This is a genomic window from Winogradskyella sp. A2, assembly GCF_046762865.1.
Lineage (GTDB): Bacteria > Bacteroidota > Bacteroidia > Flavobacteriales > Flavobacteriaceae > Winogradskyella.
Genome location: NZ_JBKQXM010000006.1, coordinates 1 through 57,546, shown reverse-complemented (window position 1 = coordinate 57,546; position 57,546 = coordinate 1). Strand labels below are relative to the sequence as shown.

62 protein-coding genes and 2 tRNA genes (1 of these 64 only partly in view) are annotated in these 57,546 nt (G+C 33.5%); 48 read left to right on the top strand and 16 right to left on the bottom strand.

Annotation, left to right across the window (positions count from 1 at the left end; all coding sequences use genetic code 11):
• Window positions 1-371 carry the final stretch of a M28 family metallopeptidase gene (locus ACFWV9_RS12260; RefSeq protein ID WP_411895516.1) on the top strand. The gene continues 661 nt to the left of window position 1, outside the view, so 371 of the gene's 1,032 nt are visible here — the last part of the coding sequence; the start codon falls outside the window, past its left edge; the stop codon is at window positions 369-371.
• A gap of 95 nt (window positions 372-466) precedes the next feature.
• Complete coding sequence (locus ACFWV9_RS12255) at window positions 467-2,041, top strand: M28 family peptidase (protein ID WP_411895515.1); 1,575 nt, start codon at window positions 467-469, stop codon at window positions 2,039-2,041.
• 95 nt (window positions 2,042-2,136) lie between these two features.
• Here ACFWV9_RS12255 and ACFWV9_RS12250 read toward each other — a convergent pair.
• Window positions 2,137-2,212: transfer RNA gene (locus tag ACFWV9_RS12250), tRNA-His, on the bottom strand.
• 61 nt (window positions 2,213-2,273) lie between these two features.
• Complete coding sequence (bshB1, locus tag ACFWV9_RS12245) at window positions 2,274-2,993, bottom strand: bacillithiol biosynthesis deacetylase BshB1 (RefSeq protein ID WP_411895514.1); 720 nt, start codon at window positions 2,991-2,993, stop codon at window positions 2,274-2,276.
• Between the two features lie 230 nt (window positions 2,994-3,223).
• On the opposite strand from bshB1, the gene ACFWV9_RS12240 reads away from it, so the two are divergent.
• From ACFWV9_RS12240 to ACFWV9_RS12230, 3 genes are read left to right on the top strand one after another with little or no spacing between them, the layout of a single operon-like run.
• Window positions 3,224-5,053, top strand: a complete 1,830-nt coding sequence (locus tag ACFWV9_RS12240) for an SLC13 family permease (RefSeq protein WP_411895513.1) — start codon at window positions 3,224-3,226, stop codon at window positions 5,051-5,053.
• 26 nt (window positions 5,054-5,079) lie between these two features.
• Window positions 5,080-6,717: a phosphoenolpyruvate carboxykinase (ATP) gene (gene pckA, locus ACFWV9_RS12235; protein ID WP_411895512.1), complete on the top strand. Its 1,638-nt coding sequence runs from the start codon at window positions 5,080-5,082 to the stop codon at window positions 6,715-6,717.
• A gap of 57 nt (window positions 6,718-6,774) precedes the next feature.
• A complete protein-coding gene (locus tag ACFWV9_RS12230) occupies window positions 6,775-7,467 on the top strand; it encodes a DUF2490 domain-containing protein (RefSeq protein ID WP_411895511.1) in 693 nt (230 codons plus the stop codon).
• Between the two features lie 32 nt (window positions 7,468-7,499).
• Here ACFWV9_RS12230 and ACFWV9_RS12225 read toward each other — a convergent pair whose 3' ends face one another.
• Entirely contained in the window at window positions 7,500-8,645 is a 1,146-nt protein-coding gene (locus ACFWV9_RS12225) for a trans-sulfuration enzyme family protein (RefSeq protein ID WP_411895510.1), read from the bottom strand.
• 41 nt (window positions 8,646-8,686) lie between these two features.
• Window positions 8,687-9,559, bottom strand: a complete 873-nt coding sequence (locus ACFWV9_RS12220) for a Brp/Blh family beta-carotene 15,15'-dioxygenase (protein ID WP_411895509.1) — start codon at window positions 9,557-9,559, stop codon at window positions 8,687-8,689.
• 104 nt (window positions 9,560-9,663) lie between these two features.
• Between ACFWV9_RS12220 and ACFWV9_RS12215 the strand changes: the two genes are divergently transcribed.
• A complete protein-coding gene (locus ACFWV9_RS12215; protein ID WP_411895508.1) occupies window positions 9,664-10,401 on the top strand; it encodes a bacteriorhodopsin-like in 738 nt (245 codons plus the stop codon).
• Between the two features lie 55 nt (window positions 10,402-10,456).
• Here ACFWV9_RS12215 and ACFWV9_RS12210 read toward each other — a convergent pair whose 3' ends face one another.
• From ACFWV9_RS12210 to ACFWV9_RS12190, 5 genes are all read right to left on the bottom strand, one after another.
• Window positions 10,457-11,863, bottom strand: coding sequence for an MATE family efflux transporter (locus ACFWV9_RS12210; protein WP_411895507.1), 1,407 nt, complete (start codon window positions 11,861-11,863; stop codon window positions 10,457-10,459).
• Between the two features lie 254 nt (window positions 11,864-12,117).
• Window positions 12,118-12,306 carry a hypothetical protein gene (locus tag ACFWV9_RS12205; protein WP_411895506.1) on the bottom strand — a complete coding sequence of 63 codons (189 nt, stop codon included), beginning with the start codon at window positions 12,304-12,306 and terminating at the stop codon, window positions 12,118-12,120.
• A gap of 76 nt (window positions 12,307-12,382) precedes the next feature.
• Window positions 12,383-15,580: a cytochrome c biogenesis protein CcsA gene (gene ccsA, locus ACFWV9_RS12200; RefSeq protein WP_411895505.1), complete on the bottom strand. Its 3,198-nt coding sequence runs from the start codon at window positions 15,578-15,580 to the stop codon at window positions 12,383-12,385.
• A 96-nt stretch (window positions 15,581-15,676) separates the two neighbouring features.
• Entirely contained in the window at window positions 15,677-16,120 is a 444-nt protein-coding gene (gene mscL / locus ACFWV9_RS12195; protein WP_411895504.1) for a large conductance mechanosensitive channel protein MscL, read from the bottom strand.
• A 14-nt stretch (window positions 16,121-16,134) separates the two neighbouring features.
• Window positions 16,135-16,539 (bottom strand): group III truncated hemoglobin, encoded by a 405-nt coding sequence (locus ACFWV9_RS12190; protein WP_411895688.1) that lies wholly within the window; start codon window positions 16,537-16,539, stop codon window positions 16,135-16,137.
• Between the two features lie 73 nt (window positions 16,540-16,612).
• Here ACFWV9_RS12190 and ACFWV9_RS12185 point away from each other — a divergent pair, with 73 nt between their 5' ends.
• The 10 genes from ACFWV9_RS12185 (at window position 16,613) to ACFWV9_RS12140 (ending at window position 26,934) form a co-directional block, all read left to right on the top strand.
• Window positions 16,613-17,374 carry a Rossmann-like and DUF2520 domain-containing protein gene (locus ACFWV9_RS12185; RefSeq protein ID WP_411895503.1) on the top strand — a complete coding sequence of 254 codons (762 nt, stop codon included), beginning with the start codon at window positions 16,613-16,615 and terminating at the stop codon, window positions 17,372-17,374.
• Window positions 17,361-17,894 (top strand): KdsC family phosphatase, encoded by a 534-nt coding sequence (locus tag ACFWV9_RS12180; protein WP_411895502.1) that lies wholly within the window; start codon window positions 17,361-17,363, stop codon window positions 17,892-17,894. The genes ACFWV9_RS12185 and ACFWV9_RS12180 overlap by 14 nt, the downstream gene beginning before the upstream one ends.
• 4 nt (window positions 17,895-17,898) lie before the next feature.
• On the top strand, window positions 17,899-18,213 hold the full coding sequence (locus tag ACFWV9_RS12175; protein WP_411895501.1) for a hypothetical protein: 315 nt from the start codon (window positions 17,899-17,901) through the stop codon (window positions 18,211-18,213).
• An 8-nt stretch (window positions 18,214-18,221) separates the two neighbouring features.
• On the top strand, window positions 18,222-19,148 hold the full coding sequence (locus ACFWV9_RS12170) for a geranylgeranylglycerol-phosphate geranylgeranyltransferase (RefSeq protein WP_411895500.1): 927 nt from the start codon (window positions 18,222-18,224) through the stop codon (window positions 19,146-19,148).
• Between the two features lie 5 nt (window positions 19,149-19,153).
• The gene (locus ACFWV9_RS12165; protein WP_411895499.1) at window positions 19,154-19,747 is read left to right on the top strand and encodes a Maf-like protein; all 594 of its coding nucleotides are present in this window, start codon (window positions 19,154-19,156) and stop codon (window positions 19,745-19,747) included.
• A gap of 29 nt (window positions 19,748-19,776) precedes the next feature.
• A complete protein-coding gene (locus ACFWV9_RS12160; RefSeq protein ID WP_411895498.1) occupies window positions 19,777-20,703 on the top strand; it encodes a septum formation inhibitor Maf in 927 nt (308 codons plus the stop codon).
• Between the two features lie 39 nt (window positions 20,704-20,742).
• Entirely contained in the window at window positions 20,743-21,276 is a 534-nt protein-coding gene (locus ACFWV9_RS12155) for a mechanosensitive ion channel domain-containing protein (protein WP_411895497.1), read from the top strand.
• 2 nt (window positions 21,277-21,278) lie between these two features.
• Window positions 21,279-22,346, top strand: a complete 1,068-nt coding sequence (gene corA / locus ACFWV9_RS12150) for a magnesium/cobalt transporter CorA (RefSeq protein ID WP_411895496.1) — start codon at window positions 21,279-21,281, stop codon at window positions 22,344-22,346.
• Window positions 22,347-22,465: 119 nt separating this feature from the next.
• Window positions 22,466-24,985, top strand: a complete 2,520-nt coding sequence (locus tag ACFWV9_RS12145; RefSeq protein WP_411895495.1) for a PIG-L family deacetylase — start codon at window positions 22,466-22,468, stop codon at window positions 24,983-24,985.
• Between the two features lie 122 nt (window positions 24,986-25,107).
• Window positions 25,108-26,934 carry a sodium:solute symporter gene (locus tag ACFWV9_RS12140; RefSeq protein ID WP_411895494.1) on the top strand — a complete coding sequence of 609 codons (1,827 nt, stop codon included), beginning with the start codon at window positions 25,108-25,110 and terminating at the stop codon, window positions 26,932-26,934.
• Window positions 26,935-26,982: 48 nt separating this feature from the next.
• On the opposite strand, the gene ACFWV9_RS12135 is transcribed toward ACFWV9_RS12140, so the two are convergent.
• Window positions 26,983-27,828: a DUF2911 domain-containing protein gene (locus ACFWV9_RS12135; RefSeq protein WP_411895493.1), complete on the bottom strand. Its 846-nt coding sequence runs from the start codon at window positions 27,826-27,828 to the stop codon at window positions 26,983-26,985.
• Window positions 27,829-28,006: 178 nt separating this feature from the next.
• On the opposite strand from ACFWV9_RS12135, the gene ACFWV9_RS12130 reads away from it, so the two are divergent.
• The 22 genes from ACFWV9_RS12130 (at window position 28,007) to ACFWV9_RS12025 (ending at window position 44,238) form a co-directional block, all read left to right on the top strand.
• Window positions 28,007-28,333: an ArsR/SmtB family transcription factor gene (locus tag ACFWV9_RS12130; protein WP_411895492.1), complete on the top strand. Its 327-nt coding sequence runs from the start codon at window positions 28,007-28,009 to the stop codon at window positions 28,331-28,333.
• Between the two features lie 15 nt (window positions 28,334-28,348).
• On the top strand, window positions 28,349-28,828 hold the full coding sequence (locus ACFWV9_RS12125; protein ID WP_411895491.1) for a DUF6428 family protein: 480 nt from the start codon (window positions 28,349-28,351) through the stop codon (window positions 28,826-28,828).
• A gap of 17 nt (window positions 28,829-28,845) precedes the next feature.
• Window positions 28,846-29,460: a low molecular weight phosphatase family protein gene (locus ACFWV9_RS12120; protein ID WP_411895490.1), complete on the top strand. Its 615-nt coding sequence runs from the start codon at window positions 28,846-28,848 to the stop codon at window positions 29,458-29,460.
• A 5-nt stretch (window positions 29,461-29,465) separates the two neighbouring features.
• Entirely contained in the window at window positions 29,466-30,515 is a 1,050-nt protein-coding gene (gene arsB / locus ACFWV9_RS12115) for an ACR3 family arsenite efflux transporter (RefSeq protein WP_411895489.1), read from the top strand.
• A gap of 121 nt (window positions 30,516-30,636) precedes the next feature.
• The gene (locus ACFWV9_RS12110; RefSeq protein WP_411895488.1) at window positions 30,637-31,947 is read left to right on the top strand and encodes an ABC1 kinase family protein; all 1,311 of its coding nucleotides are present in this window, start codon (window positions 30,637-30,639) and stop codon (window positions 31,945-31,947) included.
• A gap of 1 nt (window position 31,948) precedes the next feature.
• Complete coding sequence (locus tag ACFWV9_RS12105; protein ID WP_411895487.1) at window positions 31,949-32,587, top strand: flavin reductase family protein; 639 nt, start codon at window positions 31,949-31,951, stop codon at window positions 32,585-32,587.
• Entirely contained in the window at window positions 32,587-34,008 is a 1,422-nt protein-coding gene (locus tag ACFWV9_RS12100) for an SDR family oxidoreductase (RefSeq protein ID WP_411895486.1), read from the top strand. The genes ACFWV9_RS12105 and ACFWV9_RS12100 overlap by 1 nt, the downstream gene beginning before the upstream one ends.
• A complete protein-coding gene (locus ACFWV9_RS12095; protein ID WP_411895485.1) occupies window positions 34,005-34,142 on the top strand; it encodes a DUF2256 domain-containing protein in 138 nt (45 codons plus the stop codon). The genes ACFWV9_RS12100 and ACFWV9_RS12095 overlap by 4 nt, the downstream gene beginning before the upstream one ends.
• Window positions 34,124-35,431 carry a DASH family cryptochrome gene (locus tag ACFWV9_RS12090; RefSeq protein ID WP_411895484.1) on the top strand — a complete coding sequence of 436 codons (1,308 nt, stop codon included), beginning with the start codon at window positions 34,124-34,126 and terminating at the stop codon, window positions 35,429-35,431. The genes ACFWV9_RS12095 and ACFWV9_RS12090 overlap by 19 nt, the downstream gene beginning before the upstream one ends.
• A 61-nt stretch (window positions 35,432-35,492) precedes the next feature.
• A complete protein-coding gene (locus tag ACFWV9_RS12085) occupies window positions 35,493-35,786 on the top strand; it encodes a GIY-YIG nuclease family protein (protein WP_411895483.1) in 294 nt (97 codons plus the stop codon).
• Between the two features lie 58 nt (window positions 35,787-35,844).
• Complete coding sequence (locus tag ACFWV9_RS12080; RefSeq protein WP_411895482.1) at window positions 35,845-37,314, top strand: cryptochrome/photolyase family protein; 1,470 nt, start codon at window positions 35,845-35,847, stop codon at window positions 37,312-37,314.
• A gap of 1 nt (window position 37,315) precedes the next feature.
• Window positions 37,316-38,806 carry a deoxyribodipyrimidine photo-lyase/cryptochrome family protein gene (locus tag ACFWV9_RS12075; RefSeq protein ID WP_411895481.1) on the top strand — a complete coding sequence of 497 codons (1,491 nt, stop codon included), beginning with the start codon at window positions 37,316-37,318 and terminating at the stop codon, window positions 38,804-38,806.
• A gap of 101 nt (window positions 38,807-38,907) precedes the next feature.
• Window positions 38,908-39,339 (top strand): hypothetical protein, encoded by a 432-nt coding sequence (locus ACFWV9_RS12070; RefSeq protein ID WP_411895480.1) that lies wholly within the window; start codon window positions 38,908-38,910, stop codon window positions 39,337-39,339.
• Complete coding sequence (locus ACFWV9_RS12065) at window positions 39,336-39,608, top strand: TIGR03643 family protein (protein WP_411895479.1); 273 nt, start codon at window positions 39,336-39,338, stop codon at window positions 39,606-39,608. The genes ACFWV9_RS12070 and ACFWV9_RS12065 overlap by 4 nt, the downstream gene beginning before the upstream one ends.
• A 55-nt stretch (window positions 39,609-39,663) precedes the next feature.
• Complete coding sequence (gene folE, locus ACFWV9_RS12060; protein WP_411895478.1) at window positions 39,664-40,356, top strand: GTP cyclohydrolase I FolE; 693 nt, start codon at window positions 39,664-39,666, stop codon at window positions 40,354-40,356.
• 3 nt (window positions 40,357-40,359) lie between these two features.
• Window positions 40,360-40,587, top strand: coding sequence for a hypothetical protein (locus tag ACFWV9_RS12055; protein WP_411895477.1), 228 nt, complete (start codon window positions 40,360-40,362; stop codon window positions 40,585-40,587).
• A 3-nt stretch (window positions 40,588-40,590) separates the two neighbouring features.
• Entirely contained in the window at window positions 40,591-41,277 is a 687-nt protein-coding gene (locus ACFWV9_RS12050) for an SDR family NAD(P)-dependent oxidoreductase (protein WP_411895476.1), read from the top strand.
• 4 nt (window positions 41,278-41,281) lie between these two features.
• The gene (locus ACFWV9_RS12045) at window positions 41,282-41,821 is read left to right on the top strand and encodes a glutathione peroxidase (protein WP_411895475.1); all 540 of its coding nucleotides are present in this window, start codon (window positions 41,282-41,284) and stop codon (window positions 41,819-41,821) included.
• A gap of 6 nt (window positions 41,822-41,827) precedes the next feature.
• A complete protein-coding gene (locus tag ACFWV9_RS12040) occupies window positions 41,828-41,998 on the top strand; it encodes a Lacal_2735 family protein (protein WP_411895474.1) in 171 nt (56 codons plus the stop codon).
• A gap of 2 nt (window positions 41,999-42,000) precedes the next feature.
• Window positions 42,001-42,465: a TspO/MBR family protein gene (locus ACFWV9_RS12035; protein ID WP_411895473.1), complete on the top strand. Its 465-nt coding sequence runs from the start codon at window positions 42,001-42,003 to the stop codon at window positions 42,463-42,465.
• A gap of 4 nt (window positions 42,466-42,469) precedes the next feature.
• Window positions 42,470-42,931, top strand: a complete 462-nt coding sequence (locus ACFWV9_RS12030; protein WP_411895472.1) for an SRPBCC family protein — start codon at window positions 42,470-42,472, stop codon at window positions 42,929-42,931.
• 2 nt (window positions 42,932-42,933) lie between these two features.
• On the top strand, window positions 42,934-44,238 hold the full coding sequence (locus ACFWV9_RS12025) for a cryptochrome/photolyase family protein (protein WP_411895471.1): 1,305 nt from the start codon (window positions 42,934-42,936) through the stop codon (window positions 44,236-44,238).
• Between the two features lie 229 nt (window positions 44,239-44,467).
• On the opposite strand, the gene murA is transcribed toward ACFWV9_RS12025, so the two are convergent.
• From murA to ACFWV9_RS12010, 3 genes are all read right to left on the bottom strand, one after another.
• Window positions 44,468-45,784, bottom strand: a complete 1,317-nt coding sequence (gene murA, locus ACFWV9_RS12020; RefSeq protein WP_411895470.1) for a UDP-N-acetylglucosamine 1-carboxyvinyltransferase — start codon at window positions 45,782-45,784, stop codon at window positions 44,468-44,470.
• Between the two features lie 5 nt (window positions 45,785-45,789).
• On the bottom strand, window positions 45,790-46,434 hold the full coding sequence (locus ACFWV9_RS12015; protein WP_411895469.1) for a DUF4290 domain-containing protein: 645 nt from the start codon (window positions 46,432-46,434) through the stop codon (window positions 45,790-45,792).
• Between the two features lie 91 nt (window positions 46,435-46,525).
• Entirely contained in the window at window positions 46,526-46,819 is a 294-nt protein-coding gene (locus tag ACFWV9_RS12010; RefSeq protein WP_411895468.1) for a DUF493 family protein, read from the bottom strand.
• A 91-nt stretch (window positions 46,820-46,910) separates the two neighbouring features.
• On the opposite strand from ACFWV9_RS12010, the gene ACFWV9_RS12005 reads away from it, so the two are divergent.
• The 5 genes from ACFWV9_RS12005 to ACFWV9_RS11985 all read left to right on the top strand — a co-directional run bounded on the left by ACFWV9_RS12005 (window position 46,911) and on the right by ACFWV9_RS11985 (window position 51,462).
• On the top strand, window positions 46,911-47,450 hold the full coding sequence (locus tag ACFWV9_RS12005; RefSeq protein ID WP_411895467.1) for an AAA family ATPase: 540 nt from the start codon (window positions 46,911-46,913) through the stop codon (window positions 47,448-47,450).
• A gap of 2 nt (window positions 47,451-47,452) precedes the next feature.
• Window positions 47,453-49,348 (top strand): ATP-dependent DNA helicase RecQ, encoded by a 1,896-nt coding sequence (locus tag ACFWV9_RS12000; protein ID WP_411895466.1) that lies wholly within the window; start codon window positions 47,453-47,455, stop codon window positions 49,346-49,348.
• Complete coding sequence (gene fmt / locus ACFWV9_RS11995; protein WP_411895465.1) at window positions 49,345-50,304, top strand: methionyl-tRNA formyltransferase; 960 nt, start codon at window positions 49,345-49,347, stop codon at window positions 50,302-50,304. Before ACFWV9_RS12000 ends, fmt begins: the two co-directional genes overlap by 4 nt.
• 196 nt (window positions 50,305-50,500) lie before the next feature.
• Window positions 50,501-50,773, top strand: a complete 273-nt coding sequence (locus ACFWV9_RS11990; RefSeq protein WP_114301190.1) for an HU family DNA-binding protein — start codon at window positions 50,501-50,503, stop codon at window positions 50,771-50,773.
• A 137-nt stretch (window positions 50,774-50,910) separates the two neighbouring features.
• Window positions 50,911-51,462 carry a YqgE/AlgH family protein gene (locus tag ACFWV9_RS11985; RefSeq protein ID WP_411895464.1) on the top strand — a complete coding sequence of 184 codons (552 nt, stop codon included), beginning with the start codon at window positions 50,911-50,913 and terminating at the stop codon, window positions 51,460-51,462.
• A 94-nt stretch (window positions 51,463-51,556) separates the two neighbouring features.
• On the opposite strand, the gene ACFWV9_RS11980 is transcribed toward ACFWV9_RS11985, so the two are convergent.
• The gene (locus ACFWV9_RS11980; RefSeq protein WP_411895463.1) at window positions 51,557-52,405 is read right to left on the bottom strand and encodes an aminotransferase class IV; all 849 of its coding nucleotides are present in this window, start codon (window positions 52,403-52,405) and stop codon (window positions 51,557-51,559) included.
• Window positions 52,406-52,470: 65 nt separating this feature from the next.
• A complete protein-coding gene (locus tag ACFWV9_RS11975) occupies window positions 52,471-52,863 on the bottom strand; it encodes an START-like domain-containing protein (protein WP_411895462.1) in 393 nt (130 codons plus the stop codon).
• 129 nt (window positions 52,864-52,992) lie between these two features.
• On the opposite strand from ACFWV9_RS11975, the gene ACFWV9_RS11970 reads away from it, so the two are divergent.
• From ACFWV9_RS11970 to ACFWV9_RS11955, 4 genes are all read left to right on the top strand, one after another.
• Window positions 52,993-53,066: transfer RNA gene (locus ACFWV9_RS11970), tRNA-Met, on the top strand.
• 55 nt (window positions 53,067-53,121) lie between these two features.
• Window positions 53,122-54,453, top strand: coding sequence for a tyrosine-type recombinase/integrase (locus ACFWV9_RS11965; RefSeq protein WP_411895461.1), 1,332 nt, complete (start codon window positions 53,122-53,124; stop codon window positions 54,451-54,453).
• A complete protein-coding gene (locus tag ACFWV9_RS11960; RefSeq protein ID WP_411895460.1) occupies window positions 54,450-55,196 on the top strand; it encodes a hypothetical protein in 747 nt (248 codons plus the stop codon). The genes ACFWV9_RS11965 and ACFWV9_RS11960 overlap by 4 nt, the downstream gene beginning before the upstream one ends.
• Window positions 55,197-55,233: 37 nt before the next feature.
• Window positions 55,234-55,647: a hypothetical protein gene (locus ACFWV9_RS11955; protein WP_411895459.1), complete on the top strand. Its 414-nt coding sequence runs from the start codon at window positions 55,234-55,236 to the stop codon at window positions 55,645-55,647.
• A 174-nt stretch (window positions 55,648-55,821) separates the two neighbouring features.
• On the opposite strand, the gene ACFWV9_RS11950 is transcribed toward ACFWV9_RS11955, so the two are convergent.
• Complete coding sequence (locus ACFWV9_RS11950; protein ID WP_411895458.1) at window positions 55,822-56,205, bottom strand: hypothetical protein; 384 nt, start codon at window positions 56,203-56,205, stop codon at window positions 55,822-55,824.
• A gap of 70 nt (window positions 56,206-56,275) precedes the next feature.
• Between ACFWV9_RS11950 and xerA the strand changes: the two genes are divergently transcribed.
• Window positions 56,276-57,406 (top strand): site-specific tyrosine recombinase/integron integrase, encoded by a 1,131-nt coding sequence (gene xerA / locus ACFWV9_RS11945; protein ID WP_411895457.1) that lies wholly within the window; start codon window positions 56,276-56,278, stop codon window positions 57,404-57,406.
• Window positions 57,407-57,546 lie beyond the last annotated feature (140 nt).

Sequence of the window (57,546 nt, the reverse complement as noted above, 5' to 3'; positions counted from 1 at the left end):
GAAGAGTTGATGAACCTCATAAAAACAATGAAGATTACATCTATCTTATAGGTACAGATAGAATTAGCACAGAACTACACTTTATAGCACAAAAAGCCAACTCTACCTTTACAAATCTCGAATTAGACTTTACCTTTAATGCAGAGAAAGATGTAAATCGTTATTACTATAGATCTGATCATTACAATTTTGCAGAAAAAGGTGTTCCAGTTATATTTTTCTTTAACGGTGAACATGAAGATTACACTCAACCTACTGATACAGCTGAAAAGATAAATTACCCATTATTATCTAAAAGGACTAAATTAATATTTGCAACAGCTTGGTATTTAGCGAATTCTCCAAATAAACTTAAAGCTGAGATAATTTAAGTTAAAGTTTGTTAAAAGAAAATTAGAGAAATCACAAGCACCTCTTAATTTTTGTAGCTTTACCGCTATTTAAACAATTATCTAACTATAATTTAATGAAGAAATTAATTCTACTTTGGTGTGTTTCACTAATTATTACAAGTTGTGGCACATCTACAAAGAGTACAGCTCCTGTATCAAAGTCTAAAAATGATTTAAGTCCTGTAAAATATGCCTCAACCATTACTTCAGAGGAGCTAAAGGATATGCTTTTTACCTATGCATCAGATGAATTTGAAGGAAGAGAAACAGGTGAAAAAGGTCAAAAATTAGCAGTTGAATATTTAAAAACTCAATATCAACAAATGGGCATTGCATCACCACTAGGTGAAAACTATTTTCAAGAGGTACCACTAGAAAAACAAAAAGTGGCAGAGGCTCAACTGAACGTTAATGGTAATTCATTTGAAAATTTTAAAGATCTAATTGCTGTTGCAGTATCAGAATCCGTGGATATGTCGATTAAGGAAATTGTCTATGTTGGTTATGGTATTGATGGAGATAACTACTCAGATTATAAGAATATTGATGTTAAGGGCAAAATTGTCTTAGCTAAGGCAGGTGAGCCATTAGATGCGGAAGGTAATTTTATTACCTCAGGTGACAAAAAGGATACTAAATGGACTAATGGACGTCAATCCTTATCTAGTAAAAGCCAGGCGGCAATGGAAAACGGTGCTAAGGGGTTACTTTATTTAGATGAAAATTTATTTTCGAGATATGCACCATATTTTCAACGTCAAGCCTCTTCTGGTTCTGCAGGTCGTCTTTCTCTAAAAAGCAAAGAGGATTCTATGATGATGTTAATGATAAATAAAAATGTTGCAAGTGCACTTCATTCTGAAATAATGGACGACAGTAATGCAAAAGTTATAAATACTAACTTGAATTTGTCCATTGAGAATAATTCAATAAATGTATCATCAGAAAATGTTGTTGCATTTATTGAAGGTTCGGAAAAGCCAGAAGAAATAATAGTATTATCAGCTCATTTGGATCATGAAGGCGTGAAAAATGAAAAGGTCTATAATGGTGCTGATGATGATGGGTCTGGCACAGTAGCAATTTTAGAAATTGCTGAAGCATTTAAGACGGCTCAATTAGCAGGAAATGGCCCTAAGAGATCTATTCTATTTTTGCATGTAACAGGTGAAGAAAAAGGGCTATTAGGTTCTAGGCATTACACGGATAATGATCCTATATTCCCATTACAAAATACAGTGGCTAATTTAAATATTGATATGATTGGTCGCACGGATCCTAAAAGAAAAGAAGGTAATAGAAACTATGTTTACCTAATTGGAAGTGACAAATTAAGTTCAGACCTTCATAATCTTTCTGAAGAAGTAAATAAAAAATACACTAATGTAGAACTAGACTATACATATAACGACGAGAATGATCCAAATCGCTATTATTACCGTTCAGATCATTACAATTTTGCTAAGAATAACGTACCTGTAATTTTTTATTTTAATGGTACTCATGCAGATTATCATAAGCATACTGATACGCCAGATAAAATAGAATATGATTTATTAGAAAATAGAACAAGGCTTGTATTCCATACGGCATGGGAAATTGCCAATCGAGAAGGGCGAATCGTTGTTGATAAAGCTACAGAGCAATAATTCAAAATATTATAATGTTTTATGTCTATTGATTAGTATGGGCATAATTATGATTAACAAAAAAAGCCTATCGTTACCGATAGGCTTTGTGTTTTGGGTGGAAGATGGGACTCGAACCCACGACATCTGGTACCACAAACCAGCGCTCTAACCAACTGAGCTACAACCACCATTTTTGATTAGGACTGCAAATGTAAATTATTTACGTTTTTCTACAAAACGTTTTCTTTACTTATTTTAAATGAAATAAGGATTCAACTGCAGGATAACGCTCTACTGTGAAGCCTTCCGCATATTCTACACCAACCAATCTTCCTAAATTCCTCGCTCTATATTTTATACTATCTGTAAAGTTTTTACTAGAAATAGGCGTTTCTGGTTCGCTATTTTTAGGATCATAAAATTGTGTTTTATAGGCTAAAACCGCCTCCATTTTTTTATCCATATATCCAGATACATCTACCACAACGTCTGGTTGTAAATCTTGCCACTGAACATAATGATACACAGCTTTTGGTCGCCAAGCGTCTTGTTTATTATTTTCCTTATCTATTGTCTCAATTTTTCTTAATCCACTCAAAAAACAAGCATCACTGACTAGCTTGCTTCCTTTTGCATGGTCTATATGCCTATCCTCTTCTGCATTGCAGATTACAATTTCTGGCTTATAGAATCTTATCATTTTAATAATTTCTATTTGATGTTTTTTATCATTAGTAAAAAACCCATCTGCAAATTGCATATTATATCTACTATGTATACCTAATATTTTAGCCGCATTAAATGATTCTGCATCTCTGGTTTCTGCTGTTCCTCTTGTACCAAGTTCACCTCGAGTCAAATCAATTATTCCAACTTTCTTGTCTCTAGATACTTCCTTTGCAAGCAATGCGCCACACCCTAATTCGACGTCATCGGGATGCGCTCCTATGGCTAAAATGTCTAATTTCATCTAATTTTTACTTTTATCTGATGTCAAAAATATTAAAAAGAAGATAGATAATCGTTTACTTCCTATTTCGCAAACGTTATCGATTCAAAATAATTCTGTTTTGGTATTAAATACATGTGCAAAATTGAAAAATTCATAATAATATAAAAGCATGACATTCGTCATAATTATTGGTTGCTATTGCTACTAACTTTACATTATAATTAGAGATAGAACCACCTATGAGCTTAATGCTTACAATTTTAATCATAACCATCGCCTTATTTATTTGGGGCAAATTCACACCAGATATTATTGCACTGCTTTCAATGTTAAGTTTATTTCTATTTGGAATATTAACACTAGATGAAACATTAAGTGGCTTTAGCAATCCAACTGTTATTATGATTGCAGCCCTTTTCATAATAGGAGAAGGATTGTCTCAAACAGGATGGACAGCAATGGCAGGAGAGAAATTTATAAAATTAGCTGGAAAAAGCTCAGTCAAATTATTGCTAATCACTACCTTAGGTTCTGGCCTATTATCTGGTGTGGTTAGTAATACGGGAACGGTAGCTACACTTATGCCAGTTACAATTTCTTCTGCATGGAGTATTGGGACCTTACCATCAAAGATGTTGATGCCTGTGGCATTTGGCTCAAATACAGGCGGACTTTTAACATTAACAGGTACACCTCCAAACATAATTGTTAATAATACAATGTTAGAAAGTGGTTTGGAAGGATTTTCTTTCTTTGAATTTGCGTTGATCGGCCTACCTTTATTATTGATTGCCTTAATCTATTTTAGATTTATAGGATATAGACTTTTACCAAAGAACAAAACAAATAATAAACCTGTAGATATAAGTACAACACTTCACAAATGGATTGAAGCTTATAAAGTCGATGATGATTATTATAGATTAAGAGTAAGATCGGTATCACCTTTATTAGGAACCAAATTGGGTGATTGGGATTTTGAAAAAAACCATGACGTTTCTATACTTAGAATAAAACGTAGACACCCTAGCAGGATAAAACGCAATGACCCATTTATAGAGTTTCCAGAAGATAATACAGAATTTAAATATCACGATATTATTACGGTTAAAGGGGATACTCCTGCTATTAATGCATTGATGATAAAATTTAGACTAGGTCTTCTACCATTAGAACCGGTTGCTGATGAGTTGAGAAACAATCTCATTAATCAAGAGGTTGGTATGGCTGAAATACTGGTGACACCAAAATCTATTCTGGTAGGAAGAAAAATTAGAATTGGTAGATTCTTTAAAAGATTTGGTGTTCAATTAATGGCAGCCTCTAGAAATAATAAACCTTTTACAGAAAGAGAGGTTATAGTGAAGGCTGGAGATGCATTCTTAGTTAGAGGTATATGGAATGACATTGAACAACTTAAAGTACATCACGAAAATCTTGTAATTTGTGGTAGTCCAGAGGGTATGTCTAAAACTGTAACTAATCTTACGTCAAAATCATACATCGCATTATTCGCTTTAATATTAATGATAGTATTGTTAGTGTTCAAAATTGTACCGGGTGCAGTAGCAGCCTTAATTTCAGCTGGTGTTGTATTAATTAGTGGCTGTGTACCTATATCAAAAGCTTACAAAGGAATTAGTTGGATTAGTGTAGTAATGATTGCGGCAATGATACCTATGGGCATAGCATTACAAAAAACAGGAACGGCTCAACTTATTGCGAAAGGATTAGTAGATACATTAGGTAGTCTAGACCCTATAGCGCTATTAGCAGGTGTATTTTTATTAACTACTGGATTCAGCCAAGTAATTAACAATTCTGCAACCGCAGTACTTATGGCACCTATCGTAATTATTGCCGCAAACACATTAAACTTGTCTGCCGCACCATTTATGATTGCAGTAGCCATTAGTGCTTCAACAGCATTTTTAACCCCTGTCGGTACAACAACCAATGCCATGATTATGACATCAGGAGGATATAAATTTATCGATTATGTAAGAGTAGGCGCTCCATTGCTCCTACTATTTTTAATATCAACATTATTATTAGTGCCATTAATATGGCCATTTTAAAGAAAGTCAAAATAAATTATTAACTCATGGAAACATTATTAAAAGATCAAAAGATGAAAACAAGAGACCTTACTAAGTATCGCATTATAGATTCTAAAGTTCATTGGAATTTATCGCCAGAAAAATTACAAGCCATTACCGTTGAAAAAGGAATGGGAAAAGAGACTGCTAATGGCACCTTAGCTATTAATACAGGAAAATTCACAGGACGCTCACCACAAGATAGATTTCTAGTTAAAGATGATTATACTAAAGATCGCGTTTGGTGGGGAAAAACAAATAAGGGAATTTCTCCTGAGAATTTTGATTTCTTACAAAGTGAGATTGAAAAATACCTTAGCGGCAAAGAAATTTTTGCACGTGACGGATATGTTTGTGCTGATCCAAAATATAGATTGAACGTAAGAACCATTACTGAATATCCTTGGTCTAATATGTTTATTTATAATATGTTCTTGAGACCTACAGAAGAAGAATTAGAGAATTTTGAAGAAGATTGGTTGGTGCTTTGTGCACCTGGCTACGAATGTCCTGAGCCTGCAAAATATGGTTTGAGACAAGGTAATTTCTCTATACTTAATTTTACTAAGAAAATTGCCTTAGTTGGTGGTTCTGCTTACACAGGTGAAATGAAGAAAGGTATATTCTCTGCGTTGAATATGATATTGCCAGTTGATAAAAACGTATTACCAATGCACTGTTCGGCAAATGTTGGCGAGGCTGGAGATACTGCAATTTTCTTTGGGCTTTCTGGTACTGGTAAAACAACTTTATCAGCAGATCCTGAACGTAAATTAATAGGTGATGACGAACATGGCTGGACGGCAGAAAACAGAATCTTCAATTTTGAAGGTGGTTGTTATGCTAAAACTATTGACCTTACAGAAGAAAAAGAGCCAGACATTTATAGAGCCATTAAGCCTGGAGCAATTCTTGAAAATGTGATTTTTGATGAAAATAACAACGTTGATTATTTTGATAGTAGTATTACTCAAAATACACGTGTAAGTTATCCTATCTATCATATTGATGATATTCAAACTCCATCATATGCTGATAATCCTAAGAATATATTTTTCTTAACATGTGATGCATTTGGTGTTTTACCTCCTGTATCTAAATTAACTCCTGGACAAGCAGCTTACCATTTCATTTCTGGTTATACTGCTAAGGTTGCTGGTACAGAAGCTGGTATTACCGAACCAGTTCCGTCGTTCTCAGCATGTTTTGGTGAGCCATTTATGCCATTACACCCAACTAAATATGCAGAAATGCTAAGTAAGAAAATGCAAGAAGCTGGTGTAAACGTTTGGTTAGTGAACACTGGCTGGAGTGGTGGTCCTTATGGAGTTGGATCTCGTATTAAGCTTAAATACACAAGAGCAATGATCACTGCCATATTAAATGGAGATTTAGACAACGTTGATTTTGAACAACATCCAATATTTGGATTAAATATGCCTAAGTATTGTCCTAACGTTCCTACAGAAATGTTAGACCCAATGAATACTTGGTTGCAGAAAGGTGCTTACATTAGTAAGGCAATTCAATTGGCGCATTCGTTCCACTTGAATTTTGAGAAATTTGCTAGTGAAGCTTCAGAACAGATTATAGAAGGTGGCCCATTAATTGATGAACACCATCACTTAGGCGACCATGTTTAATAATTCCATGATTAGAAAGAGCCCATTTCTGGGCTCTTTTTTAATTTTATTGATACCATGAAATCTACTTTGCATATATTACTTATTACCCTATTGTTTCACATTAACTTATCTGCTCAAAATACTGGAGAAAGTGAATTAGGATCATTTTACGAAATTTCTTTATCCAATAGAATAACCAATAAACTTAGCATAAGTGGTTTTTTCACCAACTGGAATTATGAACTTTCAACAGAAAATCCCCAACTAATTTTAGGTATTGTGGGATTAAATTATCACATAAATAAAAATGTTACTGTTGGGATTGGATATGCAAATGGTGTCATTGACACTTCATTTGAAATAAACGACGTAACTAATATTTCAGAAAATAGGATTCTTGAACAAATAGTACTGAAACATAAATTAAATTCAATTGGCTTGTCTCACAGATTTAAACTTGAACAACGCTTTCTAGAATTTCCAACCGAAAACATTTTAAAACATAGAATACGCTATAGGTTTAAAAGTAATATCTCAATTAACAAAACTTTATTTGTTTCCATTTACGATGAAATTCACTTTAATTTAAATGAATTTGATTTTCAACAAAATAGAGCTTATGCCGGACTTGGAGGCAATTTAAATAAAAACATAAACGTACAATTAGGTTACTTAAGACACTCGTTTAAAACGAATAATTTCAACAGAATATCTTTACAATTAAACTTCAATTACGACTTTAGAAAAGAAAAAACAACCCAGCTATAGTAAAATAGTATAACTAAAATTAAGTTTATAGGTCATATTACTTTTTGTATCGCTTGTTCAATATCTTCTTTAATATCCTTTGTTGATTCAATCCCTACTGAAAAACGTATCAGTTGATCACTAATGCCAACATTGTCTCTCTCTTCTTGGGTGAGTAGCGCATGTGATGTCAAATGTGGAGAGATTACTGTACTTTCAATACCAGCTAAACTCATTGAAGATTTAATTAATTTAAGATGCTTTTGGAAATTATATGAGTCTAGGTCGTCAGTTAATTCAAAAGAAAGCATTGCTCCGAATCCTTTCATTTGAGATTTTGCTAATTTATATTCAGGATGTGATTTTAGACCAGGATAATAAACTTTAGAGACTTTTGGGTGCTTATTAAGCCATTTTGCAAGTTTCATAGCATTTTTAGTTTGAGCTTTAACTCTGAGACCCAAGGTTTTCATGCTACGCTCTAACATCCACACGGTCATATCACTTAGGCTTCCTCCTAAATTTTTACCAACATTCCATATGCGCTCTATATGTTCAGAGGTACTTGCTACTGCACCTGCACAAATATCGCTATGCCCACCAAAATATTTAGTTGCAGAGTGCATCACCATATCAATACCAAAATCTAAAGGGTTTTGATTAACAGGTGAAGCAAATGTATTATCTATGGATGTATGCACATTTCTAGATTTCCCCAATTCTGCAATGGCCTTTATATCAGTAATGGTCATTAAAGGGTTTGAAGGCGTTTCAATATGAATTAATTTAGTGTTTGATTGTATTGCGTTTTCAAAATCTTCAACCTTGTAACCATTAGTAAAGGTAAACTCTATACCATATTTGGGGAGTTCTTCTTTAATAAAATTAACCGTTCCACCATAAAGCGTATTTTGTACAACCAAATGATCTCCTTTTTGAAGAAATGCAAGAAACATAGTGCTTATTGCAGCCATACCAGAACCAAAAATTATAGCATCTTCTGCATGTTCTAAAGCGGCAATCTTTTTCGATAAAAACTCTTGGTTTGGTGTATTGAAATATCTTGGGTAACGTTTTACATCAACATCTAAAAATTCGTATGAAGAACTTAAATACATTGGTGACACAGCACCTTTAAATTGTTCGTCCTTTACCTCACCAACATGTGTGCAAATGGTATTCAATCCTAGTTTTTTCATAGCATAAAAATAAAGGAATAATACTAAAAAATTAAAATATATTAATTCTTATTAAGGTAATACATTACAATAACATGTGGAATAGTAATCGCAGCCAAAAACGCAAAGAATAAAGTAATAAAACGAATGTTAAGACTTTCGGAAATATAATAAACAACTACTAACCCAATTAGTGAAATCAACCAGTAAATAATAGATGACTTTACATAGCCGATAAAACTTTTAGTATTAACGTTACCATAAAGTGATTGTATTTGATCCTTTAATGATGGTAATGAATGCCATACAATGAAATAAATAGCAAAAGCCCATAACAAGGAAGCTAATTTGAATAATAAGGCAAAAAGAAGAATTAAGAATATCTCTCTAAATAATTCCACTTCTTTTTTAAAGTTGGATAAACTTAAATATCCAAAAATACCTGTTACAACTATACCGATTAAAAAAAATACTAAATAGTAGATTTCTGCAAATACAAATCCCGTTAACTCTTTAATTATAGAACTCGTAGCTTCGTAATTGAAATAAAAAAGTAGACCAAAAATTAAAATGCCATAACCTACGTAAAGAAAGTTACCTATGTTATTATGCACTTTTAATTGATTGCTAAAATGTTGTTCACCGAAATGATAGCAACTGAATGCAACAAAAATAAATAAGGCGATAAGGGGAAGCTTAATAAATATAAAACACGTAAAAAGAACTAATAGAAGATAAAATAATAGGTATTTAGTAAAGTGAGAAGTAGATCCTTTATTTAAAAAACGAATTAGAGAAATATCATTTGCACCATGAAAAATACCGACAGTTAAGATTAATCCATAGGCTAAATATGACTCATAGGTCACACTAAGCCTTTGAGTTAACCAAAGTAGAAAAACTGTTAAAAAAAGTCCAAAAATTGACGATTTCATATTTCAAAGGTACTCAAATTTGATTTTGTTTAATTTTTTTAAGATAATTTTAAACATTTATTGTTTAAGTTATTTTAAATTTGCCTAAACAAAATTAATTTAACATGAAATTACTAACCATTTTATTAGCAGATGTAAGTAAAATTGCAACTGATGACTACGTTGGTTTTACATTCTTTGTAGGATGTATGGCAATGATGGCCGCTTCGGCCTTTTTCTTTTTATCAATGAATAGCTTTGATAAAAAATGGAGAACTTCAATCCTTGTATCAGGATTAATCACCTTTATTGCAGCGGTACACTATTGGTACATGAGAGACTATTGGGCAGCTTACTCAGAATCACCTACATTTTTTAGGTATGTAGATTGGGTATTAACTGTACCTTTAATGTGTGTTGAATTTTACTTAATACTTAAAGTTGCAGGTGCTAAGAAATCCTTGATGTGGAAATTAATTTTCTGGTCAGTTGTGATGTTAGTAACTGGATACTTTGGAGAAGCTGTTTACAGAGATCAAGCATGGTTCTGGGGACTATTATCGGGTATTGCATACTTCATTATAGCATACATAGTATGGCTAGGCGAAGCAAAGAAACTTGCAGAACAAGCAGGTGGTGCAGTATTGAAAGCTCATAAAACATTATGTTGGTTCGTACTTGTTGGGTGGGCTATTTATCCATTAGGATACATGGCAGGAACACCTGGATGGTATGATGGCTTGGCCAATCTAGGACTAAACATGGATGTTATCTATAATATTGGTGATGCTGTAAACAAAATAGGTTTCGGCTTAGTAGTATATGGATTAGCAGTAAGTGCTTCATCTACTGCTGAAGCATAGTAAAGAATAATATGAAAAAGAATAAAAGAGCCTCTCAATGTGAGAGGCTCTTTTATTATACCAGTGTCAACTTCCACTTACCCTTTTTAAATAATATAACTCCTGCTACTGTTATCAAAACTTCAGCAAGTGTAATAGCCAAAAACACACCTAATGGACCAAGTTCTAGCTTTAATGCCAACAAGTAAGCTATTGGTAATTGAAATACCCAAAAACAAAAGAAATTAATATAGGTTGGTGTTTTAGTGTCTCCTGCCCCATTAAAGGCATTAATAATCACCATTCCATAGCCATAGAATATGTATCCAGCGGCAATGATTCTTAAACAAAGAGCTCCATTTTTTACAACTTCCGCTTCTTGTGTAAATAAACTGATTATTTCTGGTGCAAAAATGAGGTAAAAAATAGATACTATACCCATAAATATTGCACTGTACTTTCCTGTTTTCCAAACTGATTTTTCTGCTCTATCTGGTTTTTGTGCGCCTAAGTTTTGACCCACCAATGTTGCCGCCGCATTACTCATTCCCCAAGCTGGCATCATTGTAAACATAATCACTCGTATTGCTATGGTATAACCAGCCAAAACCTCACTACCAAATTCACTCATTATACGCATTAAAAACACCCAAGAAGATGTTCCTATAAGGAATTGTCCTATTCCGCCTAGTGACACTTTAATAAGATTAAGCATTACTGCCACTCTTAATACTATATCCTTAAACCTGATTTTAATTCTGCTCCAACCATAAAAAAGTACTAATAATTGAAATATGACAGCCGTACCTCTTCCTATAGTAGTGGCTATCGCTGCACCTTTAACACCAAATGCAGGTACAGGACCCAATCCAAAAATAAATAAGGGGTCCAATATTATATTTAGGCCATTAGAAACTACTAATGCCCACATTGCAACTGATGCGTCGCCAGCACCTCTGAATATAGCATTGATTAAAAAGAGTAACATTATGGTAACGTTGCCTCCTAACAATACCTGTGTATAACCGTAACCTTCAGCGATCAGATCAGGTTCTCCTCCCATAAGACTGAGAATATCTTTCGGAAAAATTATTCCAATTACACTAATAATTGCCGCTACAAAGACACCAAGAAAGATAACCTGGACTGCTGCTTGAGATGCACCTTCTTTATTCTTTTCTCCGATTCGGCGAGCAACAATAGCGGTTGCTGCCATACTTAAACCAATTGCCACAGCATATACCAATGTAATTACAGATTCAGTTAATCCAATTGTAGCCACAGCATTTACGCTAACTTGAGACACATAGAATATATCAACGATAGCGAAAATTGATTCCATCAACATTTCTAAGATCATCGGAATCGAAAGCATAAATACCGCCTTACGGATACTACCAGTTGTAAAATCTTGTTGTTTACCAGAAACCGCAATTTTGAGATAATATAAAAGCTGTTTGAATGAGAGTTTTTTAGATTGCATTAGGATAAAATTAATTATAAATGCAGAAATATTTATTTAATGACAACATAAATTCTCCTAAGAGACTATATACATTAATATAATATTCCTTTGAATTTTTAGGTAAATAAAAGATTAACTGAGCTTTAGAGCAGATTCAATCAATAAAGAATAATTACTAATTGTTCCTTTCGATTTTGTTGTAGGCCCTAATTATCAGCACAGCCCAAAGAACAACTAATGCCGAAACTATAATGGAAAACCAAAAAACTATATCATTCGCTTCCATCATCAACGAGTTTTAAATAAATCATTACACCAAGTAACGTTGGTGCCCAAAGACCAACAAACATACCATGCATTTGATCTCCATTAAGAAATAAATATTCTGCTACTAGAATTATAACTGCACATAAAACCAACATTAAAAGGTTTGCAGTTCCTAATTTTTTAAAGAAATCCATTTATAAAGTGAGGTTTAAAAGTTCAATTTAATAAAAATACACTTCTATTGTGTTTTTTTGAGAAAAAAAGTTACCCTTACTTATAATACAATCTATATTTTCTGTAAGCAAAAAACGCTAATATGGCAATCACCGCAATTGTAATCGCTATAAATTGAAAACTAAGTATTTGATCACCACTTGCATAGGCATGTAAACCTGACAGATAGAAATTAACACCAAAATAAGTCATTAAAATACTCCCAAAAGCTAATACAGACATTAAATTATACAACCAACGACCACGAAGTCCAGGAACCAATCGCATGTGTATTACAAAGGCATAAATCATAATACTAATTAATGCCCATGTTTCTTTAGGATCCCAGCCCCAATAACGGCCCCAACTCTCGTTAGCCCACATTCCACCTAGGAAATTTCCGATAGTTAACATCACAAGACCTACGGTAAGTGCCAATTCATTAATAATGGTCAGCTCTTTAATATTAATATCCATTCTGGCCTTATTCTCTTTGTTTGTAAGAATCATTAGCAATAATGCAACTACACCTAATATCATACCTATTGCAAATGGACCATAACTGGCTACAATTACCGAGACATGAATCATTAACCAATAGCCTTTTAAAACAGGTTGAAGATTTGCTATTGCAGGATCCATCCAATTCCAATGAGCAACCATAAGGATCATAGAGCAGACAAAGGCAGATGAAGCAATAGTTAGATTACTCTTACGTCCAAATAACAAACCAAACAACATTACTGACCAAGCAACATAAATCATAGATTCATACGCATCACTCCATGGTGCATGACCAGACAAGTACCAACGCATTACTAAACCAGCAACATGAAGAGCAAATAAGAATATTATTATACCAATTAAAGTTTTTATGGCAATGCTGAGCCATTTACTACGGTATTTAAAAATTTGAACAATTATAAGAATGAACAACACCGTACTTGCATACATATACCAACTAAACAGTTTCTTGAAGATATCGTATTTGTTATACATTATTTCAGCATTAATCTTTTCATTAGGTAACATTACCGAAGCACCAAACTTCTGTTGTGTCTTTTTAATACCCGCTAATAATTCTTCAGCCTTTGAAAAGTCTCCTGTTTGTTTTGCATTATTCAAGGTCACTAAATACGCAGTAAAACCATTATTAATAAAATTGCCATACAAGGAGTCTTTGATCTTCTCTCTATAATTACCTTCCCTAAAGTCTAAAGAGGAAATCCAAGTATTATTTTCATCCTCTGGTACAGGAAAAATTTTGATTGATCTTCCTTCTATGGCATCAGACAATAACCCCAATCTGCCATAAGCTTCTTTTACTTCTTTCTGAAAACCGTTAGGTACTTGAGCTTTATACGCTTCTTCTATATAGGGACCTAATTTATTTCTACCATCTGGTGTAAAGAAATCCAATAAACTCACATATTTTTCATTATAGTCTACACCAATTATAGTTCTAATCGAATCTGCTTTTCTAGGCTTTAAATAAATAATTGGCACATTATACCATAACAGCGGACTTTCTTGAATAGATAAAAATATTTGAGTTGCAGCAAAATCTTCATAAGTTTCTTTCTTACTTAATTTTCTTAGCATTTCAGAAGCGTAGGTATGCATTGGCATCATTCTACCACTGTAATCCTGAATCACCATTTTCGCAAACTCCTCAGCATGAGCCTTGGGTGTAATATTTGCTCTTAAAATAGAATCGATTTGAGTTTTTGTAGGCCTTAAACCAACTGAATGATCATGTCCATCATTTTCCGAATGCTCTTGGGAAAATCCGGAAATACTACACATTAAAACTAACATGGTTAGTAATTTCGCCTTCTTAGTTTTAAGTTTTTCTAACCGTTTTCTTAGTTCGTCAAAACGCGTATGTCTAGTAAACATTATGGCCAATAAACCAAAATACAATAATAGGTAACCAGCATATGTTAAATAGGTTCCCCACTGATCGTTATTAACCGAGAGAACTGTTCCTTTTTCATCCGGGTCAAAACTTGCTTGAAAGAATCTATATCCTCTATGATCTAAAATATTGTTCATATAAATGTGATAATCAAAATCACCTTTTTCTGGGTCTAAAACCGTTACTTTACTCTCGTAAGAGGAATAGGCTTTCTCAGTACCTGGATATTTCTCTGCTATAAAATCATTTAGTTTTACCTGAAAAGGTAACCTTAACACTTTAGATCCATATTGCAAAGCCATTTCCATTCCACCTACTTCAAACTCCTCAAATCCGTTATAATTTCCTTTTCCGCCTAACAAACCTACTTTTTTGGTTTCACCGTTTGCTGTTACGCTCATAATAATACCATCTGCATCATTTTTTAATATCTGAGACTTTCTAACAACACCAAATTCGCCTTTAATAACTGGTTTAGGAAATACCATTTGCATATTACCTATAATATATCTTGATCTTAAATACAACGGCTGTAAACTATCTTTTACAAGTTTACCTTGTGACATGGTTGCCATTGTTAAATACTCACCTTCATATGGAGAATTAATAAATAAACCCTCTTCAGATTCGGTAATATTAATTGCACCTTCTTGATAATTATTTAAAGTAATCAATACATTATGAAGATTGGCAATATCTCCATCTTTTAAGAAATGATTATGTGGTTGCCCATTACCGGCCTCAACAATTTTTAGATAGCGTTCTCCATTATCATTAGGAATTATATCTTTTTCTGCACCCTTTATAAACTCATCTAGTTTGATATTAACTTCAGTACCTCCATAACTAAAAGTTTCATCAAAATCATTATTTAGTCTTGGGGAAAAATCTACTTCTTCTTCGATATTACGCTGTTGTAACTGGCCATTTATTTCAAAGTCACCAACAATTCTACCTTTAATATAGGTCTTTTGTGAAAGAAATTCGCTCTCTGTGGCACCTTCTCTAATAGACATAATACCCTCATAACCAATATAGCGTGTCACAAATGCACCAACTAATATTAAAATAAATGAAAGGTGTAATGTCAGTGTAGCCCACTTTTCCTTTTTATGTAGTTTGTATCTGAAAATATTACCAACAAAATTGATCACAAAAAATACCATAATCGCCTCAAACCACCAGGCATTATATATTAATTGCCTTGTATATGGCGTTGGTGAGGTTTCCATATTTCTGTCTAAGATTGTACCTGTTGCCATAGCAACAGCGAAAACAATAAATAAGAAGGCGGTAAGTCGTGTGGAAAATAGGAAATTGAATATCTTCTTTTGCATAGCTTTTGGCTTATTTTAAGCTCGTGCAAAGATAATGCTTTTTAAGGATTAAAATATGTCTTTTATAGTTACAAAAGATGTTAAAATTACTCGTGTTTATTTTGTAGTTTTAAGCAAGTCGTTTTGTTCTTCCATTAACGCTTTTAAATCTGAAAGCAACTCTATATCCTTAGGCGTAACTACTGTTACATCCTTTGTATCTTGCGCTTTTCTTCGCAATCTATTCATAAATTTAACCACAATAAACACTGTAAATCCAATAATTAAAAAGTCTAAGAATGCTTCAAAAAGATGACCATAGGCAATTGCAACCTCAGAAGTTGTCATTGTACCAGTAGAATCTGTAATTGCATCTCTCAATACAAGTTTTTTATCTTGAAAATTTATACCATCAGAAAGCAAAGACAATGGAGGTAACAACACTTTTTTTGTCAAAACATCAATTACATTATTAAAGGCTGCTCCTATTATAATACCAATAGCCATATCCATCATATTTCCTTTAACGGCAAATTCCTTAAATTCATTAAATAGTTTCATATTCCTAACTTATATTATTGTTTATTTTCTTTCTTAAAATTTCTTGCTTCAAATATTTTTAAATATATAAAAGTACCCATTTTCCGAGCTCTTCTTTTGGCATTATTCGCATAATCGCCTTCAAATAATTCATCAATAGTTTGAGACCAATAATTTAGCCATATACCAAAGTGTAATTCTGTGATTGAGTTGTTATGGTCTTCATCTACCTTAATATGTGCCTTTAAGGGATCACCTGTAAACTTTGTTTTAAGAAATAAACTCGACTCCCAAAACGTGGTTAAATGATCTAAATGGGCATCCCAATCACTTATGGTATCATTAAAAAAAGGGCCCAGAGTATTATCAGCACGCACTTTTATGTAGAACTCAGTGACTAAAAGATGAATATCTTCTCTATTTCGAATATCTTTTTTCATCATATTATTCAAAGTTATTCTATTTGTGTTAATCTTATCAGTAGAGAATGGTAAAACTTAGTATTTTTACAGCATGTTATCAGTAGTTTTAATTGGTGCAGGCAATGTAGCCTCACATTTATTTAATGCATTTAAAAAATCAGAATCTATTGCCATATCACAATGGTTCAATAGATCTTTAGACGCTATAACTCCATATAAAAATGAAGTTGAAATAACTGACGATTTAACTGCCTTAAAAGAAGCAGATATTTATATCTTGGCTGTGAGTGACGATAGTATTGCAGACGTTTCTGATGCACTGCCTTTTAATAATCGACTTGTTGCCCATACATCAGGGAGTGTTTCCATACATCAACTGAGCAAAAAACTCAAACGTGGCGTATTTTATCCTTTACAAACATTTACCAAAGGAGCAGAACTAGACTTTAGGGAGGTACCTATATGTATTGAATGCTTAGAAAAAGAAAATTTACAAACTTTAAAATCCCTATCAGAAGGATTGGGTTGTAAATTTTATAAAATAAATACTGAACAAAGGCAAACTTTACACCTATCTGCCGTTTATGTAAATAATTTTGTGAATCAGCTTTATAGAATTGCACATGAAATTAGTGATGCTAAAAACATTAATTTTGATATCTTAAAGCCATTAATAATGGAGACTGCTCGTAAAGTTCAAGAAATGTCACCATATATGGCACAAACAGGACCTGCTAAGCGAAATGATAAGAAAACCATTAAAAGGCATCTGAAACAAATAGAAAACGAAGAACATAAAGTGATTTACGAACTACTTACCAATTCTATTAAAAAAACACATGGGCAACGATAAAAGCTATAAAGAATATTTAGAACACGTCACCACTTTTATTTTTGATGTTGATGGTGTCCTTACTGACGGCACCATTACAGTTACAACAAATGGAGAAATGTTACGCAAAATGAGCATAAAAGATGGGTTTGCACTTAAAACTGCAGTTGATGCTGGATTTAATGTTTGTATAATTTCAGGTGGCTCTAATGAAGGGGTTAGAAAAAGATTGCGTGGATTGGGAATTACAGACATCTACCTTGGTGCACATAACAAAATAGAGCAATTAGATGAATATCTAGATATTTATAATATTAAGGCAGAGTCTGTATTATATATGGGAGATGATATTCCTGATTTCCCTGTAATGAAACTGGTTGGTTTACCGTGTTGTCCTCAAGATGCTGTACCAGAAATAAAGGCAATTTGCAAATATATTTCTCATAAAAATGGTGGCAATGGTGCTGTACGAGATGTAATTGAACAGGTCTTAAAAATTCATGGGAAATGGAATGGTAATTTTGATGCCAAATATGATTAACTAAATGAAACGAAGAAGTAGGCGACATAGTACAGGATTTGGATATATTGGTTTTGGTAATAGTCAAGCAACATTTAATCAAAAGACCAGCACACCATTTTCTGTATACAAACAAAAGCTAGATTTAGAAGCACATTTGCATTATGAAATGCATTTTATGCATAAAAACCTTACCAAGGAAGACAAGCAAAAAATAAAAGATAAAATCAGAAAACAAGAACGTAAGCTTCTAATAAGAACCTCGATCATTAGTCTTTTTGTTTTTATAGGGGTCGCTTATTTTGCCTATTATATAATCAATCAAATATTATCCCATTAAAATATAGTATGATTCATTATTTCAAATTAATTCGTTGGAATAACCTACTAATGATTGTCTTTGTACAATATTTAATCAAATATGCCTTATTAGTACCATTTAAAGAAAAATATGGTGTTTTTACAGCACTAAGTAATATTGAATTCTTCATACTTGTACTCTCAACTATATGCATAGCAAGTGCAGGTTATATTATTAATGATATTTATGACGTTGAGACCGATAAAATAAACAAACCGAATCAGCTCATAATAAATAAACACATTTCAGAAAAGATAGGTTTCAACCTATTTATTGCTCTCAATGTAATTGGGGTTGGGCTAGGGTTTTATTTATCTAACAGTATAGGAAAACCTAGCTTTTTTGTTCTATTTGTTGTTGCTTCGGCTTTACTTTACCTATACTCTACTGCTTTAAAACAAATAATGCTTGTAGGAAACATAATTATTTCTTTTGTGGTTGCCTTAAGTGTTTTAATGGTTGGTGTTTTTGAATTGCTTCCTGTAATGAACGAAATAAACAGAACTGCGCAACAAACATTTTTAGATCTAATATTAGACTATGCCACTTTTGCATTTTTAATCAATCTAGTGAGAGAATTGATTAAGGACATTGAAGATATTAATGGAGATCATAACGCTGGTATGAAAACCCTACCTGTCGTTATTGGTAGAGTACGCGCTAATAATTTTGCTTTTATAGTATCACTTTTACCAATTTTTGCAATTATATATTATGTAATAACCTATTTATTTAAGCAACAATTGGTAGTGGGTTATTTTTTGGTCTTTGTTTTGGGACCCCTTATTTATTCAAGTATTAAGATTTTTAATGCAGAGCAAAAATCAGATTATAAACATATTAGTACTGTACTAAAAATTGTAATGATCACTGGTATGCTATCAGTCTTAACGTATCAATACATCTTAATGTAAGTGCAATGCTAAAAGACAAACTTAAAGATTATAATATCATCCTTGCTTCAGCCTCTCCAAGACGTCATGCATTTTTAAGAGGAATGGATTTAAATTTTGAAATTAGACTTCATCCTGTTGATGAGGTTTATCCAAGTCATTTAAAAGCAAACGAAATCACTGATTATCTTGCAAAATTAAAATCCGAACCGTTTTTAAATGATTTAAAAGCTAATGATATACTTATAACTAGTGATACCATAGTTTGGTTAGAAGGAAAACCTATTGAAAAACCAAAAGACGAACAACATGCCTTCAATATGATCAAATCTATGAGCAATAAAACTCATGAGGTTATTACTTCAATTTGTTTTACTCAAAAACAATCACAAAAAATTGTGCACACTATAACCAAAGTAACTTTTAGAGCGCTTGAGGATGAAGAAATTTGGTATTATATAAAAAACTTCAAACCATTTGATAAGGCTGGTGCTTATGGTATACAAGAATGGATAGGTTCCATTGGTATAAGCAGCATTGAAGGTTCTTATAATAATGTTGTTGGCCTTCCCACACATTTACTTTATGAAACGTTAAATAGCATTGCTATGGATGAGTAGGGTCGTAACTTTGTAAGAAACAATTTGTTATGAAAAGATTAGTCTTTTTCTTGCCTCTCATATTTTTATTTGTTTTTATTTCCTGTGAAGAGAAAGAAACAAAAATCACTGAAGATATTGCTGTTTATGAAACCGTGGATAAACCGCCTTTATCAAAAACCAAGCTTTCTTCAGAATTTAAAGATTATTGGTATAATGGTGATGCGGAGATTACATCTTATAAATTAGAGCAAGCACGCTATGGTGAAATTAGAGAAGGAAGTGCAGTTATGGTTTTCGTTACCGAAGATTTTTTGCCAGACTTACAGGTGAAAGCTGACAACTACAGTAAAAAAAATATTCCCGTTTTAAAACTAAATGCTACAAAAAAATTTAATACTGGTATCTATCCTTATTCGATAATGCAGAGTACATTTTATCCTGTTTCAAACAACGAACATGCTCTAAAAGTAACAGCTTCAGTCCAAGATTGGTGTGGTCATGTTTATTCTCAATTAAATAACAGAAAACAATTTGAATTAATATCACATTCGTATTTTCAGGGTGAGGCAGACCAAAACTATAAACTAAATAAAACTTGGATTGAAAATGAACTTTGGACGAAATTAAGAATAAACCCCAAAAGCTTACCAACAGGAGATATAGATATAATTCCATCCTTAGAATTTACAAGATTAAAGCACCAAGAAATTAAAGCCTACAAAGCCTTTGCAGTATTAAAGGATGGTATGTATATGTTGTCATACCCAAGTTTAAACAGAACGCTTCAAATTAATTTTGAAACAAGTTTCCCATACCAAATAAATAGTTGGGAAGAAACCTCAGTCAATGGTTACGGTTCCAATTCTAAAACATTAACAACAAAGGCTACTAGGCTTGAATCTATAAAATCTGCGTATTGGAATAAGAATAGTAACGTTGATACTGGATTGAGAAAAACCTTAAAACTGCAATAGAATTAAAGCTATATTTGTTAAAGACAAATTTGCTTTACAATGTTAGATTTTTATCTCACCTATCAATCTGAAATAATTTACTCGGCAATACTATTGCTTGTTCTTTTTGTTATCAGAGCAATAATTATTCTCACTGTCAAAAAAATTGGTAAAAAAAGTGGTACATCAGAAGCACGAGCCATACTTATTGGCCGTTATGTGACAGTATCCCTTGTGCTACTTGCCTTACTGATAGAAGCCTTTATTCTAGGTGCAAATACTCAGGATATTACGCTATTGTTTTCATCAGTATTTGCTGTTATTGGTATTGCTTTATTTGCAATTTGGTCTATTTTAAGCAATGTTACATCTGGTGTTATTATGTTCTTTTCATTTCCATATAAAGTCGGTGACAAAATAAGGATTCACGATAAGGATTATCCAGTGGAAGCCATAATAGAAGATATCAGAGCATTTCAATTAATTTTAAGAGACGAGAATGGAGATCTTGTAACTTACCCTAACAATTTAATTCTTCAGAAAGCTGTAACTTTAGTGCAAAAGGATGCCTTAAATGAAAGCAATTTACCTTAATAATGACTAAAACGCGTACTCATAAACATAAAAAACATACCGGTCAAATTCCCGGGACTTTAGTTTATACAGGTGAAAAATCCGATAAGGAGTTTTATGTAGAATGTTTTGATTACACTAAAGAGACTATTGAAGAATCTATCTTAATTGATATTGAAGATGCGGTTAATTACAAAGAAACAGATTCTGTAACTTGGATTAATGTTGAAGGTCTTAACTACACCAAAGAAATAGAACATATTGGTAATCAATATGGTTTACATCCGCTAGTATTAGAGGATATTGTGAACACTACACAACGCCCTAAAATTGATGAATATGACAATTACCTCTTTGTTGTACTAAAAATGTTATACTACGATAAAGAAGAAAAAATTGTTATTGAGCAAGTCAGTATGGTGTTAGGTAAAAATTATGTTCTGACATTTCAAGAGTCAGAAGGTGATGTTTTTGGCACTATAAGAGATCGTCTGCGACATGCCAATGGCAGAATTAGAGGTTTAAAGTCCGATTATTTGTTGTATGCACTAATAGATGCTGTTGTAGATAAATACTTTAGTATCATTGAAACACTTGGCAACAAAATTGAAGATTTAGAGACTGAGTTGTTTGCAGGCCACTCACGTGAGGGTATTAATATTGAAGTACAGCAATTAAAGCGAGAAATATTAAAAGTAAGGCGTGCAATTTTTCCACTTAGAGAAATCATTAACCGTATAGAAAAGGGCGAACATCCTTTAATTTACAAACGCACAATAACTTATTATAGAGATATTTACGATCATTTAATTCAAGTATCTGAAAATATAGATATTTATCGTGAAATGATCTGGAGTTTAATGGATATGTACATGACAACCATTAGCAATAAGATGAATGAGGTTATGAAAGTACTTACCATTATTGCAACCATTTTTATCCCTCTAACTTTTATTGCTGGAATTTATGGAATGAATTTCGATAACATTCCAGAATTGCATTATAAATACAGTTACTATATTCTTTGGGGAATAATGCTTATGCTTTTTCTTGGAATGTTATATTATTTTAAGAAAAAGAAATGGCTATAGAAAATACAATATCTTTTCATCAAGTTATTTAAATTAATCATACCGTTAAATAAATCTAAAATCACAATCTTCACCTATTATCTTTTTTACCTTTGGAAGAGTAACTAACTAATAAACACATGAGACAATTTACGCTTTGTTTATTGCTTGTCTTAAGCACAATAGTTTCAATACATGCGCAACAACCAAAAAAGCTAAATTCTTCTGAGATATATGAGGCGGTCCAAAAACTCAATGTTTTAGGTTCGGTTTTATACATCGCGGCACATCCAGACGATGAAAACACGAGGTTAATATCCTACATGGCTAACCATGTAAAAGCTAGAACTGCATACTTATCATTAACTCGTGGTGATGGTGGACAAAACCTAATTGGCCCAGAAATAAGAGAACTATTAGGTGTTATTAGAACGCAAGAGTTACTTGCTGCAAGACGTATTGATGGTGGTGAACAACGATTTACGAGGGCCAATGATTTTGGATACTCCAAGCATCCTGATGAGACATTACAGATTTGGGATAAAGACAAGGTTTTATCGGATGTTGTTTGGGCAATAAGAACCTTTAAACCAGATATTATCATTAATCGCTTTGATCATAGAAGAGCCGGAAGAACGCATGGACATCACACCAGCTCAGCTTTGCTAAGTTTAGAGGCATTTGATTTATCTAAAGATCCATCAAAATACTCAGAACAACTTGACCTTACTGAAACTTGGCAACCAAAACGCTTGTTTTATAACACGTCATGGTGGCGATATGGTAGCAGAGAAGCCTTTGATAAAATTGATAAAAGCAATATGCTCAACTTTGATATAGGTGTATATTATCCAACAAAAGGAATGTCTAACAACGAAGTTGCATCTTTAGCAAGTAGCCAACATCTTTGTCAAGGTTTTGGACGTCTGTCTCAACGTGGTACGCAACAGGAATATATAGAGTTTCTAAAGGGTGAACCCTTAGATGGCACTGATGATGTATTTGCAGGTATAGATACCTCTTGGAACCGAGTAAAAGATGGAGAAGCTATAGGTGCAATATTAAATAATGTAGAGAATAATTTCAATTTTGTAAACCCCTCAACGCACGTACCTCAGCTGATTGAAGCCTATAAATTACTTCAAAATCTTGAGGATGATCATTGGAAATCCCTTAAATCAAAAGAGATCATTGAAATAATCGAAGCATGTGCAGGATTATATATAGAGGTATCTGCAAATTCACCACAAGCATCACCTAATTCATTGATTGGGCTGCGAATGGAAGTTCTAAATCGAAGTGATGCAAATATAGAATTGGTTTCGTATAACATTTCAACAATGTCTGAAGGTATTTCTAAAACCTTGAATATGACTGCTAACCAAAAGCTTAATTTTCTTGAGGATGTTGTAATACCTAAAGATTTTGGTTACACTACACCATATTGGTTGAATAAAAAAAATGGTATCGGAATGTATCATGTAGAAAAGCAGGAGCTAATTGGTCTACCAGAAACACCAAGAGGTATTACTGTTGATTTTAACTTAATGGTTGATGGCACACCAATATCTATAAACAAATCTGTGATATATAGATATTCCCAACCAGATAAAGGCGAATTATATAGACCATTTGAAATAATTCCTCAAGTATCAGCAAGTATTAGTGATAAGGTATATATTTTTGAAAATGATCAACAAAAAGAAATTGAAGTAACTGTAAAGGCAGGTAAAGAAAATATTGAGGGATTTGTACAGATGGCCTACCCGAATGACTGGAATGTTTATCCTCAAAAACAAAAAATACAGATTGCCAATAAGGGCGATATTCAAAAAGTTGTTTTTACTGTTATTCCTCCTAAAAACCAAAGTGAAGGGCTCATTACGCCAATGGTTAATATTGATGGCCAATTCTTTACGAAAGAGCTAATAGAAATAGATTATGATCATATTCCCTTTCAAACCGTTTTAATGCCAAGTGAAAGCAAAGTTGTTAGACTGAATATTGATAAGCGAGGCAACAACATTGGGTATATTAATGGTGCTGGAGATGTAGTCCCAGAAAGTCTAAGACAAATTGGATATAACATAACAATCATAGAACCAGAACAAATATCACCTGAGAACTTGTCAAATTTTGATGCTATTGTAGTTGGCATTAGAGCTTATAATATTTTGGATGAATTAAAATTCAAGCAAAAGTACTTGTTAGATTACGTTAAAGAAGGTGGCAACTTAGTTGTTCAATATAACACAAGTAGAGGGTTGAAAACTGAGCAACTCGCTCCATATGACCTTAAGTTATCGAGAGATCGTGTAACTGACGAAAAAGCTACAGTCACTATATTAAATACAGAACATCCAATTCTTAATTTCCCAAATAAAATAACTACTGAAGATTTTAATGGATGGGTACAAGAACGTGGTTTATATTTCCCAAACCAATGGGCTGAAGAATTCACACCACTTCTAGCAATGAAGGATAGTGGTGAAAGCTCTAAAAAAGGAAGTCTCTTAGTCGCCAAATATGGCAAAGGCAATTATATCTATACAGGTTTAAGTTTCTTTAGAGAATTTCCTGCAGGTGTATCAGGAGCCTATAGGCTTTTTGCCAATCTATTATCAGCTGGAAAAGAAGAAAAGACACAGCTCAAAAACTAAATTTAATGCAAAACCAACCAGAACCGAAGCAAAAATGGGATAAGATGTACACCATAATTTTGGTGGCCAATGCCATTTATATTATTCTATTTTACTTCATAACCATATCATTTTCATAACATATGCATCAAACGCTAAATTGGATTGATTGGACAGTCTTAATCCTTACATTGCTAACCATTGTTGGATATGGTACATGGAAAACAAGAGGAAGTAAAAATGTGCAGGATTATGTTAAAGGTGGGAATACCACCAAATGGTGGACTATAGGCCTGTCAGTTATGGCTACTCAAGCTAGTGCCATAACATTCTTATCTACAACAGGTCAAGCCTTTTCTGACGGAATGGGATTTGTTCAATTCTATTTTGGGTTGCCCATAGCAATGGTAATTATATGCATAGTCTTTATTCCTCTCTATCATAGACTCAAAGTATATACTGCATACGAGTTTTTAGAAAATAGATTTGATTTAAAAACTAGAAGCCTAACTGCCATCTTGTTCTTAATTCAACGTGGCCTAGCCGCAGGTATTACAATTTTTGCACCAGCCATTATACTATCAGTTGTCTTAGGATGGAATATCGTAACACTAAATATCGCCATAGGATGTCTAGTTATTATTTATACCGTGTCTGGTGGTACTAAGGCAGTTACCGTAACCCAAAAGCAACAAATGTTTGTGATTTTTGCAGGGATGCTTGCAGCACTTTATGTAGTGATAGACTTAATTCCAGACCAAGTATCCTTTACCGAAGCTATAGATATAGCTGGTGCAACAGGTAAAATGGAAGTATTAGATTTTTCTTTTGATTTAGAAAATCGCTACACCGTATGGACTGGTTTGATTGGTGGTACCTTTTTAATGCTCTCTTATTTTGGGACCGATCAAAGCCAAGTACAACGTTATCTTTCAGGAAAATCCATGAAAGAAATGCAAATGGGTTTACTCTTTAATGGTTTGTTAAAAGTACCAATGCAATTCTTTATTCTATTAGTTGGTGTAATGGTATTTGTGTTTTATCAGTTTAATCCAGCACCACTAAACTTTATAGATGCCTCTACTCAAACTGTTTTAAAATCTGAATATGGAAATGAATATAAAGCCTTACAAAAAAAGCAAGCAGAACTTTTTGACCTAAAAAAGAATATATCCTTAAATTTTGCAAATGAGGAAGGTAATGAGCTCATTGCAAAACAAAAACTTGCCAACTTAGATGCTATTGAAAAGAGTTACAGGTTAGAGTCTAAATTTTTAATAAAAAAGGCAATTGACCCTGAGTATACAAAAGCCTATGAAAGCTTGGAAAAAGAGGTTTTTTCATTGCAATCAGACACTACTAGCCTTAGTTACAAAGAAAAATCGAATGCTCTTTTAAGTTTATATAAGGATGCCGCAAAGGATACTCAGACCAATGATAGGGATTATATGTTTATACGTTTTATTCTAAATCATTTACCAATTGGACTTATAGGATTATTACTAGCCGTTATTCTTTCAGCTGCAATGTCTTCTACGGCATCAGAGATTAATGCTTTGGCAACAATTACTTCTATTGACTTATACGGAAGAAACTTAAAGGAAGATAAAGGTGAGGAACATATGGTGAAAATGACCAAATGGTTTACGTTAGGTTGGGGAATTATAGCTATAATTATTGCTTGTTTTGCAAATCTTGCGGAGAACTTAATTCAGTTGGTTAATATTATTGGCTCTATTTTTTATGGCAATGTCCTTGGTATTTTCTTATTGGCATTTTTCTTTAAGCATATTAAAGGTAACGCAGTTTTTATAGGCGCTTTAATTACTCAAGTTATTATAATAGCACTTTACTTTTTAGACAATGAAGACATAATTAATTTACCTTATTTATGGCTAAATTTAATTGGCTGTGTTGTTGTTATTATCATTGCAAACGTACTGCAAGTATTTTCTAAAAATAAAGCATAAAAAAACGCGACTCATTGGAGTCGCGTTTTAATCTTATATCAGACTAATTTACATAGCTCCCCATTCTTTTAAGGAATCTTTGTTCATTTTTACGTAATCTGCATTACCAGCTGCTTCAGCTCCTTCTAAGGATTTTTTAGCAGTAGCAATTGCATTCTTTTTGTCACCCATCTTAGCATATAACAAAGACTGTTGTCTCAGTTGCCAGTAACGAGGATTTTCAATCATAGACATGGCCTTATCCATCCATTCTTTAGCTTTATTTAAATCTTTACCTTCTGTTAGGTTGTATACCGCTGCCGAATAATAATCTCCAGCACCTGGACCAGCCATTGTTTCTTCAATTGACGCTGAAACCTTAGCATCAGTTGGAACTTTAAATTCAATTCCAACATAGGTTCTCTCCCACATAATTCCTATAACAGCAGAGCTATTTGTAATATCATCAAAGGAAATAGTAAAAGATTGAATATCCATTTCAATAGGATATACTTTTGCTGTAATACGTGCCGCTATTTTAGACTCATCCAATTCAGAAGGAGCTCCACCTCCGGCATAATCTGTATAGAATACAACATCCCAAGATTCAGCTTGCGGTATTGTAAAAATAGCATAAGTACCAGCTTTAAGTTCGTTATCCCCTACAGTCACATCATCACTAAAGGTTACCTTCGTTCTTGCGTTTGCTCCTGTTCTCCATACTTTTCCGTATGGTACAAGATTTCCGAAAATTACTCTTCCACGCATGGATGGTCGCGAATAATCAATAGTTACGTCCGTTAAACCTACAACTTGCTCAATTTTAGCCGCAGGACTGGGTTGAGGCGTTCTAATTTGTGCATCTACTGAAAACAATAGCGTGACAGCAAATACAAATAGTACTAATTTTTTCATTTTGTTTTGATTTAATAGTTGAATTTTAAGTCTGTATAAAATTACGACTTAACCACAGTGCTAAATGTTAATAATAACTTAAAAAGCCTTTATGATCAGTAACTACAATTTTCAAGAATAAATCAATAATATATCAATTATTAATCGTAATATTGCAATAAACAAATAAAGGGAGATAATGGGCGTAACAAAGACTGAAATATTTACCGATGCTCAAAATGAAATTGCTAATCTGGCAAAGGCATTTGCACATCCTGCGAGAGTGGCCATATTGCATCAATTGTTTAAATCAGAAACATGTATTTGTGGTGATTTAGTTGATGAAATTGGTTTAGCACAAGCCACAATTTCACAGCATTTAAAAGAACTTAAAAATCTTGGATTAATAAAAGGAAATATTGAAGGTACAAGCGTTTGTTATTGTATTAACCAAGAAAAATGGTTTGAGATGAAACAACTATTAACTGCCTTTTTTGATCAAGATATTAAATCAAATTGTTGTTAATTAAATATACTAATTATGACCTTATCAGAAATAAAACAAAAGCTTAAAACGTTAGAGACTATTGGCTTTAAGTTACCAAATGGAGAATTAGTCCCAAAACATTTTCACGTTACAGAAGTAGGTAAAATCAATAAACTATTCATAGATTGTGGTGGCACTATTAGAAACGAAGAAGTCGTAAATTTTCAATTATGGAATGCTAATGACTACAATCATAGATTACATCCTGAAAAGCTAGTAGACATCATTGAGCTTTCTGAATCAAAACTTAATATTAACGAAAACCTTCCGGTAGAAGTTGAATATCAAGGTGAAACCATTGGAAAATATGGTTTAGATTTTGATAATCATCTCTTTATACTAACCTCAACAGAAACGGACTGTTTAGCTAAGGATAATTGTGGTATTCCTGATTACCAATTAAAACCAAAAGTGAAATTGTCAGAAATACAGCAAGTATCATCATGTTGCACGCCAGATTCTGGTTGTTGTTAAATTTATCAAACAGACTTATGCTATATAAATCAATTGAGGACGTCATAAACAAATTAGATGTCTCAACAATTACAACGGAACGTAAAGAAATATTACAACCACTTACCGATTTCATTCAAGCTAAAATCAACAACAAGAATATTATAAACCTTAATTTTATTTGTACTCACAACTCACGTCGTAGTCATTTATCACAGGTTTGGGCACAAACCATTGCCCATTATTTTGATATTACAAATGTATTCTGTTATTCTGGTGGAACTGAAGCCACTGCCCTATTTCCTTCAGCAGCTGAAGCATTAGAAACGTCTGGATTTAACATTAAAAAATTATCCAAGGAATCAAATCCGGTATATGCTATAAAATATTCTGAAAATGCACATCCTGTAATAGGATTTTCTAAGACTTTTGATGATAGTTTTAATGCATCTTCAGAATTTGCGGCAATAATGACTTGCTCAAGTGCAGATAAAGGTTGTCCGTTTATAGCAGGGGCTGAAAAACGAGTTCCGATAACTTTTGAAGATCCAAAGGCATTTGATAATACACCTCAACAAGCAGAAAAATACAAAGAACGTAGTCTACAAATAGCTACTGAATTGAAATATGTATTCTCAAACCTCAAAAAATAGTTATAATGTCAAAGGTTAAAAAGAAACTCAGCTTCCTAGATAGCAACCTTACGCTTTGGATTTTCATTGCTATGGCAATTGGAGTCGCAATAGGTTATTTAATACCATCAATCCCTAAACAGATAAATTCGTATAGTAGTGGCACAACAAATATTCCTATAGCAATAGGTCTTATTTTAATGATGTACCCTCCTTTAGCTAAGGTAAATTATGCATTGTTGCCAAAAGTGTTTAAGGATGTAAAAATATTGTCAATATCACTGGTATTAAATTGGATTATTGGTCCTGTATTAATGTTTTTTCTAGCCATAATATTTCTGCAGGATTATCCTGAATATATGGTTGGTTTAATCCTTATTGGACTTGCCAGATGCATTGCGATGGTACTAGTTTGGAATGATCTTGCCGAGGGCAGCAGCGAATATGGGGCTGGTCTAGTGGCTTTAAACAGTATATTTCAGGTTTTTGCCTATAGCTTTTATGCTTATATTTTTATAACTATTCTACCTCCATATTTTGGATTCGACGGTGCTATTGTAGATATTTCAATTGCTACTATAGCAGAAAGTGTTGCCATTTATCTTGGCATTCCCTTTATTCTCGGAATCTTATCACGAGTTATACTGGTAAAACTAAAGGGTGAAGCATGGTACACCCAGAAATTTATCCCTACAATTTCACCAATTACTTTAATAGCCCTTCTCTTTACAATTGTTGTAATGTTTTCGCTCAAAGGTGAACTCATTGTAGAAATACCAATGGATGTCATAATTATTGCTGTTCCGCTACTTATATATTTTGCAATAATGTTCGTAATTGGATTTTTTACAAGCAAGGCAATGAATGCTCCATATGACAAAAATGCAGCTATAGCGTTTACAGCTGCCGGTAATAATTTTGAACTAGCAATAGCTGTCGCTATTGCAGTTTTTGGTTTAAACTCAGGTCAAGCTTTTGCAGGAGTAATAGGACCACTAGTAGAAGTACCTGCTCTTATTTTATTGGTAAGAGTTGCCTTTTGGTTACGTAAAAAATACTACATAGAAAAAGCCTAAACTAGCACAAATTACAATATGATGTTAAACTTTGTTTAACTTTTATTTCAAATAGTTAAACATTATGTATCTTTACGTTGTAAAATAAAATCAATAGTAAAGAAAAATATACGCCAGCTAAATGAAGACTATAGACAGTATACCCATTACTAAAATATCAAGAGCTTCAAAGATGGTTTCAACTGGTGCTAAGGTAGGTGTTAACTACATTAAGTACTATGGAGACAAAATGGTGAACTCTAAAGAAGACGCCAAAGAACGCCTCAATCAAAATAATGCCGAAGACATTTATGACAGTTTAAAAAAACTCAAAGGTAGTGCTCTGAAGGTTGCACAAATGTTGAGTATGGAAAAAAGCATATTGCCACAGGCTTATGTTGAGAAATTTTCTTTATCTCAGTTTTCTGTGCCGCCCTTATCACCACCTTTAGTAATTAAAACATTTAAAAAATATTTTGGGAAACATCCCGAAGAACTATTTGATACTTTCAATGCAACTTCAGTAAATGCTGCCAGTATAGGGCAAGTCCATACTGCAGAGAAGGATGGGAAAAAATTTGCTGTGAAAATCCAATACCCTGGAGTTGCAGAGAGTATCTCTTCCGATTTAGCTTTAGTTAAACCCATTGCTATAAGGATGTTTAATATTAAAGGAAAAGATTCAGATAAGTATTTCAATGAAGTTGAAAATAAGCTAACCGAAGAAACCAATTACATACTCGAAGTTGAACAAAGTAAAGCTGTTGTTGACGCTTGCAAACACATACCGCATTTAAAATTTCCGAATTACTACGAGAATTTATCCTCTGAAAGGATTATTACAATGGACTTTATGAAAGGCGAACACCTTTCAGAGTTTGTAGCTTATAATACAGATCAAAATAAAGCCAATCAACTTGGACAGGCTTTATGGGATTTCTACATGTATCAAATTCATATGTTGAAGAAAGTCCATGCAGATCCGCATCCTGGTAATTTCTTAATATCGGATGAAGGTGATTTAATCGCTTTGGATTTTGGATGTATGAAAGCCATTCCAGATGAATTTTATGTGCCCTATTTTGAATTAGCTAAAAAAGAATGCATAGACAACCCTGAAGCCTTTACAGAAAAACTATATGAACTTGAAATATTAAGAAAAGACGATTCAAAAGAAGAAATAAAGTTCTTTTCTTCCATGTTTCATGAGTTGTTAAGCTTATTCACACAACCATTCCATAACGAAGTATTCGATTTTTCAGATCCAGCGTTCTTTAATCAAGTTGCAGAAATGGGTCAGAAATATTCTAAGAGTACAGAACTGAGAAATATGAATGGTAACAGAGGCTCAACACATTTTATTTATATCAACAGAACCTTCTTTGGGTTGTATAATCTAATGTTCGATCTTAAAGCTGAAAATATTAAGGTCAACAATTTTTTAAACTTATAAGATGGCTGAATTCAGTTTAGACGATATCAATCAAATGCACCATTTATATCGTATCAACTTAATTAATAGTTGTTCTGGGTATAAATCGGCAAATCTAATTGGAACCAAAGATGAAACTGGTACTAGTAATGTGGCTGTATTCAGTTCCATAACGCATTTAGGATCTAATCCTGGACTGCTTGGATTCTTTTTACGACCAACAACAGTCATTAGAAACACTTATGACAACATAAAAACTTCAGGAAAATATACGCTAAATCATATTCACGATGGTATTTTAGAAGATGCACACCATACTTCTGCTAAGTACGATTCAGCTATTTCAGAATTTGATGTCACGTCATTAGAAGAAGAATATAAAGACAATTTCATTGCACCCTTTGTGAAAGGTTGCCCTATTCAATTGGCAATGAGTTATGTCGAAGAGTATCCTATTAAAGTAAATAACACTATCTTATTGATTGGTAAAATTGAAAAATTATATGTACCAGACAATTTATTAGAAAAGGATGGATTTATAAATCTATCTAAAGGAAAAGTAGCAACTATCAACGGATTAGATGGTTATGCCGTACCACAATTAAAAAAACGATTAGAATACCAACGCCCAAAATCACAATTTACAATACCTAATGTCTAATGCGAATATTAATTACAGGCACAACAGGCTATATTGCCAAACGACTAGCGCTACAGCTACTAGAAGATGAGCACGAGCTTATTTGTTGTGTCCGTGATATGAGTCGTATTCCGGATGAAATTAAAGAACATCCTTCATGTTCATTCATTAAAATGGATTTTTTAAGTCCAGAACCTAATAAAATTCCGAAAAATATTGATGTTGCCTATTACCTCATACATTCAATGGCTACTGATGCTGATGACTTTGAATCATTAGAAAGGCAATGTGCTCAGAATTTCAAAAATCTTGTTGAAGCTACGCAATGCAAACAAGTGATTTATCTCAGCGGTATTGTAAATGACGATTCATTGTCTAAGCACTTAAAATCTAGACTACAGGTTGAAGAAACGCTGAAGTCCGACAACTATGCATTAACAACCTTTAGAGCAGGAATCATAGTTGGTAGCGGAAGTGCTTCTTTTGAAATCATAAGAGATATTGTTGAGAAATTACCATTTATGATCACACCAAAATGGTTAAATACAAAAACACAACCCTTAGGCATTAGAGACGTACTAACCTACTTATCTGGTGCATTGGGTAAGGAAGCACTTTACAATAAGTCTTATGACATTTTTGGACCAGAAGTACTTACCTATAAAGAAATGCTATTGCAGTTTGCTGAAGTGCGTGGCCTAAAACGATATATCTATACCTTACCTGTTCTCACACCAAAACTGTCATCGTACTGGTTATACTTTGTAACATCTACTTCATTTCAGTTGGCGCAAGCTTTAGTAGATAGTATGAAGGTTGAAGTTATTGGTAAACCGAGTGATATAAACAATCATATCGAAATTCAACCAATGACATATAAAAAGGCTGTGGATTTGGCCTTTCAACGCATTCAACAAAATTCTGTGATATCAAGTTGGAAAGACGCCGTAAGTAGCGGTGTTTTTAAAGATCAATTATCAAAACATATAGAATTACCACAGTATGGTTGTTTTAAAGATGTCCGTTCAAAGACTATTGTAGATGAAGATTTTACACTCAATCAAATTTGGGGAATTGGTGGTCGCAATGGTTGGTATAGTTTTAATGGCTTATGGAAACTAAGAGGTTATGTAGATAAGCTGTTTGGTGGTGTTGGTTTGCGAAGAGGACGCACACACGACACCAATCTAGAGGCAGGAGACCCACTTGATTTTTGGCGTGTATTATTAGCGGACAAAAAAGAAAAAAGACTCTTATTATTTGCTGAAATGAAACTACCTGGTGAAGCGTGGTTAGAGTTTAAAATTGTAAAAGATAAGTTGTATCAGCGTGCTGTGTTTAGACCAAAAGGTGTTTGGGGAAGATTGTATTGGTATATGGTATTACCATTTCATGCTTTTGTGTTTAAAGGAATGCTAAAGGCTCTTGTTGAACCAAAATGAAAGGCGTAAAAAAACAAAATTTACCAGAAAAAATATGTCTCGTTTGCGAACGCCCATTCACGTGGCGCAAAAAATGGGCAAAAGATTGGGACAACGTAAAATATTGTAGCGAAAAATGCAGAAGGACAAAATAAAAAACTTGGTCTGGTTCAGAAATGACCTCAGAACAATAGATAATGATGTTTTGGGTGATGCAACAAAGAACGGTCACCAAGTTATTGGTGTGTATTGTTTTGATCCAAGACATTTTAAAGTCAACAAATTCGGTTTTAAGAAAACAGAAAAGTTTAGAACTAAATTCTTGATTGAAACTATTCACGATTTAAAAGAACAATTAAATCAATTGAATATTGATCTACTGGTTTTTCATGATTTACCCGAAGTGATAATTCCTAAAATCTGTAAAGAGCATCAAATAACGGATATTTACCTTCAGAAGGAATGGACAAAAGAGGAAGTAGATACTGAGAATTTGGTGAAGACTGAGCTAGAACATATCAAATGGCATCATATTCACAATCAATTTTTATTTCATCCTGAAGATATCAACTTTGAGATTTCAAAGACACCACAAGTTTTTACCGTTTTTAGAAAGAAATTAGAAAAGTATGTCGACATAAGACATGAGGTGAAGGTAGAAAAGCAAACCGATGACAATAGAATAGAAAACAACACCATTATTCCAAAGTTATCAGACTTGGGCTTTAAAAACTATGAAGCGCATCCACATGCAGCATTCCCATTTAAAGGTGGTGAAACAGAAGCCTTGAATAGATTAAATGACTATTTCTTTAACACTAAAAAATTAGGCTTTTACAAGAAAACAAGAAACGGATTAGTTGGTGTAGATTACAGTTCAAAGTTTTCACCTTGGTTAGCAAATGGGAGTATTTCGGCAAGATCCATTTATTGGAAAGTAAAGCAATTTGAGAGAGAGCACTTCAAAAACCAATCCACCTATTGGCTCATTTTCGAATTGATTTGGCGCGATTATTTTAAATATGTATCCATGAAGCATGGCAATCAAATATTTAAACTAGAAGGTATACTTCAAAAAGATTATTACTGGTCTTCAAACCAAACACAAATTAGTAAATGGATTAATGGCGAAACCCTATCTGATTTTGTTAATGCCAATATGATTGAACTCAAAGAAACCGGATGGATGAGTAACAGAGGTCGTCAAAATGTAGCCTCATACTTTGCTAAAGAACTAGAACTAGATTGGCGTATTGGCGCATCCTATTTTGAGTCGTTATTATTAGATTATGATGTGCACAGTAATTATGGCAATTGGATGTATGTTGCAGGTGTTGGTAACGATCCAAGAGATCGAAAGTTTAATGTACAATTGCAAGCAGAGCGCTATGATGCTAATGGCAAATTTAGAAGTCTTTGGTTACAGCCTAGTTTATTTAATTAACTAAACGTCACTTCGAGTGATTCTGACGAAGGCAGAATTGTATCGAGAAGAATTAGAAATTATGAAATCATCATACTTATATATACTCAAATGTTCAGATAATACTTATTATACTGGTATTACTTCAAATTTGAATCAACGTATTCTCGAACATAATATGGGTAAACATTTAGACAGTTACACATATAAACGACGACCTGTAAAACTTGAATTTTATGCTGAATTTACCGACATAAAAATTGCGATAGAAAAGGAAAAACAAATAAAAAAATGGTCTAGGAAGAAAAAAGAAGCCCTCATAAACGGTGACTACTTAGAGCTTCCTAAGCTTTCAAAAAAGAATTTTAATAAATGAATAAGTTCTCGATACACCATGCAAGAAGCATGGCACTCGAACTGACGTAAAACCTAACATGAAAGAAGCCATACTCATATTTCCGCATCAACTGTTTAAGAATTCACCTATTCTAGAGATTGAAGCTGATATTTATCTGATTGAAGAATTTCTATTCATTACGCATTATAAATTCCACAAACAAAAGATTGTCTTTCATCGTGCGTCAATGAAGGCATATGTTGACTTTTTAGAAGAAAAAGGATTTTCTGTTAACTATATTGAAGCTACGTCAGAATTCCACGATGTGCGCGAATTGATTCCTAATTTAATAGATAATGGCTTTGAAAAGCTTCATATCATTGACCCAACAGACAATTGGCTTCAAAAGCATATTAATGAAGTCTCTGAAGCCATCGATATAGAATGGTATGAGAATCCGCTTTTTATAAATTCAAAAAAAGAACTCTCTTCTTTCTTTAAACCAACTAAAAAGAAATTCTTTCAGACGTCGTTCTATAAACAACAACGCAAGAAACGCAATATTTTGATGGTTTCTGATGCGCCAGAAGGTGGCAATTGGACCTATGACGGTGATAATAGAAAGAAGTACCCTAAAGACAAAACACCACCAAGTATTCAGTTTCCAGATAAAACAGCTTATCACAAAGAAGCTGAAAACTATGTGAGGGATAATTTTAGTCATCATTATGGTAAACTTTCTGACTTTACCATTTACCCCATTGATTTTAAATCATCTGACGATTGGCTACAACAGTTTTTTGAACAACGCTTTCATGAGTTTGGACCATACGAAGATGCTATTGTTAAGGAAGAACACTTCTTAAATCATAGCATTCTCTCACCGCTCATAAATATTGGACTTCTTCACCCTTCAAAAGTGATAGAAAGGGCTATCCACTATGGAAAATCGAATGATGTTCCAATCAATTCAATTGAAGGCTTTGTAAGACAAATTTTGGGCTGGCGTGAATTTATAAGAGGCGTTTACGAAATAAAAGGAACAGAAGAGCGTACTAAGAATTTTTGGGATTTTGATCGAAAAATTCCTGCGTCCTTCTATGATGGTTCTACAGGTATTAAACCTATTGATGATGTCATAAAGAAAGTACTCAAGACTGGTTATGCTCATCATATTGAACGGCTAATGATACTTGGCAACTTTATGGTGCTATGTGAGTTCGACCCAGACGAAGTTTACAAATGGTTTATGGAACTATTTATAGATGCCTATGATTGGGTAATGGTACCTAACGTTTACGGTATGAGTCTTTATGCAGATGGAGGTTTAATGTCCACAAAACCCTACATAAGTAGTAGTAATTACATTATGAAAATGAGTAATTATACTAAGGGCGATTGGCAAGACACTTGGGATGGTCTGTTTTGGACTTTTATGGATAAGCATCGTGATTTCTTCTCTGGTAATCCACGCCTAGGCATGCTTTTGGGCAATTTAGATAGAATGAAGAAATCCACTTTAGAAAATCATTTCAATAACGCAGAACAGTTTTTAGAGCAACTTTAATATGGCAGAAAAGGAACATATCAATGTCGTTTGGTTAAAGCGCGATTTAAGACTTCAGGATAATGAAGCGATCAGTAATGCCTTAAAAATTGGCAAGCCCACGCTTCTGCTCTATGTCTTTGAGCATATTTTACTTAACGATGAGCACTACAGTGAACGCCATTTTAATTTCATTAAAGAATCCTTGAGAGATATCAATGAACAACTCAGACCTTTTAATACCAAAGTTTTAACGGTTACAAGTGATATACAAAGTGCCTTTAATCTCATCCAGGAATTCTATAAAATAGATGCTATTTACTCACACGCTGAAACGGGTCTTTTAGTCACTTACAATAGAGACAAAGAATTTACACGGTATTGCAGAAATAACATTATCCAATGGAAAGAAAGTAAAAATAATGGTGTTGAGCGTGGCTTGGTCAATAGAGACAATTGGTTTGAAAATTGGGAAAACTATATGAATCAAGATTTAGAAGTCTTTCAACCTCTTGAAAATCAATTACTATCCTTTGACACTATTCATCAGCTGGAAAGTGTAATCAACACTGCTGACCTAAATACACCAACTGAAACACCATTTCAAAAAGGTGGCAGTAAAATGGGATGGAAATATGCTAATTCATTCTTTGAAAACAGACACGAAGAATACATGACCAATATTTCTAAACCTGAAGCGTCAAGAACAAGCTGTAGCAGATTATCACCTTATATTTCCTGGGGAAATATGTCCATAAGACAAGTGTTTCAAAAAGGAAAAGCACTAAAAACAGGAAGTAAAGACAAAAGACATATTGGTGCATTTTTATCGCGTTTAAGGTGGCAAGCGCATTTCATCCAAAAATTTGAAATGGAACACACCATGGAAAATGCGAGCGTAAACAAAGGCTATCACAAACTAAAGAAAAGTATTTCTGAAGACTACCAAATAGCATGGCGAGAAGGACAAACCGGATTTCCTCTTGTCGATGCAAGTATGCGATGTCTTATAGAAACAGGCTATGTTAATTTTAGAATGCGCGCTATGCTGGTGTCGTTCTTTACACATATTTTATGGCAACCTTGGCAAGATGCCTCAGCACATCTCTCACAACAATTTTTAGATTTTGAACCTGGCATTCACTTTCCACAACTTCAAATGCAGGCCGGTGAAACAGGTATAAATAATCTTAGGATATATAATCCAACGGTAAATGGACACAAACATGATCCTGATGCCGTTTTTATTAAAAAATGGGTGCCAGAATTAGCACTCTTAGACACGGCTTTTATACACGAGCCTTATCTGATGACGGAACTTGAACAAGGTTTATACAATTTCAAATTGGGTAAAGACTATCCTTATCCCATTGTTGATATAAAAGAAAATCGCAAACGCGCTAGTGACATCCTCTGGAACATGAAGAAAGATCCTGAAGTAGTTCGTGAAAGTAATCGTATTCTAAAACGACATACTATACAAGACAGGAACCGATTATTAAAAAGTGATTAGACATTCTTAATTTAAACCTACTTTCTTACAATCATAATTCTCTGTTAATTTTTGTTTAACTATTCATCCAAAAAGTTAAACATTTGTATATTTACATAGATATGATATTGAATACAACACATCACAACCCTGACCACAAACAAATAATCGCCGATTTAGTTGGTGATGCATTCAGTTTGGTACAGAAGTTGAAAATGAAAGGTATAGGGTCTAAACGCATGATAATTGACGAAGTCAGTCCTAACATGCAAAGCATGATGAATTCAGTATCTGATATTAATTATGGTAGTATAGAATTACGTCCAAAAGGCATTTTAGTTAGAATTACTAAAGGTCTAAAAAGTTTTACTTGGATTATTCCATATTACCAACTTGTAATTTATAAAGTAAACGGATCGAGCATCCATGCACAAGGGCGTTACATTCATTTTAGAAACAGCAAAACATTCCAAGAGAACAAGAAATTTTTTGATAAGCTATTGGATGAAAAAGTAAAGTATGATATGCAATATGCAATGCCTCAATTTATATGAATATAGCAATTAAGGACATTGATCGCATAATAGAAATGGCTTGGGAAGACAGAACACCTTTTGAAGCAATAACATTTCAGTTTGGATTGAAGGAACAAGAAGTGATTGAACTGATGCGAAGCGAAATGAAACCCAGTAGTTTCAGAATGTGGAGAGAACGTGTTCAAGGAAGAGCCACCAAACACAGTAAAAAAAGAACGTTTGACAAAGGCAGATTTAAATGTTCACGTCAGAGAACAATAACAAATAACTCTATTTCAAAACGATAACACGTGCTTTGATTTAAGCTTGGAGTACTTAAAGACAGCACATAAAAAAGATTCTATGAAAACAGAAACACTTCCCCAAAAAAATGGTCATCATCTTAATGGATTTAGCATTGAGGATATAGGAGATGATCATTTATTTACAAGCTTAGACACACCAATGAAAACCAACGCTTTCGATATGTCTAACGAAGAAAAGAAAAATCGCATTTCCATATTATTTTCAGAAATAATGGATGTTTTAGGTTTAGATTTAACGGACGATTCATTAAAAGGTACACCAGACCGTGTAGCTAAAATGTATATCGAGGAAATATTTTCAGGTTTAGATCCTGAGAATAAACCAAAAATAGCCTTATTTGATAATAAATATCAGTACAACCAAATGCTAGTTGAAAAGAATATTACGTTCTATTCAAACTGCGAGCATCACTTTGTACCTATTATTGGTAAAGCACACATTGCATATAAATCGTCCGGAAAAGTCATTGGCTTATCAAAATTAAACCGCATAGTACAATACTACGCTAAACGTCCACAAGTACAAGAACGATTAACAAATCAAATTGCAAACGAGCTAAAAACCGTTTTAGAAACGGAAGATGTAGCAGTTATAATCGATGCTAAGCACCTTTGTGTGTCATCAAGAGGAGTTAAAGACGATACGTCTGCAACGGTAACTACGTATTATGGAGGTGAGTTTAATACACCAGAAAAAATAGCAGAATTGCAAAATTATATAAACAATTAAATCATGGATATTTTAGAAAAAGCAGTTGAATTCGAAAACAGAAAGTTTTCATTCAAAACAACAAGCGACAGAATTTTAGCAGCTAGAGAAGCTAAAGAAATCATCCTAGGTGTTAACGAAGTATACAAACAAAAAAAAGACGCTCAACTTATGGAGTTAATGAAGCGTTTAACAGTAATTAAACAAAAAATAGAAAAACGATTGAAAGGTCGTCCCCTAACCGCAGCATAAGCAATGAGCAGATTAATAGTGATTGGAGGAAGCAAAGGTATAGGCAATGCAATTGTCTCATCTTTGCTTTCTTCTTATGATGAAGTAGTAAACATTAGCAGAACCCAACCAGAACAAAGAGCAGGTAATTTAAAGCACTTTGACTGTGACGTCCTTAGTGACGAGTTGCCAGATATTGAATCCGCTGACGGTTTAGTGTATTGTCCTGGCAGTATCAATCTTAAACCTATCAATCGCTTGAGTATTGACGATTTTAAGAATGATTTTGACATTAATGTATTAGGTGCTGTAAAGGCTATTCAAAAGTATTTACCGGCTTTAAAAAATGGTAGCAATCCTTCGGTAGTTTTATTTAGTACTGTTGCGGCAAAATTAGGCATGCCTTTTCATGCTAGTGTTGCAGCTTCAAAGGCTGCAGTAGAAGGACTTACCAAATCGTTAGGAGCAGAATTGGCACCAACCATAAGAGTTAATGCCATTGCGCCAACTGTAACAGCTACTGATTTAGCATCTAAATTACTACGTAATGATAGAATGATTGAAAATATAAATGAGCGTCATCCGCTTAAAAAACACTTACAACCTCAAGAAGTAGCTGATATGGCTGGATTTTTACTGTCAAATAAAGGCGCTTCTATGTCTGGTCAAGTAATTGAAATGGACTGTGGAATTGTAAGCTTTAAAATTTAAAAACATGAACCCATTAAAAGCCTTTGTAGGCACATTAACAGCTACAGATAATGTTATAGTTGAAAATCCAACAAAATCTATATACGATATTGAAATCAACAGCTTAAATGGTAGCCCAATTAACCTTTCAGAATTTAAAGGAAAGAAAATTTTATTTGTCAATGTAGCATCAAAATGTGGTTTTACACCTCAGTATAGGGAGCTTCAAGAACTATATGACTATTATAAAAGAGAACTTGTAATAATTGGAGTTCCATGCAATCAATTTGGAAATCAAGAGCCTGGAAATTCAGTGGAGATTCAAGAGTTCTGCCAGGTGAACTACGGTGTATCCTTTTTAATAACAGAAAAAATTGACGTGAAAGGTCCTAACCAGCATCCTCTTTATGAATGGTTAACCAAGAAGTACATCAATGGTAGGCAAAATTCTTCTGTAAAATGGAATTTCCAAAAGTATCTCGTCGATGAAAATGGTGAGTTTTTAGATTACTTCTACTCCATTACAAAACCGTTTAATAGTAGAATTACAAAATATTTAAAATAGAAATTCATGTTTGGGATATTCAAAAAAACATCAGAAGTAGAAAAATTACAGAAGCAATATGAAAAGCTTATGGCAGATTGGCACAAATTATCAGCAACCAATCGTGCCGCAAGTGATAAGAAATATTCTGAAGCCCAGAAGATACTTGACCAAATAGAGAATTTAAAACCTGAATAGGTTTGAAGCAAATCTATGTTCTCATATTATTTTTAATTATCAACTTTGGAGGCTTGGCCTTAGGCAATCTCTTTATGGGAGATGGTGTTAATGAAATATGGTATAAAAGTCTTAATAAAGCACCTTGGACACCTCCAGGTTGGCTTTTTGGAGTTGCTTGGACAGTAATAATGATTTGCTTTTCAATCTATCTGTCATTTTTATTTACCCTAAGAAAATCAAAGTTTGTAATATTTATTTTCATAATTGCTTTTTTACTGAATGTAAGCTGGAATTATGTATTCTTTAACCAGCATTTTACAAGTATTGCTTTTTTCAATCTTATTGCCTTAACTTTAGTTATTATATATCTGTTTATCAGTTTTGGTGATGACGAATTAAGCAAAATGAAATACTTACTCTTACCCTATATCCTATGGCTTTGTATTGCAACATCACTCAATGGCTATGTTGTATTCAACAACTAAAACAATGAAAATCTACACACTACATAAAAAACAAAAATTGCCCATAACATTAGATGAAGCTTGGGCATTTTTGTGTAATCCAGCCAACCTCTCTAAATTAACACCACAAGAAATGAATATGACAATTATTTCAGGTGCTGATAGACCTATGTATGCTGGTCAGGTATTGCAATACAGCGTTACACCATTACCTGGCTTCAAAACTAAATGGGTGAGCGAAATAACACAGTATGAAGAAAAAAAGTACTTTGTAGATCTTCAGCTATATGGTCCCTATGCCTTTTGGCATCATAAACATTTTGTACATGAGATTGAAGGTGGTGTAGAAATGGAAGATATTATTGACTATAAAGTACCATTAGGTATACTTGGTCGCTTGGTACATCCTTTTTTGGTAAAGCCTAAACTAGAAGCTGTATTTAACTACAGAAAAGAACAACTAGAACAATTATTCGGAACCTATTAACTATGGCAAGTCACCTAAGTATATTTTGGTTTAGACGAGATCTAAGACTAGACGATAATGTTGGTTTAATTAATGCCTTAAAGGGTAACCATGAGGTATTACCTATTTTTATTTTCGATTCTGAAATACTTGATAAACTGCCAAAAGATGATGCTCGATTAACCTTTATACATGACACACTTCAAGGTATTAGGGAAAAACTCCATAATGATTACGGTAGTGGGATTGGAATGTTTCATGGTAAACCTCTGGAGATTTTTAGAGCACTCCTTAAAAAATATGACATAAAAGAAGTATTCACCAATCATGATTATGAGCCCTATGCTACAGAACGTGACACAGAAATAAAATCGCTTTTAGAATCAAATAATATTAGCTTTAACACTTTTAAGGATCAAGTTATTTTTGAAAAGGACGAAGTGGTTAAAAAGGACGGGAAACCATATGTGGTATACACACCTTATATGAGAATATGGAAAGAGAAGTTTAAAACTCTAGACTTTAAATTTTATCCATCTGAAAAAGAATTGAACAACCTCGTAAAAGATACCAACTTACCAAATTTAAGTCTAGAAGATATAGGATGTAATAGATCTACCCAGTCGATAAAACCTTATGAGGTTTCACCAACTTTAATCCAGGAGTATGAAGCCACGCGTAACTTCCCAGCTAAAGATGCAACCTCTCGCTTAGGTCCACATTTACGTTTTGGTACGGTAAGTGTGCGGAAAATGGTTGATAAAGCTGTACAAGAAAAGAATGAAATATTCTGGCAAGAACTTATTTGGCGCGAGTTTTTTATGCAAATATTATGGCATTTTCCGCATACAAAAGACCAATCATTTAAATCTAAATACGATAGAATTGAATGGCGTAATAACGAAGACGAATTTAAATTATGGTGTGAAGGTAAAACAGGTTATCCTTTAGTTGATGCTGGTATGCGTCAATTGAATGAAACAGGTTTTATGCATAATAGAGTTCGTATGTTAGTTGGTAGTTTTCTATGTAAACATCTACTTATCGATTGGCGTTGGGGTGAAGCCTATTTTGCTGAGAAATTACATGATTATGAAATGGCGAGTAACGTTGGTAATTGGCAATGGGTAGCTGGCTCTGGTGTTGATGCTGCACCCTACTTTAGAATATTTAATCCCACTTCACAGATTCAAAAATTTGATAAGAATTTAGACTACATAAAAAAATGGGTTCCAGACTTTCAAGAACTTACATATCCTGAAAAAATGGTTGATCATAAAATGGCGAGAGAACGTTGCTTAATAACTTATAAATCTGCATTAAATTAACAGGGATTTTATATTTTATTAAATAAATTAATTTTTTTCTAAAATTTTATACAATAAATAAAAACTAAACACGTTGTCTTTTTAAGACGTGAACGTCTTGAATTGAAAATAACCATTTCAAAAACAATTTAAAAGCTCTGATGTGCCTCAGAGCTTTTGCTTTTTACATACAAAAAAAGCTTCAAGTTAACTTGAAGCTTTTCTAATAATTTCGTTATAACGATTACATCTAATTACCCGGTAAACGTTCAATTTTTGCACCAATGGCCTTTAATCGTTGATCAATATTTTCATAACCTCTATCAATTTGTTCAATATTATGAATAATGGATGTGCCTTTAGCTGAAAGTGCAGCGATAAGCAAGGAAATACCAGCTCTAATATCTGGTGACGTCATAGTCGTTGCCTTTAAAGTAGACTTAAAATCGTGACCAATGACTGTTGCTCTGTGTGGATCACAAAGAATAATCTTTGCACCCATATCTATCAATTTATCCACAAAGAATAATCGACTTTCAAACATTTTTTGGTGTACCAATACTTCTCCTCTAGCCTGTGTCGCTATCACTAATACTATGCTCAACAAATCTGGTGTAAAACCTGGCCAAGGTGCATCTGCAATAGTCAATATAGAGCCGTCTATATAATTTTGTATTTGATACCCATCTTTATGCGCTGGTATATGAATATCATCACCTTGCTGCTCTACAGTAATACCAAGTTTTCTAAATACGTTTGGTATTTGTCCTAAATCCTCCCAACTTACATCTTTAATAGTCAGTTCACTTTTTGTCATTGCGGCCAATCCAATCCAACTGCCAATCTCAATCATGTCAGGTAACATGGTGTGTTCTGTGCCACCTAAACTATCAACACCATCAATTACTAGCATATTAGATCCTATCCCAGAAATTTTAGCTCCCATTCGGTTAAGCATCCTGCACAACTGTTGCAAATAGGGTTCGCAAGCAGCATTGTAAATAGTAGTTTTACCTTCAGCCAATACAGCTGCCATAACAATATTCGCAGTGCCTGTTACAGAGGCTTCATCTAAAAGCATAAATGCACCCTTTAAACGCTCTGCTTCTACGCCATAAAAATGATCTTCTCTATTATATCTAAATTTAGCCCCTAGGTTAATAAAGCCTTCAAAATGCGTATCGAGACGTCTACGACCAATTTTATCTCCTCCTGGTTTTGGGATATATCCTTTGCCAAAACGCGCTAGTAATGGTCCTACAATCATAATTGATCCTCTCAGACCTCGTCCTTCACCCTTAAACTCATCAGACTCTAGATAATCTAGATTTATATGCTCGGCTTTAAATGAATATGTATTCGCATCAATTTTATTAACCTCAACACCCAAATTACCAAGAAGTGTAATTAGTTTATTGACATCAACAATATCTGGTATATTATTTATTGTAACCGTTTCTGGTGTTAAAAGAACGGCACATAGAATTTGCAGGGCTTCGTTTTTAGCACCTTGTGGCTTAATAGATCCTTTGAGTTGGTGGCCACCTTCAATTTTAAATGTACTCATACGTTTTAGTAACGTTTTCTATTGCTAGAATATTTCTTTTTGGGTGCTTTTTTACCGCCCTTACTGCTATACTTAGATTTAGTGCGTAATAAGCTAGAAGAATCGCTTAAGTCCTCTTCACTATTCCTAAGATCGATTTCTCCATTAGACAATTCAAATAAATGATTGAAAATCACAGAATCTTCAACACTATCTTTATTCCAATTGAGAAAGCATTTTTTCATATGGTTAGCAATAGTGTAAACCAAGGCATTTTTCATTTCTCCTTCTTCCCATGTACGCGCAACATCAATCATCGTTTTAATATTGTTTCCGTAAAAACGATATTTAGGATGGTTTTGCGGATATTCTAATGGATCTGGCTTAGAGGTCAATTCCTCTTCAGAAGGTTTTGGGTAAGGCGAATCTGCATCCAATTGAAAATCGGACATGATAAAAAGCTGATCCCAAAGTTTATGCTGAAAATCTGGCACATCCCTTAAATGAGGTTGCAAATTCCCCATTACAGAAATTATTGCTTTTGCTAATTTATTTCGTTCTTCTTTGGTTTCACGCGTTTTAGCATGATTAATCATCTTTTGCATATGACGTCCATACTCTGGTATAATCAAATGCTCGCGTTCTGTGTTGTATTCTAAATCGTCTATCAAAATTATTATAATGTGTAGTAAACAAAATTAAAACCCGTAGTCTTTAGGTTTTGTTGCAAAGTACAAAAAATAATGAAGCCCAAAAGAAATTTTAAAGGGAAATTACACCTTCTATTTTTTCAGCTACTTCACGGTATTTTGCAATTACGGTATCAGGATTTTTCATTCTTACATTTATAGAAATACTTGTGTACTTGCCATTTTTTGAAGCTCTAGTATTTATTACTGCGCCCAAATGATTAAAAAGTCCTTTTAAGTTGTCTATTTTTTCTGTTTCAGAAATTACAATAAACTTATACAAATAGGTCGTTGGCCACAAGGCTGTATCTTGCAGCTGAACCTTCAATTTACTATAAAATTCATCCGAATTATCAGTGTTGCTCATATCACAATTTTTCAAGTGCAAAGATACATTTAACTTTGCATTTTTCTGTCTTATTTTTTATCACGAATTTTACTGCAAAAATATTGCCAATTTGAATCCAAAGAAAATTGTAATTACCGGTGGCCCAGGTACCGGTAAGTCTTCCATAATAAATCATCTCAAAGCCCGAGGGTTTCTTTGCTATGATGAAATTTCGAGACAGGTCACTTTACAGGCTAGGAAAGACGGCATAGAACAGCTGTTTTTAACCAAACCACTTCTGTTTAGTAAAAAGCTGTTAGAAGGCAGAAAGCAACAGTTTTTAAGCGCAACTGAAGAGTCACGTAATTTGGTTTTTTTAGACAGAGGTTTACCTGACGTATTGGCGTATATGGATTTTATTGGCGATGATTATCCCAACAAATTTATTGAAACCTGCGAAGCACATCAATACGACTATATTTTTGTATTGGCACCATGGCAAGAAATTTTTACAAGCGACAGTGAACGTTATGAAAATTTTGAACAAGCCATTGAAATTCACCATCATCTATTAAAAACCTACATGAGATTTGGCTATCAGCTCATTGATGTCCCTTTCGAAACCATAGAAAAACGCACTGATTTTGTTCTAGAGGTATTAAATTTGTAATAATGCATCCAATTGAAGTTTTAGAGCGTTACTGGAATTATACTTCCTTTAGACCATTACAAGAAGACATTATTACTTCTGTTCTTGAAAATGAGGATACCTTCGCCCTATTACCAACAGGTGGTGGCAAATCTATTTGCTTCCAAATTCCAGCACTAGTAAAAGAAGGAATTTGCATCGTAGTATCCCCTTTAATCGCATTAATGAAGGATCAGGTATCTGCACTAAAACGAAAGGGTATTAAAGCTATAGCACTAACCTCTGGCATTTCTTATAGCGAATTAGATACACTCTTAGATAACTGCATTTATGGTAATTATAAGTTTCTATACTTATCTCCAGAGCGGTTACAACAACCTCTGGTGCAAGAGCGTATTCAACAAATGAAAGTAAATCTCATTGCCGTTGACGAGGCGCATTGTATCAGTCAATGGGGTAACGATTTTAGACCAGCGTACAATAATATTAAACTATTAAGAGATATTCACCCACATGTTAATTGCATAGCTTTGACCGCCACGGCAAAGCATAATATTGTGGATGATATTATTGAGAATTTAGACTTTGTAGCACCAAAAATCTATAAAGCATCATTCAGCAGACCCAATATTGGTTATCATGTAATTCATACAGACGATAAATTATATAAGCTACAACATTTATTGACCAAGCATCCTGGTGCATCCATCATTTATGTACGAAATCGCCGTGCCACAAAGGATATTCATAATTATTTGGAAACAAGAGGGTTTTCTACAACCTTCTACCATGGTGGCATTACCAACAAAGAAAAGCAAGACCGATTACAGCAGTGGACCGATGGTAAAAAGGAAATAATGATTGCCACAACTGCTTTTGGAATGGGAATTGATAAAGCTAATGTAAAAACCGTATTACATTTCAATTTACCAGAAAGTTTAGAAAGTTATTATCAAGAGGCAGGTCGCGCAGGTCGCGATGGCAATGCCGCTTATGCATATATATTAAAACAACATATTGACCAAGATCATCTTAAAAGCCAGTTTTTAAGTACCCTACCTTCTATTGACTTTATAAAGTTGGTCTATAATAAGCTCTGCAATTATTTTCAGGTATCTTACGGTGAAGGTGAAAACAGTCAGTATCAGCTCGATTTTAAATCCTTTTGCAACACCTACCAGCTAAGTGCAAGTATTACCTATAACGTATTGTTGGCACTAGATAGAAATGGTATTATTGCATTAACGCAACACTTTAATTTTCGGACAAAAATTCAGTTTGTTGTCACAAATGACCAACTGTTTAAATACCTTGAAAAACATTTAGACCTTAATACCATAGTTAAGGTATTATTGCGGACTTATGGTGGTATTTTTGATTATGAGACCAAGGTGAATCTCAATTTGGTTATCACCAAATCCAACCTTTCTGAAAAGAAGGTCATGGATCAACTAAAAATATTAGAAAAAGACAATATTATTAGTCTTCAGATTGCCAATACGGATTCTGAAATTACGTTTTTACAACCGCGTGAAGATGAGATTACCATAAATCCCATTGCCAAAACCATAGAGCATCAACATAAACTGAAACATCAACAAATTGAAGCGGTAATAGATTACATTAATAATGACACACAATGCAAAAGCACCCAGTTGTTGGCTTATTTTGGTGAAACACAAAAGAAGGCTTGTGGGAAATGTTCAGTGTGTTTGTCAAATGAATTACAGCCCAATGTTCCTGAAACCAAAGCGATATCAAAGCATATTCTGAAAGCGTTAGAACAAGAAGACTTAACATCACGACAATTATTGAATCAATTGAAATGTAATGAAACGCTACTTCTGAAAAGCCTTTCTGAATTAGTAGAACTAGAGAAAATAGAAATCACAGCAACAAATACCTACAAAAAATTATGACAGCTAAACGAGATATAAGAATTGTATTTATGGGCACTCCAGATTTTGCAGTGGCAACACTTAAATCACTTTTAGACCATAATTATAATGTTGTTGGCGTTATTACTGCTGCAGATAAACCAGCTGGTCGTGGCAGAAAATTAAGAGCTTCAGCAGTAAAACAATTTGCGGTTGAGCACAATTTAAAAATACTACAACCTACAAATTTAAAAGCTGAATCTTTTATTGAAGAGCTTCAGTCACTAAACGCCAATCTTCAGATTGTGGTTGCGTTTAGGATGTTACCTAAAGTGGTTTGGCAAATGCCAGAATACGGCACATTTAATTTACACGCTTCATTATTACCACAATACAGAGGCGCTGCTCCAATCCACTGGGCTATTATTAATGGTGAGACAGAAACTGGTGCCACTACCTTCTTTATAGACGAAAAAATTGACACTGGAGCCATTATAATGTCTGAAAGTATTGCTATTGGCGAAGACACAACAGTTGGTGAGTTACACGATGATTTAATGGTGCTAGGAAGTGAATTGGTTATTAAAACCGTACAACTCATAGAAACTGATGATGTTAATACTACGATACAGTCAAAATCTGATGATTTAAAAACAGCTTACAAACTCAACCGTGATAATTGTAAAATCGATTGGTCTGATAGTTTAGATGCCATTTTCAATAAAATAAGAGGGCTAAACCCATTTCCAGCAGCTTGGTGTTATTTAGACAATAATGATGAAGGACCTCTAACGGTAAAGTTATTTGCCGTGGAGAAAAGGAAAGACAAGCATAATCTTAGTAGTGGGCAACTCATTGTAAATAAGGAAAAAATAGAAGTGGCGTGTAAAAATGGTTTTATAATTATTAAGGAAATACAGCTTCCTGGCAAACGAAAAATGGATGTAAAATCGCTCTTAAATGGATTTACCTTTGCGAAAACGGCCAAACTCCTCTAATCCCTTGATACCATTGACTTAGTAAAAATTCCGACAAAATACATAGCTTTATTAACAAAAGGGTCAACTTATTAACAAAATCGCCGTTTTCCCTTGCTATTACTTGCGCAGCTTAATATTACTCATAAATTTGTGTACGGATTTTTAACAACTAATACTAAAATCCGAATTTTTAACAATTTAAATTTAAAATTTTATGAACAAAACAGATTTAATCAATGGTATGGCAGAAAATGCTGGGATCACTAAAGCAGCTGCTAAGAAAGCATTAGACTCTTTATTAATTGATATCGAGGGATCTTTACAAAAAGGTAACAGAGTTTCTTTAGTTGGTTTTGGTTCTTGGTCAGTTTCTAGAAGAGCTGCAAGAGATGGAAGAAACCCACAGACTGGTAAAACAATCAAAATAAAAGCTAAAAATGTAGTAAAATTTAAGGCAGGATCTGACTTAAATAGCGCTGTAAACTAAGATATTTTTATTTTATATAGAAAGCCTGCTCAATGAGCGGGCTTTTTTTATGAATTTAAGTTTAAAGTCCTAAAGTTGTGTATTTCATAAAAAAAACCTAGATTTAATAACCACTTAGGACACTAACAATCAAAAACATGAAACCTGAAAAAGGCAATTTACTTATTGCAGAACCATCCATTATCGGAGATATATCATTTAATCGTGCCGTAATTCTTTTGGCAGATCATAATGCGTTGGGTTCAGTTGGTTTTATTTTAAACAAACCTTTAGAATATAATTTAAAGGATTTGGTTGAAGGCACGGAATCGGATTTTACCATATACAATGGCGGACCTGTAGAACAAGACAATCTTTACTTTATTCATAAATCACCAGACCTAATACCTAATAGTGTAGAAATTTCTAACGGTATTTTTTGGGGTGGTGACTTTAGTGTGGTTTTGGATCTTATCAATACCGATAAAATCTCACAAGATGATATTAGGTTTTTCCTTGGCTACTCAGGTTGGGCAGAAGAACAATTAGATAGCGAGCTAGAATCTAATGCCTGGTTGGTATCTGAGAATGTTTACGACAATGATATTATTGCTAAAAGTTGTTCGTCTTTTTGGCGCGAAAAGATGATAGAACTCGGTGGTGATTATAGCATTTGGTCTAATGCACCTGAGAATCCAAGCTACAACTAAACACAATTCGCTTATTTCAATTCCATAAATCCGTTGCTTCCGACCTTGTCGGAAATCTATATCAATGATTGCGGATTATACTCAAATGCCACATCTAGAGGAGTCTTAATTTCGCATTTATTTTGGTAATTACAGTCTTGGCGAATTCAGAGCCATATTCTTTTTTGCGGTATTTTGAAATAGGCTGAACACCAACAATGACATTGGTTATAAATAACTCATCTGCTTTTTGCAGTTCAAATGGAGATATAGAGGCTTCCTCTACAATAAGGTTTACATCTTTTCGCAACACCTCTAAAACCTGTTGGCGCATTATACCTTTTAAGCAACCATCTTCTAAAGGTGGTGTTTTAATACGATCGCCTTTCACCAAAAACAGATTCCCATTTAGGGCCTCAATAACACTCTTATTGGTATTTAAAACCAAACAATTGTTGAGTCCATTTTCTTCAGCATAAATACTGCCTATAACCTGTATGACTTTACTGTTAGATTTTAAACCAGATAATAAACCAGGTGCCATATAGTAATCCTTATACAGATCTACTTCATAAAATGAATCGTCTATAGTATAGAATGGATTGGGATGTACCTCTGCAACAATGTTATAATTAACTGTGGCGTCTTTACTTGGCATATACTTACCACCTTCTCCTCTATCTACATTGAGACGTACGCGCGCTACAGAACTGCTTAGATTATTGGCTTCAACGGTTTTTAAAATTTGCTCTTCAAGAAATTCCATGGTAAAATTCATAGGAATATCCATTCGCATAATACGCATAGATGCCATGAGTCTAAAGTAATGATCTTCCCAAAAGAATATTTTACTGTTAACCACTTTAAGGGTTTCAAAAAGGGCATCACCATACTTGTAACCTCTATTTTCAGAAGTTAACTTAGAATCTGCTTCAGGTACAAGTTCACCGTTAAAATTTACCATAAAAAAAGTCTCGATTTGTTTTTAAAAAATCGAGACAAAGATATAATAGAATAGTTAGTTACGTGTTAAGCAGAACCTAAAACTTGTTTTAAACTAGAGATTTGATTATCCCATAACATTTTAGCTTCTTCCACCTCATCCTCTTCCGCAAAATCCGTTACCATTAAGGACACATCTTTTGTAATCTCATCGACCTGAATGCGCAGCTCAAAGTAATAGCTAGCACCATCTTCATCGTCTTCTAACCACCGGAATTTAATACGCTCACTACTTTTTTTGCTTAGTAATTTTGCTTGCTCTTCCGATCCGTCCCAGATAAAGGTAAACAACTCACCACGAGAATTTACATTATCTGCAAACCACTCAGATAAGCCAGAAGGCGTAGATATGTATTGGTATAATAATGAAGGAGATGCGTGAATCACAAACTCCATTTCAAATTTTTCTTTATCGTCCATTTACAGTAAGTATTATCTGCTCAATATATACAATTATGGTACAATTCAAAACTTTATTAGAAAATTATTTTTTTAGAATGTAATGTTTGTTGTAGCAGAATTTGTTTTTATATTTGCACCCGCAATTATGGCGAGGTAGCTCAGTCGGTTAGAGCGTCGGATTCATAACCCGGAGGTCACGAGTTCAATTCTCGTTCTCGCTACAAATCATAAGTGTCAGAATTTAAACGGTTTAGATTTTCACTAAACCGTTTTTTTATGTTTACGATTAATCAAATCCTTACATTTGCATACGAAAGTGAATACGAAAGTGCATACGATTTGCCAAAAAAGAGACTTTTTTCCAATCCTAAAATCTACACTGCCAACGGCAGACTCAAAAAACGTTGGTATGTCTATTTCTCATATAGAGACCCCAGTACTGGCAAACTAAAACGCCTGACCCCTTTTTATGGTCAAGCCAATCAATATAAGACCAAAGAAGAACGTCTTGAGGTACTTACAGTTTATAGAAAAGTATTGTTGAAACTATTAAAGCAAGGCTACAACCCCTTTGAAGACAACACTGCGCTTTTTGAAAAGTTAAATCCAAAACTAGGACAGAAAACGGCTAATAACTTGTCGGAAAGCATCAGCATTAACCAAAACGTTTCGGAGGAAGAGCATGATAATTCCAAAGGTCTTACTACGATCACAGAAGCTTTTGAAATAGGCCTTAAACTGAAAGAAAAATCAATAAGTGAACGCACTTATAAAGACTATAAAAACAAAATAAATACTTTCAAAAAGTGGTTGGAAAACAATTATCCTAATATAACCACAACTGACCAGTTGAATAAAAAAGTATTTCAAGATTTTTTATTTGACAAGCTGACAACCTCTTCAGCAAGGAACAGAGATAACTACAGAACCGACCTGAGCAGTGTGATGCAAGTATTGGAAGATGCCGAAATAATTAAGGAGAATTACTTAAGACGAATAAAAAAACTTGGGTCTAGACCGGAACGGCACAAAACATATTCAGAACAGCAGCAAAAAGAGATTTTTGAGTACCTTGAAATAAATGACCCATTATTGCTATTGTTCATTAAGTTTTTCAGCTATTCGTTTATGCGACCCAAAGAAGCATGCCGATTAAGGATAAAAGATATTAATATTGACGAGAGAACAATTCAGTTCAAGGCAAAGAATAGTAGCTTAAAAACAAAACTTATTCCGAGTATTTTGCTAAAAGAATTGCCGGACATAACTGATATGGATCAAGAAGCATTTCTTTTTACTCCTCATAATATAGGTGGAAAATGGAATGCAAGCCTAGAAAGTAGAAGAAACTATTTTTCAAAACGATTTAGAAAAGTTGTAAAGTCACATTTTAAGTTAGGGACAGATTATGGTTTGTATGGTTTTAGGCACACCTATATCACCAAACTCTACAGGGCTTTTGAAAACGAATCCTCACCATTTGAGGCAAAAAGCAAACTAATGCAAATTACGGGGCACTCTTCAATGGTATCATTAGAAAAATACCTTCGTAACATAGATGCACAATTACCCAAGGATTTCTCGGACAAACTGAAGACTATATTATGAGCAGAGATTCATTATATGAATATTATTTAAGTCTTATCCCAAATGTGATAACTCACTTTTGTTTCTTTATACCCAGCAAAAATATACCGCCGGAGTTTTTTGAACGATTCGATGTATTGAACATCGAATTTCTATTGGACAATGCCCTAATAATGGATGAATACAAGGGACCCATTTTATTTGAAGATTATAAAGACTCAGGTACTATCAAAATGATGACTAATCTGGAGCAAAACACTTTTGGCTTGATTGAAAAAAAGGCCGGGTCAACCGAACTTGAATTTGATTTTCTTTTTTCAAAATACACCAAACTGATAGAAAACACATATTTGACCGCTATATGGCTTGCTGAAAACGTAAACATTTTCCTTAATCCAGATGTTGAATTGAAGGAGTATTTAATCCTTCAGCAGAACAATTTCAAAGATCATCTGGAAACCTTAAGAAATACGTTTAAAAAATCACAAGGTAACCTACCAAGAACAGACTTTAAAAAGAAGATAGTACTCGATGATCTTTTGCCGGGCATTAAAAAAAGCTTAACAAGTCCTGCAGGTAAAAAAATTATAAATCACGTCAAGAAAATTTGTGATAATAAAACCGGAATTAACTTAGATAAAATTGTTATTGACGATTCGGATAATTCTAAAGTCACGAAAAAAGCAAAAAAGATAGTTGCTGATGAGAAGGAAATAGAAAATATTCTATTAAAACAATACTTCGGAATCAGGGAAAAATTGTAACTTATACGTAAAATAAACGTTTATTTGACGTATAAATATGGAAATTAAAGAAATTTGCAACAATTGTTATAAAGATTATACCCCCAAACGACGTGGTGTTCAAAAATTTTGCAGTAACTCATGCAGAAGCAGGCATTGGCAAAAAAAACAAGGGACTAAGACCCTAATAAAACAGGAAAATAATAATACATCTACATCTACCGAAAAAAAAGAATCCATTTCATTGGCTGGAGTTGGTAATGCCGCTTTAGGTACTTTTACCGTTGATACAATCTCAAATTTATTAACCCACCCTGACAATAAGCCAGCAACAAAAGGTGATATTAAAAAATTGATAGCTTTAGTAAAGGGGGATCATTATTTCCGAGTTAAAAATGTACGCCCCAATGTATTCGGTCATTACCCCTATTATGATCTTGAAACGGAATCGGTAGTATTTCTAAAAATTTAAAATAAAAAAGACGTCTATATAAAACGTCTTTTTCAGCTATTAATCGAACACTTAAAGGATTCTAAATATAATTTAGAATTTAACCTTAGTTAGTCGGTCACAAAATTATCGAATCTACGTTATATAAAAATTATCATATGTTAAAATGCCATGGTAACTACAAATTATCCATTCTTATTTTATTGACATATAGTCTTGCCATTTTACAAGAACGAACTTATCTATATTACTTTCCTTCCTTCGTAAAAACCCATATTCGTAAACAAAAAAATATATATCTCCTTTATTATTCTTCCAATAGTGGGTAAAAAACTTGGCATTAAAACCTTCATTTTCTAATACCAAAGATCTTACTGTAGCCTTGCCTGCTTTATTGTATTGTTTTAGTATTTTTCTGTTCAGTTTAAGCTGATTATCAACTTTATTATAAAAGCGAGGTGTTTCGGATTTAGATTTTTGATACTGATAAGAACTTTTGCAATGTGCATCACAATATATTTTATCAGACCGCCCAATTAATTCTTTTGAACAGTACTTACATGTCTTTGTAGTTGTCATTATCAGTATATAATACGAATAATATACGTATAATATTCGATTAAGTAAAACACAACCTATAAATTGCAGTATGAGACTAAACAAACATATTACATTAAAGCATCTGTTGATCAACAACAATAAATTTATTGGTCTTCAATTCAATTCAGACAAAGTATTAAACAGCTTAGTCAAGGACCTTAATGGCTTAGAGTGGAGTAATGATTACGGTATGTTTTGTGTTCCTAACAACAAAACAAATCTAAACGCGATCTTCACTTTGTTTAAAGGTGTTGCTTGGATAAACACAAATTATTTCTTTGACAAATCCAACTCAAAACAACTTGATGAAAAGTTTGATGTACAATGGTTTAGAAATAGAGAAAAACCTACCAACTATAAAACTTGTCCAGAGTCTTTTCTTGACAAACTAGAAATTAAAAGATATGCCAACAATACTGTTAGATCATATGTTTCTTGTTTTGAGCGATTTATTAACTTCTATGACAATAAAGAAATTGACGAGTTAAATGAATCTGATGTTCGTGAATATATTAGGTCCCTTGTTCAAAACAATTGGTCCAATTCATATATCAATCAAAGCATAAACAGCATTAAGTTTTATTATGAAGTTGTTTTAGGTATGCCCAATCGATTCTATAAAATCGAACGGCCACGAAAGGAAAAAAAGTTGCCTACAGTACTCTCACCGTCTGAGGTTAAATCTCTCATAAATGCTACGAGCAATATGAAACACAGATGTATTGTTTCATTATTATACTCGGCAGGACTAAGACGGAGTGAACTGCTTAATCTCACTTTGACAGATATAGATAGTGAAAGAATGCTCATTAAGGTAGTAGATTCCAAAGGCAAAAAAGATAGGTTCACATTATTGGCCCAATCTACTCTTGAAGATTTAAGAATCTACTATAAAGAGTTTAGACCAAAAAATTACCTGTTTGAAGGTCAAAAAACAGAGCGATACAGTGCTACGAGCGTTGCAAAAATTATTGCCAACGCCGTTGCAAAAACAAAAATTAAGAAACACGTTACAGCCCACACCCTAAGACATAGTTTTGCCACTCACCTATTAGAAAACGGTACAGATTTGAGATACATTCAACTATTACTTGGGCATAGCTCCACAAAAACAACTGAGATCTATACTCATGTTGCTTCCCACAGCTTCAATTCTATTAAAAATCCTCTGGATTTGTAAGAAAAAAGAGTAATTTTAGTGGAATAAAACATAGTGGGGATAAAAACAATGTTTTTATTCCCTCGTTGTGCATAATTTAACCAAACAAAAACGTGAAAAAAATATTCATCTTGACTCTACTCTCATTTTTCGGTTGTAAA

What these genes read in the sequence shown, in the direction of transcription:
- ACFWV9_RS12255 (WP_411895515.1), top strand. Translation starts at nt 467, where the DNA reads ATGAAGAAATTAATTCTACTTTGGTGTGTTTCACTAATTATTACAAGT.
- bshB1 (WP_411895514.1), bottom strand. Translation starts at nt 2,993, where the DNA reads ATGAAATTAGACATTTTAGCCATAGGAGCGCATCCCGATGACGTCGAA.
- ACFWV9_RS12240 (WP_411895513.1), top strand. Translation starts at nt 3,224, where the DNA reads ATGCTTACAATTTTAATCATAACCATCGCCTTATTTATTTGGGGCAAA.
- pckA (WP_411895512.1), top strand. Translation starts at nt 5,080, where the DNA reads ATGGAAACATTATTAAAAGATCAAAAGATGAAAACAAGAGACCTTACT.
- ACFWV9_RS12230 (WP_411895511.1), top strand. Translation starts at nt 6,775, where the DNA reads ATGAAATCTACTTTGCATATATTACTTATTACCCTATTGTTTCACATT.
- ACFWV9_RS12225 (WP_411895510.1), bottom strand. Translation starts at nt 8,645, where the DNA reads ATGAAAAAACTAGGATTGAATACCATTTGCACACATGTTGGTGAGGTA.
- ACFWV9_RS12220 (WP_411895509.1), bottom strand. Translation starts at nt 9,559, where the DNA reads ATGAAATCGTCAATTTTTGGACTTTTTTTAACAGTTTTTCTACTTTGG.
- ACFWV9_RS12215 (WP_411895508.1), top strand. Translation starts at nt 9,664, where the DNA reads ATGAAATTACTAACCATTTTATTAGCAGATGTAAGTAAAATTGCAACT.
- ACFWV9_RS12210 (WP_411895507.1), bottom strand. Translation starts at nt 11,863, where the DNA reads ATGCAATCTAAAAAACTCTCATTCAAACAGCTTTTATATTATCTCAAA.
- ACFWV9_RS12205 (WP_411895506.1), bottom strand. Translation starts at nt 12,306, where the DNA reads ATGGATTTCTTTAAAAAATTAGGAACTGCAAACCTTTTAATGTTGGTT.
- ccsA (WP_411895505.1), bottom strand. Translation starts at nt 15,580, where the DNA reads ATGCAAAAGAAGATATTCAATTTCCTATTTTCCACACGACTTACCGCC.
- mscL (WP_411895504.1), bottom strand. Translation starts at nt 16,120, where the DNA reads ATGAAACTATTTAATGAATTTAAGGAATTTGCCGTTAAAGGAAATATG.
- ACFWV9_RS12190 (WP_411895688.1), bottom strand. Translation starts at nt 16,539, where the DNA reads ATGAAAAAAGATATTCGAAATAGAGAAGATATTCATCTTTTAGTCACT.
- ACFWV9_RS12185 (WP_411895503.1), top strand. Translation starts at nt 16,613, where the DNA reads ATGTTATCAGTAGTTTTAATTGGTGCAGGCAATGTAGCCTCACATTTA.
- ACFWV9_RS12180 (WP_411895502.1), top strand. Translation starts at nt 17,361, where the DNA reads ATGGGCAACGATAAAAGCTATAAAGAATATTTAGAACACGTCACCACT.
- ACFWV9_RS12175 (WP_411895501.1), top strand. Translation starts at nt 17,899, where the DNA reads ATGAAACGAAGAAGTAGGCGACATAGTACAGGATTTGGATATATTGGT.
- ACFWV9_RS12170 (WP_411895500.1), top strand. Translation starts at nt 18,222, where the DNA reads ATGATTCATTATTTCAAATTAATTCGTTGGAATAACCTACTAATGATT.
- ACFWV9_RS12165 (WP_411895499.1), top strand. Translation starts at nt 19,154, where the DNA reads ATGCTAAAAGACAAACTTAAAGATTATAATATCATCCTTGCTTCAGCC.
- ACFWV9_RS12160 (WP_411895498.1), top strand. Translation starts at nt 19,777, where the DNA reads ATGAAAAGATTAGTCTTTTTCTTGCCTCTCATATTTTTATTTGTTTTT.
- ACFWV9_RS12155 (WP_411895497.1), top strand. Translation starts at nt 20,743, where the DNA reads ATGTTAGATTTTTATCTCACCTATCAATCTGAAATAATTTACTCGGCA.
- corA (WP_411895496.1), top strand. Translation starts at nt 21,279, where the DNA reads ATGACTAAAACGCGTACTCATAAACATAAAAAACATACCGGTCAAATT.
- ACFWV9_RS12145 (WP_411895495.1), top strand. Translation starts at nt 22,466, where the DNA reads ATGAGACAATTTACGCTTTGTTTATTGCTTGTCTTAAGCACAATAGTT.
- ACFWV9_RS12140 (WP_411895494.1), top strand. Translation starts at nt 25,108, where the DNA reads ATGCATCAAACGCTAAATTGGATTGATTGGACAGTCTTAATCCTTACA.
- ACFWV9_RS12135 (WP_411895493.1), bottom strand. Translation starts at nt 27,828, where the DNA reads ATGAAAAAATTAGTACTATTTGTATTTGCTGTCACGCTATTGTTTTCA.
- ACFWV9_RS12130 (WP_411895492.1), top strand. Translation starts at nt 28,007, where the DNA reads ATGGGCGTAACAAAGACTGAAATATTTACCGATGCTCAAAATGAAATT.
- ACFWV9_RS12125 (WP_411895491.1), top strand. Translation starts at nt 28,349, where the DNA reads ATGACCTTATCAGAAATAAAACAAAAGCTTAAAACGTTAGAGACTATT.
- ACFWV9_RS12120 (WP_411895490.1), top strand. Translation starts at nt 28,846, where the DNA reads ATGCTATATAAATCAATTGAGGACGTCATAAACAAATTAGATGTCTCA.
- arsB (WP_411895489.1), top strand. Translation starts at nt 29,466, where the DNA reads ATGTCAAAGGTTAAAAAGAAACTCAGCTTCCTAGATAGCAACCTTACG.
- ACFWV9_RS12110 (WP_411895488.1), top strand. Translation starts at nt 30,637, where the DNA reads ATGAAGACTATAGACAGTATACCCATTACTAAAATATCAAGAGCTTCA.
- ACFWV9_RS12105 (WP_411895487.1), top strand. Translation starts at nt 31,949, where the DNA reads ATGGCTGAATTCAGTTTAGACGATATCAATCAAATGCACCATTTATAT.
- ACFWV9_RS12100 (WP_411895486.1), top strand. Translation starts at nt 32,587, where the DNA reads ATGCGAATATTAATTACAGGCACAACAGGCTATATTGCCAAACGACTA.
- ACFWV9_RS12095 (WP_411895485.1), top strand. Translation starts at nt 34,005, where the DNA reads ATGAAAGGCGTAAAAAAACAAAATTTACCAGAAAAAATATGTCTCGTT.
- ACFWV9_RS12090 (WP_411895484.1), top strand. Translation starts at nt 34,124, where the DNA reads ATGCAGAAGGACAAAATAAAAAACTTGGTCTGGTTCAGAAATGACCTC.
- ACFWV9_RS12085 (WP_411895483.1), top strand. Translation starts at nt 35,493, where the DNA reads ATGAAATCATCATACTTATATATACTCAAATGTTCAGATAATACTTAT.
- ACFWV9_RS12080 (WP_411895482.1), top strand. Translation starts at nt 35,845, where the DNA reads ATGAAAGAAGCCATACTCATATTTCCGCATCAACTGTTTAAGAATTCA.
- ACFWV9_RS12075 (WP_411895481.1), top strand. Translation starts at nt 37,316, where the DNA reads ATGGCAGAAAAGGAACATATCAATGTCGTTTGGTTAAAGCGCGATTTA.
- ACFWV9_RS12070 (WP_411895480.1), top strand. Translation starts at nt 38,908, where the DNA reads ATGATATTGAATACAACACATCACAACCCTGACCACAAACAAATAATC.
- ACFWV9_RS12065 (WP_411895479.1), top strand. Translation starts at nt 39,336, where the DNA reads ATGAATATAGCAATTAAGGACATTGATCGCATAATAGAAATGGCTTGG.
- folE (WP_411895478.1), top strand. Translation starts at nt 39,664, where the DNA reads ATGAAAACAGAAACACTTCCCCAAAAAAATGGTCATCATCTTAATGGA.
- ACFWV9_RS12055 (WP_411895477.1), top strand. Translation starts at nt 40,360, where the DNA reads ATGGATATTTTAGAAAAAGCAGTTGAATTCGAAAACAGAAAGTTTTCA.
- ACFWV9_RS12050 (WP_411895476.1), top strand. Translation starts at nt 40,591, where the DNA reads ATGAGCAGATTAATAGTGATTGGAGGAAGCAAAGGTATAGGCAATGCA.
- ACFWV9_RS12045 (WP_411895475.1), top strand. Translation starts at nt 41,282, where the DNA reads ATGAACCCATTAAAAGCCTTTGTAGGCACATTAACAGCTACAGATAAT.
- ACFWV9_RS12040 (WP_411895474.1), top strand. Translation starts at nt 41,828, where the DNA reads ATGTTTGGGATATTCAAAAAAACATCAGAAGTAGAAAAATTACAGAAG.
- ACFWV9_RS12030 (WP_411895472.1), top strand. Translation starts at nt 42,470, where the DNA reads ATGAAAATCTACACACTACATAAAAAACAAAAATTGCCCATAACATTA.
- ACFWV9_RS12025 (WP_411895471.1), top strand. Translation starts at nt 42,934, where the DNA reads ATGGCAAGTCACCTAAGTATATTTTGGTTTAGACGAGATCTAAGACTA.
- murA (WP_411895470.1), bottom strand. Translation starts at nt 45,784, where the DNA reads ATGAGTACATTTAAAATTGAAGGTGGCCACCAACTCAAAGGATCTATT.
- ACFWV9_RS12010 (WP_411895468.1), bottom strand. Translation starts at nt 46,819, where the DNA reads ATGAGCAACACTGATAATTCGGATGAATTTTATAGTAAATTGAAGGTT.
- ACFWV9_RS12000 (WP_411895466.1), top strand. Translation starts at nt 47,453, where the DNA reads ATGCATCCAATTGAAGTTTTAGAGCGTTACTGGAATTATACTTCCTTT.
- fmt (WP_411895465.1), top strand. Translation starts at nt 49,345, where the DNA reads ATGACAGCTAAACGAGATATAAGAATTGTATTTATGGGCACTCCAGAT.
- ACFWV9_RS11990 (WP_114301190.1), top strand. Translation starts at nt 50,501, where the DNA reads ATGAACAAAACAGATTTAATCAATGGTATGGCAGAAAATGCTGGGATC.
- ACFWV9_RS11985 (WP_411895464.1), top strand. Translation starts at nt 50,911, where the DNA reads ATGAAACCTGAAAAAGGCAATTTACTTATTGCAGAACCATCCATTATC.
- ACFWV9_RS11980 (WP_411895463.1), bottom strand. Translation starts at nt 52,405, where the DNA reads ATGGTAAATTTTAACGGTGAACTTGTACCTGAAGCAGATTCTAAGTTA.
- ACFWV9_RS11975 (WP_411895462.1), bottom strand. Translation starts at nt 52,863, where the DNA reads ATGGACGATAAAGAAAAATTTGAAATGGAGTTTGTGATTCACGCATCT.
- ACFWV9_RS11965 (WP_411895461.1), top strand. Translation starts at nt 53,122, where the DNA reads ATGTTTACGATTAATCAAATCCTTACATTTGCATACGAAAGTGAATAC.
- ACFWV9_RS11960 (WP_411895460.1), top strand. Translation starts at nt 54,450, where the DNA reads ATGAGCAGAGATTCATTATATGAATATTATTTAAGTCTTATCCCAAAT.
- ACFWV9_RS11955 (WP_411895459.1), top strand. Translation starts at nt 55,234, where the DNA reads ATGGAAATTAAAGAAATTTGCAACAATTGTTATAAAGATTATACCCCC.
- ACFWV9_RS11950 (WP_411895458.1), bottom strand. Translation starts at nt 56,205, where the DNA reads ATGACAACTACAAAGACATGTAAGTACTGTTCAAAAGAATTAATTGGG.
- xerA (WP_411895457.1), top strand. Translation starts at nt 56,276, where the DNA reads ATGAGACTAAACAAACATATTACATTAAAGCATCTGTTGATCAACAAC.